The sequence below is a fragment of the Nostoc sp. genome (genome assembly GCF_036916735.1).
GTDB lineage: Bacteria > Cyanobacteriota > Cyanobacteriia > Cyanobacteriales > Nostocaceae > Nostoc.
In genome coordinates this window covers 1-48,202 of the sequence record NZ_JBALFV010000050.1, presented here as the reverse complement: position 1 = coordinate 48,202, position 48,202 = coordinate 1, and the positions used below count along the sequence as shown (strand labels likewise).

The window sequence follows — 48,202 nt, the reverse complement described above, 5'->3', positions numbered from 1 at the left end:
AAGGTTCCCCTCGTTGGTTGGTTGCGGCGGACAATGCAGCTATTTGCCAGGATACTCTCAGTGTTAATCTGATTTTCGGGTAACTCGGTAAGGCTATTTTGGATAAAGCTGACATCAGGTATGGTGATGATTCCACTGACAGCACCAGTGGCATTGATATCAACTCGGTTATTGCGATCAAGATCAAGTCTGCCAGGGTCAGTGTTACGAGGTGCAGGACGGTAGTTTTCGCCGAAGAAGGCTCTAGTGTCAAGGGTGATGTCTCCTCCTTTGCCATCACGAGCAAAAGCTAAAATATCGCTGTCATCGAAAGCGAGGATGGAGTCAGCTTTTAGATTAATGTTGCCGCCGCCTCCTGCGCCTTGGTTGACATTGGTAGTGATGTCACTGTCGCCAAATAGGCGAATCTTATCAGCTGTGATGGTGATACCTCCCCCAGAAGATTGCTCGGAGGAAGTTGCGATCGTGCCATTTCTGGCTGTTAAGTTTCCGGTGTTAATCGTTACGTTACCAGATGGAGCCGCACCATTTGACTCGGCAAGCAAACGTGCCTTATTGCTCAGGTCTAAAGATTCTGTGGCATCTACTGTGATGTTGCCGCCTACTCCGTTAGGATTAGTAGAGGAAGTGGAGGCCGATACCGTAGCGCCATCAGAAATAGTTAGTTGTTGTGTGTCAATTGTTAAGTTTCCGGCAGCACCATCACCTGTGGTTTCCACGGTAAGTAAACCTGCCCCGCTAATGGTTACTGCTTCTGGTGCTGTTACTATCAGGTTTCCTCCTTTACCACTACCAGAAGTGGATGCAGACACTCGTGATTGAGGTGCCAAGGTCAGGTTGAGGGTAGATTGATCCTGATAGGGTTTCAGGGTTAATCTTCCGGCTGGGGTTTGCCCTTCAGTTTCGGCAAAGACGCCTACAACTCCGGCTAAATGCATATTGGAGGCATTTAAAGTTATACTGCCATCCCCTTCTGTATTAGTGGCGCTAGCGGTAGCGGTGGCGGTGATGCGGGCGGTGTCGGAGAGGGTTAAGGTGGGGGTATTAATAATAATGTTTCCAGCTTTGCCTGCATTACGGGTTTCTACAGACAGAACCGGGGAAAAATTTTCCACACCAATGCCGAGATTAACGACGGTTGGGGCATTGATTTTAATGGTGCCACTATCACCACTGCCATCGGTAAAGGCAAAAACTTTCGCTTCCTTAGCAACAGTTAAGGTGGAGGCGTTTAGGGTAATATCTCCGGCGTTTCCAGTTCCTGTGGTTGAGGTGGAAAGTTTTGTTTGTTGTATATCTAAATTTCTGCTAGTCAATTCAATGTTACCAGCTTTTCCTGCGCCTGCGGTTTCTGTGGATAAGATTCCTTGTCCCTGAATCGTAAGGGCGTTGGGAGCCATAATTATTAAATTGCCTCCGGTTCCTACGTTAGAGGTAGAGGCAGAAATGGAAGTATCCTGTTCAACGTTAATGGTTAGGTTTTCTTTGTTAGGGTGGGATTTAAGGGTAATATTTCCGGCAGCACCAAGATTATTCGTAGTAGTGGCGATTTCGGCTCCGTTTTGTAGTGTTAATTCGGGGGTAGTTAGAGTAATCTTTCCGGCAGCGCCAAAGTTAGTGGTTCCGGCAAAAAGCGCACCGGGTTGAGGTGTGCCTTGGTAGGAATATAAACCTTGGAAGGTTATGCCTTGTCCGGCCTTGATATCGATATTTCCTGCATCTCCACTGTTGCTAGTATTACTAATAATTTGACTATTATTTAACGTGACTAAACCAGGACTGGTAATCAGGACATTCCCAGCGTTATCGATACCCTTGGTGTCACTTTCAATAGAACTGTCGTTGAATGTGAGATCGCCTAAACTGGTAACGGTAACATTGCCGGACTGTCCTTGACGACCAACATCCAATATTACGGTTCCCAAACTTGGTACTTTCACTTCCACCTGCTTGCTAGTAAGGATGCGGGTATTCGTCACGGATAGATTTCCAAACCCAGTAATCGCAGCATTTCCAGCTTCACTGAAAGAAGATAAAGTTAATATTTCTAAGTTCGTGATATTGTTTTGAGCTTCTAGGGTCACTTTTCCACCCCTTCCTGCTGTTCCTTCCTCAGAAAGGGAAAAAGAAGCCAGGAGTGAGTTAGGAGAATTTCCTATAATATCTCCACCTCTAGCAATGAGGGAAATCTCTCCCCCATTTGCGGCATTGCCAGATACAGAGGACGAGGAAGATTTCAAATCACCAGTGATATTAATGCCCTTGGTGGCGATAAGGTTAATATTGCCTCCATTTTTCGCATTGCTCTCCCAAGAGTACGAGTCAGAGTCCAAATTCCCAGTGTTAATGCTGCCGTTAGTAGCAACGAGGTTAATATTGCCCCCATCTTCCGCACTGCCAGATCTAGAGAACGAGTCAGAGTCCAAATTCCCAGTGTTAATGCTGCCGTTGCTGGTACTAAAACTAATATTGCCCCCATTTCCACTACTGCTAATACCAGAGAACGAGGAAGAGTCCAAATTGCCAGTGATATTGATGTCCTTAGTGGCGACAAGGCTAATATTACCTCCATATTTTCCCTTTTCATTGCCACCGCCGTAAGCGGAGAACGAGTCAGAGTACAAGCTGCCAGTGTTAATGCTGTCGTTGGTAGCGACAAGGCTAATATCGCCTCCATTCCCTGCATCGCCCAGCCTAGAGTACGTGGAAGAAGATAAATCACCAGTGTTAATGCTGCCGTTGCTGGCGACAAGGCTAATCGCGCCTCCATTTCCTGTAATACCAGATGAGAAGGAGTAAGAGTATAAATTCCCAGTGTTAATGCTGCCGTTGCTGGCAGTGATACTAATCGCGCCCCCACCTATACAGGGAGGATAATAAGAGAACGAGTAAGAGTCCAAATTCCCAGTGTTAATGCTGCCGTTGCTGGCAGTGATACTAATCGCACCCCCCTTTCCTAGACCTTTATAACCAGGTCGCCAGGAAGAGTCCAAATCCTTAATGTTAATGATGCCGTTGCTAGCATTCAGGGTAATCGCACCTCCATCACCAGAATTTGAAGAGGTTTTAACAGTACCGTCAAGTTTAATATCGTTGCTGGCACTGATGCTAATCGCGCCCCCATCTCCTAGACTTTCGTTCGGAAAGTCTAAGTCTGAGGTAGAGCCTGAAGTAGAGTCTGAGGTAGAGTTCAAATCGCCAGTGGTAATGCTACCGTTGCTGGCGACAAGGCTAATCGCGCCTCCATTGCCTATAATACCAGTACCAGATGAGAGCGAGGAAGAGTTCAATTTGCCAGTGTTAATACTACCGTTGCTGGCGACAAGGCTAATCGCGCCTCCATCGTCGCCAGAACTTGAAGAGGTTTTGACAGTACCATCGAGTGTAATACCGCCGCGAGAGTTTATAACAACTGAGGGATTTCCTGCTCCCCCATCCATAAAAATTGCTCCCCACCCTTCCTCTAAAGTCTGTGTAACTTGAATGTCGCCACTCAATGAAGAGTTGGGTTGATATTGATTTGTTAACAATAGTCTTCCCGCCAAAGGTTGTGAAGCGGCATTGGCAAATAAGATCGTGCCGATTTTGATATCTGCATTTGATTGGTTAGAAGTGGCATAGGCAGGCTGAATGAAATTGCCAGTACCAGTCACAGTCAGAATTTGTTCACCGATTACATCAGGATTGACTCCGGCGCGAATATCCAGAGTCGGTTCACTTTTACCATTGATAGAGACAGTAGTTCCATCAGCTAAATTTACTCTCTCTACTAAACCGTTTTCTGGATCTGCCCCTTGAATCCAAACATAGCCAGGAATCTCTACCTTACCCCCAGCCAAAATATGCAGGGAGGTTCCTTTGTAGGTGTTGATAAACACATCTCCTCTAGCTCGAAAAATTGGGTCATGGGGACTAGACAAATCCCCCAAACTCCCATCTAACTGTTCTATGCGAAAATTACCTCCACTCCAGTAGTGAGCATCGCCTTCCACAGTTTTAGAACTTCGCAACACCATATCCCCACCAGAAAACAAACCGCTTTCTGGATGACTTAATGCAAAAATATCTACCCCAAGATTCCCCTGAACCAGCAGATTTCTCCCAGCAGAGGCGATGAAAGGAATCGCACTATCGCGTACTTTCACCGTATCCTGCGCCAAAAGCGTCAAATCTCCCCCAGCTTGTAACTGTCCCTGCAAGTCCAGATTGCCAGCCGACAGAGTAAGATGTTTCCCTGTTGATAAATTCCCTTGATTAATAATTGCAGTCGGTTGATTGGCAACCTGACTAAAAAATAGCGCTCCCGGAGTGACAGACAGTAAACTGCTCGTTTGCGGTTGTGCTGCACTGAAATAGCCACTATCACCCAACTGTACGCGATCGGCTGTCGTCGCAACAAATGACCCCTTAATATCCAAACTGGCATTTGCACCAAATATAATCCCGTTCGGATTGAGCAAAAACAAATTCGCCCCACCCAAAACCCCTAACCTGCCCAAAATATTAGAGGGATTGCCGCCCGTGACGCGAGTTAAGATGTTCTCAATTCCAGTGGGATTGGCAAAATAAGCCCCCCTGCCTTCTCCTATGTTAAATTCTCGAAAACTGTGAAAGAGGTTAGCACCGCGAGTTGCGCCACCATCAATGCGATCGCTAAGAATTCCCTGTATATTGACATTGGGTTTAACCACAGAACTTTCAACACCCAGCGTATTGTCAGGCACGATTTGAGCCAAGACATTCTCGCTCAATCCTATTGAAAGTGCTGCCACTAAAGAAACCCAACCGCCAATTTTCCACTCCCAACCTCGACCAAACCAGCTTTTAACAATCACTGGTAAACTCCTGACTTACTTTGAAGTCCCACTGCATTGAGTAACTTTACTTAATTTATACAATAAATCTTCAACTAAAATTAGGCATTCACTTATTGTGCTAAATTAATGGTAAAATAAAGCAATACTGATTGCACAATTAGGCATATTGCTAAAATATGCAACTTCAGATCAAAATAGAGTTTAAGAAAAATTCACAAGTCAGAATTCAAGAGCAAAGCCGGAGACGTTTCCGTTGCTTTAATCAGAATTAATAAGTGGGGGATTCAGACTCCCCACTCATTAAAGACCACTAAATCTCCGATTTAGTGAGGGACTTAAAACCATTTATTCAAATGCGACGCTCGAATACTCGCTCTAAGCAAAGCTATGTCGTTGGCGAAGCCTCTCCAAGAGAAGGCTTTACGCTACGCTATCGCGGACTCGCTCTAAGCGTACCCCTGCTCTTAAGCAAGCGAGAGCAAAGCGTCTCTAAGAGTTGCTATGCCGTACCCCTGCTCTTAAGCAAGCGGGAGCAAAGCGTCTCGTTGGCACAGCATCTTTGATAGGAGAAGAGAAGGCTTTACGCTACCCTATCCGCCAGCGATGCACTGAGCATAGCCGAAGTTTCGCTTAACCTTCTTCTGAATTCTGGCTTACCTCGGCTTCGCTCGGTAACCACCTGACTCCTGAATTCTGTTTGTTAAAACTTCGGACAAAATCTTCCTTGTCATCTATGGTATCCTCCTATGCCAAGCCGATACCGCAAATTTCGTGTCCGTCGCTTTCTAATAGTTATCTTTCTTAGCAGCCTCACATTTTGTTTGTGGCTCAATCATCTTCCCTTCAATGCTTTGCAGACAAGATGGGGAGAGCTAGCAACGGCACAGCCTCCCAATCCAAGTCAACTCGTACAACAAGGAATTGAACAATATCGGACAGGAGATGTGCAAGAGGCGATCGCATCTTGGCAAATTGCCTTAAGTGCGTATCAAAACATCAATAACCAAGATAACGCAGCAATTGTTCGAGAAAAACTAGCCATAGCTTATCAGCAACTCGGTCAATTCGAGGAAGCAATCAATTATTGGAAAGAAGCGATCGCCAACTATCGCTCCTCAAGAGAATTTGTAAAGGTGGGATGGTTGCTTACCGAACTTGCCCAAACCAATAGCCGTTTGGGGAAAAATAGAGAAGCGATCGCACTTTTATGTGGTGCTTCTGAGACTGATGAGGATTGTCTTGAAACTGAAGGAAGTGCTTTGCAAATTGCCCGAAAATTTAGCGATCGCCAGGGAGAAGTCGCTGCCTTGGGAAGCTTGGGAGAAGCCTATCGCCTCAAGGGAAAGTATGATCAAGCTATTGAAACTGTAGAGTATAGCTTAAAAATTGCCAAGGAGAATAACCTCTCAGTTTATCGCTCCTCGTTGTTTAATAGTCTGGGTAATGCTTATTTTAGTAAAGCCCAACTCAATGAGCAACGTGTTGATTCGGCTAAGTTAAGAGGTGCAAAGGCTAAGGCTAGTAAATTCATAAAACAAGCTAATTTTGATTATCAAAAAGCTTTAGGTTATTTTAATAACAGTCTCGAATTGACTGGCAATCAAAACGATCTATCAAGTCAAATGCGGACAATTATTAATTTAATTAAACTTTATTATCACCCAAAATATTTAAACTTAGCTGATAATAATAATCAGGCAGAACAAGTATTGCAAAAAGCTTTAGCTCTATTTAAAAAGCTGCCCAATTCTTCAAATAAAGTCTATACAGCAATTGATTTAGCTGAACTCGAACAAGTTGTTCCTTCTAAAAATTCTATTTCCTTTCAAGCTCAATGTCTGCCGCGAAAACTAAAGGATTCACAAGTTGAAGAACTCCTGAAAAAAGCTGTTTTGATTGCTCAAAATATTAAAGATTCTCGCTCAGAATCATTTGCTTTAGGTAAACTGGGTCATCTTTACGAGTGCCGCAAGGACTACAATAAAGCCTTAAATTTTACCAAACAGGCACGCTTGGCAGCCGACCAAAAGCTGCGTGCTAAGGATAGTATTTATTTGTGGGAGTGGCAGGCAGGGCGAATTTTCAAGGCACAGGCGAAAGAATCTGAGGCAATTGCTGCTTACGAACGGGCGATCGCAACGTTAGAAGGTGAGGGAGGTATCCGAAATAATTTATTATTTGTTGAGCGAGACTTGCAATTTAGTTTTCGGGATACCATTAGTCCTCTCTACCGAGAGTTTGCTCGATTAAAACTAGAGCGTGCTGAATCATTACCTATCACAAGTCAAGAGTACCAAAAGGAACTGGATTCTGCACTCGACGCCATTGATTCTTTGAAACTAGCAGAATTGCAAAATTATTTTGGCAATGATTGTGTCTTTACGGTTTTTGATCAAGAACGAGTTGATGACTTAGAGAGAGAAGACACCGCCATTTTTAGTTCTATCATCCTAGAAGACCGCACAGCAATTGTGGTGAGTCTACCCAATCTAGAAAATAAAGAGAAGGTCAAACCAAATACTGAAAGAAGATTGAAGAAACTAGCATGGATAAATGATAGTAAAAATTTTCAAGAAGAAATCAAAAATTTCCGTCTAGAAATACAGAAATTTTATGACCATAATGATACTTTTTTAACACCAGCAAAAAATCTATATAAGACGATTATTCACCCTTTCGCTGACGATTTAGAACGAGCAAAAATTAAAACTATCGTTTTCATCCAAGATGGATTATTACGCGGTATACCAATGGCTGCACTCCATGATGGTCAGGAATTTTTAGTTGAAAAATATGCCATTGCTACAACTCCTGGTCTGCACTTGACATTCTCTAAACCTCAAAATTTTCAAGGTTTGTGGATGTTAGCTTTAGGGTTAACCGAAGCAGCTACTGTTGATGGTGAAAAATTTAAGCCTTTGGAAAATGTTGCTGATGAAGTAAATCAAGTCACGAAGCTATTTCCTGGTAGCAAGAAACTGTTCAATAAACAATTCACTGATGAAGGCTTAAAGCAAGAACTTAAACAAGCAAATTACCCGATTATTCACATTGCCACTCACGGACAGTTTGGCACTATTCCAGAAGATAGCTTTTTAGTTACAGGTAATAATATGAAGATTACAATTACTCAGCTAGAGAGTGACATCCGCCGCTTTAGTGGGGGTTCGGAGCCAATGGAGTTGCTTGTGCTGACAGCTTGTCAAACTGGTATAGGAGATGACCGTGCTACGTTGGGTATGGCTGGCATCACCGTACAAGCAGGTGTTAGAACTGCTTTGGCTTCACTTTGGTACGTTGACGATGATTTGACAAAAGAGCTAGTCGTTAACTTTTACGATAACTTGCGATCGCAAATGAGCAAAGCAGAAGCCTTGAAAGAAGCACAAAAGGCACTGATTAATCAGCACAAGAATATTCACCCCGCCCAATGGGCATCTTTTATCCTCATCGGTAACTGGCTTTAGGGCAGGGTAAGCATGGTTAACGTGCGTTGTCTGCAATTTTCTTCAAGTTTTCAATCCGTTTGTCGATCGCTTCCTGTTCTTTTGGTGGCAATTCTGATGTAGTTTTTGGTACTTCCCACTTAGCCAAATCTTTTAACAGAGTTGAACCCACTTCTCCCAGTTTCGATGCTTTAGCCAGTTTGAGTGCTTCATCTAGCGCGTTGTACCATAAACCTGCCTCAGCATAGATATTAGCTTTCTCAACACTATTTACTGCTCTGTTCAATTTATTTTGCAAATTTGCTGGCATTTTTACAACTTCAATACTTGCCTCATCTACTAAATCACCTGATGGATTATCTGGGTCACAATGAATTACAACCTGCAAGAAATATTCTTTTCCCGGTTGCAGCCCTAATTCCTTCTCCGAAAATGGGGATAACTTCATAATCCCCGGTGAACTCTGCAATGATATCTTGCGAACTTCTTTGGGTTTACCGCTTGGAAGCCACTCGTAAATCATGAATTTCATTGGCTTGGAAGCGGAGTCACCAGAGACAAACCAAGCGAACGTAGGATGTGGAGATATCGTGCGTCCAACATAATTGCTAGAGGCAATAATGGTTAGCGGTATATCCCCTCCAGAACATCCTCTGGTCGTTCCTCCATCCGATCTGCGGTCTTTGGGGACAGGTTTTTGATCGCCGGGTGTATAACTTGCAAGAACTGCCGAAGTCATAATCAGCACTAAACTCAGGGTAAAACTGATGACTAGTTTGATGTTAATGCGTTTATTTAGGAACCACTGAATTGAAATCATATAATCTTGGTTGAGCAAACATTAATTTAAGTAGAACGATGTGGAAAAACTAAACTATGTTAATAAAAATTAAATAGACTTAAACCCTCTTCCCTCCTGTCTGGTTGTTGAGCGCGATGCCCTGAGCTTGTCGAAGGGTAGTCGAAACACTGTTTCCTGCCTCATCCCAACGATAAATATTCACACCGACCTACTTAATTAATATATACAAATAAGAGTGCGTAAGAGGTATATACTGATTGACACATTAGGTTTATTAACGGGACTTAAACAAAAATTAAGCCCAAATGTAGCCCAAACTGGCTTTATAAGCCGCAAATACGTTACGGTTCAGGCTCAACCAATCAAAAAATCGAAAAGACATAGCTGTTCTAAAAGCCTCTAAAGCTTCAGTAAAAGTGTTCAAAGGTTTCGAGGCCCACCTTCGTCTCAAATTCTGGGTCTTTATTCCCTTCGGGCAAAGAATTAGCGTGTTGATATAACTCTATATCTAATGGTAAGCTTTTTCGTCCATCATATAAATGAGTTGTTACCACTACTATTCCGTTATCTGTCTTACCAATTTCTCCTATATATTGCCTTCCCACTCCTTGTGTAAAATTACCACTTTTTCTATGACCTGAATCATCGATTATTAAGCTAAATCCTCTACTAATTCTCGTCTGACTACACTTGTTCATTATTTCTAACCGACGTTGATTGATCTTGAAATCAGACCAAGGCGCTTCGGTTAAAAAGTGGTGCAATTGGTGGTAATTTACCCCGATAGCGTTCTCTGCTATCTGAAAGAGGTTCTTTCTCTCACTTTCACCCAATAATCCCCCCAAATAATGCCTAAATTCTCTTTTTTGGGCTTTATGAGTGAACAGCTCATCAAACCGCTTACACCATTTTTCAAAGCAGGGTGGCATGGCTGTGGGGGTTGTCTCTTTCATTTGGAAGTTACTTTGACGTGAAAGCTATGCTAACAAAGCATTATACCCTGTTTTTATTTTCTTTTTTGTTTAAGTCCCGCTAATCATTGTTGTCACCAGTGCCGCAGATATAAGCGAACAAGCAGAGACTAAAAAAGTATTATTATAGAAGCCCTTTTTATAGAGTTTCACATTAAATTGGTATTACGTTCTATGCATGCAAAAATCCAGCTTTTTCTGGTAATAGGCCAAGTTAACTCACACAAAGTTCCTTTCTCTTTAAGAGAGTTTCGCTGAAACTTTCCTCTTAATTTTCTCGCTATATTTAGACACTGCTTCGTTCCTTGCCCTTGATAATCCGAGTTAATACCAGTCCCATTATCTTTAATGCTTAAGGTGTACCAGCCTTCTTTTTGTTTGCCAGTAGCATAAAGACGGGTTACTCCTTTGGCATGTTTCCCGACATTGCATAGTGCTTCTTCCAGAAATTGGCAGAGTTCTCGCTTTTGCTCAATGCTCAAGTATTTCTCCTCAATCGGAGCAAACGAATAGGCTTTAACTTTGAGCGTTTTAAAGCAGGGAAAGTTTCGCTGGAGTGTATGGCTGTAGATTTCATATAAAAGGTAGCGAATTGGCAGTTTTAAGTTTAAGATTAGACCACTGCCGAGATGAAAACTTTCCTTTCGGTTTAGGGTTTCTAGTTTCAGATATTCGCCAACTTCTCGAATTTCGTAGTTCAGATTTTGCAGGTATTCGAGCAATTGATTTTGTTCTAAATCTTGGTCTTGGACATGCCTCAAAATTTTGGCTAGTGTTTGCAAGGGGCCATTATGGATTACAACAAATGTCTCCTCAATAGTGTGTTGGCGGATTTCAATCTGAGACCTCAAAAATCGGTCGTGTTGATACAAAGTACTCAAGATTGCACCATTAATGACCAAAACGAGTAGTGCTGGTGCTACTGGAATCCACCATTTACTGAGGATAAAGGTATAAGCAATTCCAACTAAACCAAGGCTGGCAAGAGCTACATACACAAAGTTTTTCGATGGAGATTTAGTCAGCTGACCGAGATAAATACCTAAAACGCCCCAACAGATAATCCAAAGATATTCCCAACCCTGTGACCAGGTTTCCAAAATGGGTTGTTTGTCAAGAACTGCACTGACAATTTGGCTAACCACATGGGCATGAAATTCTACACCATAAATTTTTCCAGGTGGTTGCAAATTAGCGATCGCATCGGTATTGATAAAGTCTTTAATACTAGGAGCAGTTATCCCAATCAGAACGATGCGTCCAGCGAAGGCATCGCGCAGCAGATTGGGATTACCCTTCCCGTTTTCGCTATCGTTAATATCTTTAAGCGATATTTTGCGAAATCTTTCTCGACCGTTGCGATAATTAAGAAGTAGCTGAACTCCAAAATCATCAGTTTGTACGTAGCCTCCAGAATTAGGGAAAAGACGAGGAAGTTCAATAGAACCAAACCGCATTGCATTGCGATCGCGAATACCATTGCTCAGTTCAATGCCTTGAACCTTGAGATACGTTTGTGCCAGCTGTAAAGGTAGGGAAAATGCATATTTTTTATTTTTTTCAGGTCTCTTTGCTTCGAGTAAAGCACGCCTGACTTTGCCGTCATCATCGGAAAGAACATCTATAAAACCGATTTGTTCTGAGGGTAAGTCAGGGGGTGGCTTAATGGCAACGGGTATGACTTTTTCAACCCCAATCAGATTTTTGATGTCTTTAAAGGCTGCAACTAGTTCGGCATGACCGGGTTCAACGGGTATATCTCTAACAATATCAAGACCAATCACTCTGGGTTGGTACTTCTGCAACTTTCTCAGCAGTTTGGCAATCTCGCGATCGGGTATAGGGTAATTTTTGATATGTTGGATATCCCCTTCATTTATTCCAACAATCACAATTCGTTCATCAATAGGTTCGGAAGGATGCAGACGGAGAAAGGAGTCAAGAGTTACCCATTCTATAAATTGCAGTGACCCATTCAGACGAAGGAAGATAACCAGTCCCAAAACAGCAATTCCTGGTAGTGTTGCTACAGACCAGATGGTAATTCCTTGTTTAATTTTGTTCCAAATACTTGGTAACAACAGTTTTTTCCTTAACAAATTTGGTCAATCAATAAACCCCTCTTCTCTAGCTCGTTTCTCTGTTTGAATGCGGAGACTTTTACCATCTTCCGGGTAAACACCTAAAACGTCTTGAACTTTAGCCCAGTAGTGGCGTACCGTTCTCGGTGCTACTTGCATCCGTTCGGCAATAACTTTATCTTCCAATCCTTCTTCAAAGGCTAGATTAAGTACCTCAAGCCACTCTAGCTTGACTTCTTTTGATGGCATTTTCAGGTCTTTAGTATGTGTGACTCCTTTGAGTGCCAAGTCAATCCGGTTCAACATCTCTTGGCTAGAAAGTCCTTTGTCCGCTACAGTGAACCCTCCTTCATGAGCATCAATTTCCTGTTTAATCCGCACCAATGCTTTGACATAACTGCTTTGCACAACCAGATTGAGGGTAAGATAATTTTTCATTAACGTTTCCAAGCTTTTAATGCCTCGATTGATTTCGGCAGTGTCACCGGAGGTTTCTGGCAGGGAAAGATCCATAATAACTAAGTTGGGCCCAAATGCTTCGACCTGCTGGAGAGCGTTCTCAGTTGTTTTGGCGGTGAGGATTTTGGCTTGTGGGTAGTACCGTTTCAGCAAGTTGATCGTTCCACTTAGGATTAGTTCGTGGTCGTCCACCACAAGTATTTTGAGTATCTCTTGTTCTGGTAAATCTTGACTCATTATTGAAACCTCGAAGTTGACAACTTTATTGCATCTTCATGGCATCGGGTCGTGATAGAGGAAAAGAGAAGAGGGAAGGGAAAAAGGCTTAAATAACTTGAATAACTAAAATCTTGCACTAAGTTTCCTAAGTATAAGGGATTTAACCCCTCTCCTTAGTTTACAGCTTTTTAAACAATCCTATAATCACTGACCTCTTAGCATGAGGTCATGTGCTTTATTGAAAGCGACGGGAAACTCCATCCCCGGACGTTCGTCCCGCTACCCACTCCGTGGGTGAAAAAGGATAGTCGCCCCGTCGCTTAGGGCATAGAGCATTGTTACACTTCTTCCCCATGCCTAAAAACTCAGAGTTACTTCCAGAGTCAGCGATCGCTGTGCCTACTTCCACAAAAAAGCATAAACCAATCACTATGTAGGTCGGCGTAAATAATTATCGTTGGAATAAGGCAGAGGGCAGGCTTGCCGTGACTTGTACTGAGCTTGTCCTCTTGGTAGTCGTAAAGCCTGCGGCACACCTACGCTTAAGGCGCAGCCTCTGGTAGAGTTGGGCGTAGTCGAAGTAGCGTAGCCGAACGGGGGCAGGGGGAAAAAGAGTTTGAGCCTTGTTTACTTTTCTTCACACAATTTGGTTTTATTGTACCGACTTACTTACTCTGTGATAATATTTGCTCTTTTCAAGAAACGCTATAAAGATAACTAATTGGACAACTTTTTTATAATTCTTAGATGGGCTAGGGAAGTTTATTATTAATATTTTGCCACCCGTGCAAAATCGGCATAGTAAACAATCCCCACGCCAAACCCGTTATTAACCCAAAAGGCATAACCAGATAGTTATTAAAACTCCACAAACCAAAAATCTGTGCTGCTAATTCCAAAGGATAAGCCATCATCAGCACACTAGCTAGCGCAACACCACTCCAGTCATACTGACTCAACCAGTAAAAACTTTTACCACCAGTTACTCCATATAACAGACGAGTAATCAGCAAACCTATGACAGTGCCGTAGCAGCGCATACACACAGCCATAATAAAGGGTGATGCCAAATATAACCCCATATTTGGTTGCGGACATACATGATTGCCCATGAAATAAATGATGTCCGCAATCCCAGGAAGCAAAGACACTCCAGACGCAGCCAAAAAGGGAGCGATAGGCGGGCCAAAAACCATCCCTACCAACAAGAAATCAGCTATAAAACTGACCCAATTAATCTGCAACTCTTCACTAAAAGCTACTCTTGTCATCTTTCTTTCTTCGCGCCCTTTGCATCTTTGCGGTACCTTGCAAGAAGCCGTTTCACGTGTACGTTTTCTTAACCTACCTTATTAATATAAGGACTTGTCAACTTATCCAACTGCTGAATCAACAGACTTAAGAATAATCCCACATCTGTCACCACACCCACCGATTCTACAGAACCGCGATCGCTTAACTTAGTTACCACAGCTGGATTAATATCTACACACACCATTTTAACCCCTGCCGGAGTCATATTTCCCACACCAATCGAGTGCAGCATCGATGACAGCATCAAAATCATCTCCGCACCTTCAAGGTGTTTGGCATATTCCTCTTGTGCTTTAATCAAATCCATTTGGGTATCAGGCAAAGGCCCGTCATCCCGAATAGAACCCGCAAGCACAAAAGGCACATTATTGTGGACACATTCATACATCACGCCACTTTTAATTGCTCCCTCCTCCACAGCTTTGGGAATGCTGCCATAACGGCGGATACTATTAATTACCTTGAGGTGATGGCGGTGTCCACCATGCACGGCGACACCCCGCTTCATGTCTACACCCAAGGAAGTGCCCATGATATTTTGCTCGATGTCGTGAACTGCGATCGCATTACCACCTAGCAGTGCTTGCACGTATCCTTCCCGAACCAGTTGCGCTAGATGTTCACCACCACCAGTGTGAATCACTACTGGGCCAGCCGTGACAACTACCTTACCACCAGCATCGCGGATTTTCCGCAATTCCCAAGCCACTTGCTCAACAACCAATTCCACGCGCCGTTCGCTGGAAACCCCCGCCGACATAAAGCTGAATTCTTGGGTGCTGCGTAGTTCCCGCGATTCAGTTTTGCGGATGGTGCGGATACCTAGTACGTCTACAATCACCTGTTCGCCAACTTTTAAATCGCGTAGTATTTTACACCGAGCGACAAAGCCATTGGCTGTTTGGGTAATTGCGATCGCGCCATCCATCCGTTGATTTTCCACCTTCACCCACTGGCCATTAAGTCGGACTTCGGTGGGATAAATTGTACTAACGTAGAAATCATCAGGTGCAACGCCATCTTGAATTACCGGCTCAAGTTTAGCATCTCGCTCATCATGGGGTAAATCTACAGCACCCAACTCAATCAACCGGGAGATGATTTCTTCCATCACCTCATGGGATGGTGCTGATACTCTCACCTCGGCGGCTGAAGTACTTTGCCGTTGTTCTCCTAAGTTGAAATTCAGGACTTTGAAACTTCCGCCAGCATCTATAATCAAATCTAAAGCGCGGTTAATTAAGCCTGCGTCGAGCAAGTGTCCCTCCATGCGAATGACACGGCTTTCTACCGAGACATTGGCATGAAGTTCATCTCTAACTGGTTCTGTTACCCGCAAAGTTAAGCATTTAGCCGCACCGCCAGCTTTGAGAAATTCGGTAAGTGGCGTTTCCAGCACTTGGAAACCTACATCTGCAAGGCGGGTTTTTAAAGCATCACTCGCCTTGTTCATGATGACGATGCTATCTACATTCACCGCATTACAAGCGAAGTTGACTGCATCAGCCTCTTCAAGTGCGATTCGCTTTTCAGGTGCAACTCGCATTTCGATTAAGCGGTTGGAGTAAGAATCAAAAGCGCCTGGATAATATAGCAAATAGCCATTTGCTAAGGGGCAAAAACAGGTATCTAAGTGATAAAAACGTTCGTCTATCAGTCGCAGGGATAGTACCTCAATATCCAGCCATTTTGCTAAATAAGGGTGAGAATCTAATTCCGAGCGGAAACCGTATCCCGCCCATAACCAGCGTCCTTCTCGATCCAGTAGTGCATCCCCTGCTCCCTCAAAGGGCAAATCTTTGGGAAGTTCATTGACTGTATAACCATTTGCCTCAAACCATTGTTTGAAGAAAGGCTCCTCCCCCTGACGTTCTTTGTGTAAAAAGCGACTGAGAACAACAATATTCCCTAGTACCAAGCCAGCATTGGCAGTAAAAACCAAATCTGGCCAACCTTTTTCAGGCGGTACTAAGTCTACAATGGCGTGTTCTTTAAGGATATGGTGTAGTCCCTGCCACTGTTCCACGGCGCGATCACGCGATGACTTGTGAATATTCCCTTCCATCCAAGGATTAATCACATAGTCCACATCGTAGTGGTCAGGAGGGCACATCAAAAAGCGAATACGGGAAGTCATAAAAATCTTACAAGCGTTTTATATGCTAGCTTATTTGGGATACAGATTTTCGATTTACTGGCATTCTGTAAAATCTGCTACTTGAGCTTCTATCTTTTGATAGTTGAAGGCTTTATAAAGGCTTCGTTCTTAATTCTATTACTGGAAGATGGTAATAACTAGAGAAGGTGGCAAAAGTCATTAGTCATTAGTCATTTGTCATTTGTCAAGAGTTAGAAATTCTTCCTTCCCTTGCTTTCGTTCGGCTACGCTACTTCGACTACGCCCAACTTTTGGAGAGGCTGCGCTGTAAGCGTAGCTATGCCGCAAGCTTTACGACTACGCCCCTCGGCTACTTCGACTTCTATACGAGACGCTACGCGTAGCTTGCTTCCCTATAGGGGTACGCTCAGTACAAGTCCGCTCGGGCTGAACTCAGGACAAGCTCAGGATAAGCGGTAGTTAAATCTCGACTTTGCTCGATTGCCGCGTAGTCGAAACTCAGCAACGCCGTCACAGCAAGCCTGCCCCTTGTCATAATCTTCAGGTTGGTTTCAATTTTACACAAAGTTCTCTAAATGAGAATCGTTATCACAAAATTCCCCTGAGCTAAGGAACTTTTAGTTAAAAAACATCCCATTGTAGGGGCGCTATTGCTCCTAAGTTAAAAATTAATATCAATGAGCCTAATAAGTGGCACAATTAGAGCCAAAATATACTTTAAGTCAATACTAATTTAAGTATATACTTATACTGCTGCCGCTTATGTCATCGCCCCTTGAGCGCCCGCTAAAATTTGAAATCAGACTGCCATCTTCCCATCCTCAGTTATTAGAAGGATTAGATATATGGCTGCGCTTAGGTTTGATATCCGATACCCAAGTTAGGCAGCTATGCCGAGAATTCCTGGTGTGTACGGTGGTGTTGCAAGCCCAGCCTGAAGCTGAAACAAAAGTAGCTTTTGTAACTTCCGAACCCGTGCAGCATCTGCCTATAGCAGCTTTACAATCTAGTAGCGGTAGACAACCGCAGCAAAAACCAGCTAAACCCAACTTCATCAGCACAATGTTGCAGTCCTTGGGGGCAGAACTGAGTGTGCGGTGGCTGCTTTTTCTCGGGGTATTCTTGGTAGTGGTGTCCTCTGGGGTACTGGCTGCGAGTCAGTGGGAGAGGTTTCCGGCTTCTGGACAGTATGGAGTTTTATTTGCTTATACTTTGACTTTCTGGGGATTAAGCTTTTGGGCGACTAGGCAAAACAACCTTAGATTGACAGCTCAAACTTTGCTGATTGTCACCCTTTTGTTAGTCCCAGTAAACTTTTGGGCAATGGATAGCTTTCGATTGTGGCAAAATCCTTTAGATTGGATTGTAGTTGCGATCGCCTGTCCTTCTCTCACTGCTATAACTATTTTACTCTTCAAAAATCGCAGTATTTTTCCTAATTTAGTCACCGATAAATTACCTTTAATAAATATTCTGGGGTTGAGTTATCTGCATTGGGGTTGGCAATTAAGAGGATTTCCCTTGATTGCCGTTTATGTTGCAATGATTGGCACAACTATCATTACCGTTTATCACAATTACCAACAGCCTAATTTTATCAGTGAGGAAGATCGGTGCGATCGCCGCCAAGCGAGTATTAGTTTACTTGCCACTGTAATTATTTATGCTTTGATAATACTGTTAGTGCGGGCGATTTTTATTGTCCGGGTAGATGTCACGCAGCTGGGGTTAGCTATTGGCATTTGCGGGTGGTTGGTAACTTGGTTAGCACAGCAGGGGAGGGCAAAGGGGACAGGGGAAGAAAATATTTCCTCATCTCCCTCATCTCTATTACTCTGGGAAAGACTTGGCGGCATTCTACTCTTCTTGGGTTGGCTGGTTTCGGTACTAAATTATCCTTGGCAAGCAATAGCCGTCAGTGGTTTGGGTTTGTGGTTTGTAGGAAGTCGCTTGCGGCAGTACAGTTTAAAGGTAGACTTTGCAGCAGTTTTCGCCATTGGATTACAGACGATTTGGTTAGGTTGGCGACTAGTACCTGATGACTTAGAGAAATTAGCGATCGCAATCGGTACTCAACTTACCAATTCTCAAAATGAACCTTGGGCGTTGCTGAGTGTAGCTTTATTTCCATACATAATTTTAATGGTGGCGCTCACAGATAGGCTGCATCGCACCGAAAAGCGAGAATTGGCTAAATTTGGCGAACTGCTCACCCTGTTATTTGGAGCTTTTTTAACAACGATCGCGATTGTAAATCCCGCATTGCGATCGCTAAATCTGCTATCTTCTACCATTACTCTTGCATTTGTCACTCAACGCCGATCCCCTTCATCTCTTCCCCTGATATATCTAACTCATATCATGGGAGTGCTGACTTTTTGCTTTACCATTAATTGGTTATTACCAACCCTGAGTCAACAAATCTGGGCAAGTATTTTATTAACTCTGATGCTTGCAGAATGGGGATTTAGCCTAACCGAAGGACTCTGGCCACATAGTGCTTGGGATATCGGTTTAGGACTAGCGGCCGCTAGTTTTTTTCTATTGTGGATGAATGCAGAATCATCTTGGTATGGCGTAGCTGATAGACAAGCTCATTGGGGAGTCTTATGGCTAGTTACACCTATAGCTCTCACAGGTGCTGCTAATATCACAATTAGAGAGCGTCGCCTTACTAGCCGTTACTTGAGTGTATTGGCTGTAATAGTTGCCCAACTACTTACTTTACAGCTATCAGAAACCAGATTAATCGGTTTGGCCGTGGGTACGGGATTGATGTTTGCAAATACGCACTATTTGCGAAACCAAATATCTGCGGTAATTACAGAAGGATTTATTCTGAGTTTCATTGTGGCACTTCTATGGGTAGGCATACCTGGCTTACCTCGCCTCACACTAGGAGGTTGGTTTGTTGTCGGAGCGATCGCAATCCTCAGTCTATGGTTAGCGCAGACAATTTTGAGCCGACATGGTAACGAATTAGGAATTATATATGCAGTCGCCAGTGATAAATGGGCGATCGCCTTGTGTGGCTTTGAGTTGTTTGGTTTGACGGTACACTCAATACTGATTTACTCAGGGTTTATTAATTCAGGATTCTTGTATTTAACTGCCACTGGGATCACCTTGACAGCCATTGTTTATCGCAGTTGGCAACAACCAACAAATTGGGCATTTTATGGCATCGGTTGGTCTTTAGAGTTGTTGACTGCCCAAGCGCTGGGATTTGGGGAACGATCAACTGTTAGGATAGCGATCGCAAATATTGCTTTAGGTTTAATTGCTCAACTTGTCGGCGAGTGGTGGCGACGACGACATCAATTAGAAAGGCTTCCTAGCAGTTTTCACATTTTGCCATTAATTTATGGTGTATTCAGTGTATTACTGCGTGTGAACACCTTCACCGAATGGACAGGTTTGTATTCCTTGGGTGTAGCTTTAATTGTCATTGGCGTGGGGCGACGGCGCGAAGACTTTAAACCCCTGCTGTACTTAGGAATAATTGGTGTATCAATTTCTGCTTATGAACTTTTGTTCTATCAAATGTTACAAGCTTCAGGAGGAGCATTAGGTGATGCATTGATTGCCATGTCTGCCCTTGGCGCAAGTATTATGTATGCTTACTGCATCCTGTCACCTTGGCTTGTCAGCTACTTACGCCTGACTCCCCAAGAACTAAGAGGAATTGCCCATATTCATTGGGCTTGGAGTAGCTGTTTATTAATGGCTGCGATTCCTCTTCCCATTGCAGTTAACCGTTTAGTGGGATTGGGAACGGGAGTATTTTTAATTCGTTATGCCATCTTTCAGGGACGAAATTCGCGCACTTCCCTCAGCATTTTCAAAGGAATCACAATAGCCGAAATATGGGTTTACCTTGGTTTATTAGAGGTAGCCGGGATGAGAGTTTATTGGCGCGAGACAGCAGTGGGAAAATTTTGGGCTGGGCCATTATTTCCTTGGAACGGTGCGATCGCCTGTGTGGTAGCCTATTTCCTGTACATTCTGCCTTGGGAAAGTTGGGGTTGGTCTAAAAGACCTTGGCAGCAAGCCGCCTACATTATACCACTGATAATTTTATGGGAAACTAGACTGCAAACTTACCCCATTACCTTGCTACTTGCAGCTGGATTTTACATCTTTCTCGCCAAGGTGGGTGACAACATCCGTTTTACTTATGTGAGTGTGGCGTTGATTGATTGGGCACTTTACCGTTGGTTTGATTCCTTACGCTTGACTGATGCTTTGTGGTATGTAACACCAATTGGGTTATCACTGCTTTATATTGCTCAAGTAGATACCCAACTGAAGCTACCAGAGTATAAAGCCGCTCGCCATATTCTGAGAGTGCTAGGTAGTGGTTTAATTTGTGGGTGGGCAATTTTATTTCATCAAAATCCAGCCTGGATACCTGGAATTTTTAGCCTCATCGCCATTTTTGCTGGACTAGCTTTGCGAGTCAGGGCTTTTCTCTACATTGGTACAGGGACTTTTTTAATGACTACAATCTATCAATCAGTCATTTTTAGCTTACAGTACTCTTTTTTAAAATGGGTTGTTGGCTTGCTAATTGGCATCCTCCTGATTTATATCGCCGCCAACTTTGAAACCCGTCGCACTCAAATAACTTCCTTAATTCGTAGCGCCATTGATGAATTTCAATCATGGGAATAGGGTTAGTCTCAAGGCAAGAGGTACAGGACTCAATCTGACTGCGGCATTATGTCATCCATACACATCCTTCCTTGGTGGAAGACCAAGCCTCAGACCGCACCCATCGCATTGGGCAAAAACGCCCGGTGACAATTTATCGCTTAGTCGCAAAGAATACTATTGAAGAAAAAATTGTAGAATTGCATCACTACAAGCGAGATTTTGCAGACAGCCTATTGTCAGATGTTGATATAAGTAGGCAAGATTTCAACAGAAGTCTAGTTACAGTTGATTAGCGAAGGTTAAGCTGTCACAGGAAATAATGGACACTTTTGGATTCCTGAATTAGAGTTATTTACAGTAACCCCAGCGTGCTGATATATTAGCAGCTAAGTTACGTGAGCTAGGTGTTGACCCGGATGCGTAGGCGTAACCCGCATTTCGACTGCCTGCGCTCAGTGACCGTCGTAGACATCGCATAATCTAAAGAGATGCTGGGAATAATAATTTTGGAACATCAGTACCAAAAATTCCATGAAACAGCAAAAAAATCAATTCAGCCATCTTACTGCGATTGAAAGAAGTTATTTATCATTTCCGGCACAGTTTTTATTAAATCAAAACCTTCTCCAAGGCAAAATACTAGACTTTGGTTGTGGCTTTGGTAATGATGTTAAAATATTGCGCCAAAAAGGTTTTGATATTACAGCCTATGACCCTTATTATTTTCCAGAATATCCTCAAAATAAATTTGATACAATAATTTGTTTTTATGTTTTAAATGTTTTATTTGCCGAAGAACAAGCTAATGTTATTATGGAAGTATCACACTTGTTAAAACCCGACGGTAAAGCTTATTACACTGTAAGAAGAGATATCAAAAAAGAAGGTTTTCGAGAACATTATGTTCACAATAAACCTACCTATCAGTGTATTGTAAAACTTCCTTTCACTTCGGTGTATTTAGATGAAAATCGGGAATTATATAAGTATATTAAATATAATCATCAGCGAAATTCATCTAATCATTGTATATTCTGCAATCCTCATAAAAGTCTTAAACTCTTAACTGAATCAGCAACTGCTTATGCTATTTATGATGGCTATCCTATAAGTAAAGGACATGTTTTAGTTATTCCCAAACGTCATGTTAGCAATTATTTTGAACTACCATTTAAAGAACAATCTGCTTGCTGGTTTATGGTGAACAAAGTACAAACAATTCTCAAAACAGAATTTGAGCCTGATGGTTTTAATATAGGAATGAATATCAATCGAACCGCAGGTCAAAATATTATGCACGCCAGTATTCATATTATCCCTCGCTACAAAGGTGATACTGTTTATACTAAAAGTGGAATCAGGAATGTTATTCCTAAAAAGCAATAGTTTTTCTGTAATAATTCAGGAGTCATAATTATACTATAACTTCATTGATTCTCAAAATATTGTCTGCCGATATAGTGGTGAGGAGTTTGTATTGGCTTTACCTAGACTGATACAAGAGAAAGCATTTGGGTACGCTGATAAAATTCGGTTATTATTTCAATCTACACGGTTAGAATCTAGAGGTAAGGAAATATACACGACAGTTTCTGAAGTGGCTATGTTTCCAGATCATGGATAAATCACTGATGAGTTATTACAATTAGTAGATCAAGCGCTATATGCTGCTAAAAGAGACGGGCAAAATCACATCAAGGTGTGTAATCTAATTAATAAGTTGGCGTTGCATAATAGAGGGATGAATTGAGGTCATCTACTGTGCAATGTCCATACTGCGACTCTACTGAAATTAGAAAAAATGGTAAACGAAGAGGTAAACTTGCATCACATTTGTGTTAATTGTCGTCGTCAATTTATCGATGTTTATAGTCCACCAAAAGGTTACTCAAATTAAATCAAGCAAGAATGTTTAAGGTCATACGTCTTAGGCATGGGATTTCGAGCAATTGAGCGTGATAAAGGAGTTCACCATACAACCGTAATTTATTGGTTAAAACAAATAGGCGAAAAACTCCCCGACGTACCGCCAAGCAACGACATACCATCCGTTGGAGAATTAGATCAATTAGAAACCTTCATCGGTTCAAAAAAAACAAAGTCTGGTTGTGGACGGTAGTAAATCATTTTCATGAGGGTATCTTAGCTTGGGTAATAGGCGATAAGCCTACGACATGGCTTCGCTTACCGCAGCTCAGAAACATTTAAATTTTTGTGGAATATTGTTTCCTCTTGACAATGTTACTTCTACGTCACAGATGGTTGGAAGGTTTATCCTTGCTTCATTCACCCAGGAGACCATATCGTGAGCAAAACCTATATGACTAGGGTCGAGGATGAAAATACCCGCTTGCGCCATTATTTGGCAAGACTACACCGAAAAACACTCTGCTATTCTAAATCCGTAGATATGCTTAAATATTCAATCCAATTTTTACTTCAATATTTAAAGTATAAAGAAATATCCGTGTTTACATCAGTCATCCCGCATTTATCCAACGCCAATAAGTTTATAAAAAATACATAAATCTAACAATACCTAATTTTTAGGTTTCGTTGAAAATATTGCAAAATATTTCAGTTAAGCCAGATTATCTGGATCTATTCCCAGCGCTCTTAATTGTTCTATTAATTGTTGCACTCTTTGTTCTGCAACTTCAGCGCGTTGTGCATCTTGTTGAGCACGTTGTGTCTCTTGTTGAGCGCGTTGTGCTTCTTGTTGAGCGCGTTGTGTCTCTTGTTTTATTTGTTCTGCGGGCGTGAGGTACCGTTGTCCTTGCTCATCATACCAATACATCCATTCCCGCGTTACACCGCAATAATTTCCCTTTTCGCAACCAATTCCTAAGCCAATTTCTGGTAGCCAAACGGGGTTTCCTTCTTGCAATTCATACTTACCATTAACTAACTTATGTATTTCCAAATGCGGTTTGCGGCGACGACGAGACGAATAAATCACGTAATAAAGTACACCTAAAGCCTCATATTCATCCAATTTAGTAGTGTATTCCTTGCGATAATTTTGAGAAACTACTTCTAGCACGAAAATCGGTACAATGTTTTCATCCCACAGCACATAACTAGGACGCAGTTCCTCATCATAAAATCGCTCTACCCCCAAACTCAAAAACCCATCTGGCACAACGGGCGGTTTATCAGGATGATAATAAATACCCATATCTATGCCAAATAACCAGTCCATACGTTCTGACCAAAGTATCAGCAAGATCGCTTTCAGCAGGCCTGGTATCAATTCTTGCAGTTCATTATCCACAGGCGTTTCATCAGAGTCTGGTAGTTCTTCGGCTGAAGGCAAGTACCTTGGCAAGTTGTACTCTAACATGGCTGGTTTCCCCAAAACTCAAAGGATATTTGGCTCTATTTAACTCACCAGAATTATAGCGATTTCTCCCCTAGGGATGTCATTAGTAGTCTGTCTTATTGGTTACGAGGCGTGAACAAGTTTGTAGCCAGGACTTTAGTATTGGTTTTTTAAGCACTTAAATGCTTACTACAAATTTTCAAAATTAGCTTGACAAATTACGATTGTACTACTGTATATTAAACACTCTATTGACACTAATTAGCAGCTTTTAACTACTAGACAATGTTAAATCTGCCGGAATCATCAGCAATAAAATTTATTTTATGCCTAGTTCTAACTGTCACAATCTGATTATCTTGATGATGCAATGTTTTGCTTTGACTAAGGGATACCACCTGTGGTATTAAGAAACAGCCAACCTTAGACACATATAATAGTTACTGGCTCGTTTGGTGGTTGTGCAGAGCATTGCCTCAGCTAAAGTTTTAGCCCAGTCAAGAATACAGGCGTTTTTACCCCAACAAACAAGTTGCTTAATCTGATAAAATTTTGGTAACTCTTAACTATTAATAAATATATAGGTACTAAGTGCTATTCATGCTTTATATTTAGCGACAGGGTGGTGCAAACAGCCACTCATGTTCCAATAGTTAGGAGGCAGTACCCACCGAAAGCAACTTACGCTTTGATACCATCAGCACGCAGCGTAAGTAAAGGTTAGGTTGATATTAAAACGAATAATTTTTGCTGAATTGCGACGGATAAAGACTAAACTAAAAAGTCTTGTGCAGCAAAACCTGTAGCTTTAAATGAAGTAATCATGTCTAAGGTTCTTGTTTCAGATTCTATTGACCAAGCTGGAATTGACATTCTTTCGCAAGTTGCTACTGTTGATGTCAAAATAGGTCTAAAACCAGCAGAACTGAGCGAAATTATTGGTGAGTATGACGCGCTGATGATTCGCTCTAGTACACGCGTCACCCAAGAAATCATTGAAGCTGGCACTCAGCTAAAAATCATCGGTCGTGCTGGTGTGGGTGTGGATAATGTCGATGTTCCGGCTGCCACCCGCCGAGGAATTGTAGTAGTCAATTCTCCAGAGGGAAACACAATTGCCGCCGCTGAACATGCCCTAGCGATGATTTTGGCTTTGTCTCGCCATATCCCTGATGCAAACGCTTCGGTGAAACGCGGTGCGTGGGATCGTAATAGCTTTGTCGGCGCAGAAGTCTACAAAAAAACTCTTGGTGTTGTCGGTTTAGGGAAAATTGGCTCTCATGTTGCGGCTGTAGCTAAGACAATGGGGATGAAACTCCTAGCTTATGACCCTTTTATTTCTACAGACCGAGCTGAACAACTTGGCTGTCAGTTAGTAGAGCTAGATTTACTCTTCCAGCAAGCAGATTATATCACCCTACACATCCCGAAAACCCCAGAAACCACCCACTTAATCAATGCCACAACCCTGGCAAAAATGAAACCCACAGCCCGGATTATCAACTGCGCTCGTGGTGGGATCATTGATGAAGTAGCTTTAGCAGCAGCTCTAAAAGCAGGTAAAATCGGCGGTGCAGCCTTGGATGTGTTCGAGTCAGAACCACTGGGTGAATCTGAATTGCGATCCCTAGGTAAAGAAATCATCCTCACCCCCCACTTGGGAGCGTCTACTGCAGAAGCTCAAGTGAATGTGGCTATTGATGTTGCCGAACAAATTCGGGATGTACTTTTAGGACTACCAGCGCGTTCAGCTGTCAACATTCCCGGACTCGGCCCCGATGTGTTGGAAGAACTTAAACCCTACATGCAACTAGCAGAAACTCTAGGTAATCTGGTGGGACAGCTAGCTGGCGGACGGGTGGAAGTACTCAATATTCGACTACAAGGGGAACTCGCGACCAACAAAAGTCAACCTTTGGTAGTTGCTGCCCTAAAAGGTTTACTTTACCAAGCTTTGCGGGAACGAGTAAATTACGTAAATGCCAGCATAGAAGCCAAAGAACGCGGAATTAGGGTAATTGAAACCCGGGATGCTTCGATTCGAGACTATGCCGGTACACTTCATTTAGAAGCCACGGGTACTTTAGGTACTCATTCTGTTACAGGCGCTTTATTAGGTGAGCGGGAAATCCACTTAACTGATGTTGACGGTTTCCCGATTAACGTCCCACCCAGCAAATATATGCTGTTTACTCTGCACCGCGATATGCCAGGGATTATCGGCAAACTTGGTTCCCTACTTGGCAGTTTTAATGTAAATATTGCCAGTATGCAAGTAGGTCGTAAAATCGTCCGTGGTGATGCCGTAATGGCTCTGAGTATAGATGACCCTTTACCAGAGGGCATTTTGGATGAAATTATAAAAGTCCCTGGTATTCGGGACGCATATACAGTAACACTTTAGGAGTCAGGAGTCAGGAACCAGGAGTTAGAAGAAATAATTCCTCCTGACTCCTGAATTCTGACTCGTGTTAGCGGATAGCTATGGTTTAGCCCATTCTGAATTATGGCAAACACCTGGTGGGAACTACAGATTTTATGTGAGCCAGACCTTGAAGATTCAATCTTTTGGCGACTGGAAGATTTTGGCTGTCGGGGAACAGCTAGTGAAAATAAAGGAAATTCATCTTTAGTCAGGGCCTACTTATCAACAATTCAAACGCAGTTGCTAGATTTGGCAGCACTATCGCTGTGGCTGCGTCAAGATGCTCTCTGTGTAGGTGTTTCATCTCCCACACTGCAATGGCAGTTAATTGATGAGGAAGATTGGGCGACTAGCTGGAAACAATATTGGCATCCGCAGGAAATAGGCGATCGCTTCCTAATCAACCCAGCTTGGCTACCATTACCAGAAACAACAGAACGGTTAGTGATTCGTCTTGACCCTGGTGTAGCATTTGGTACGGGCAACCATGCCACGACTCAACTATGTTTGGAATCCCTGGAAATGCGGCTGAGTGAGGTTCCTAAGTCATTTGTGGGTAATAGTGGCAAACATGAACATCTGGTAATTGCGGATATTGGCTGTGGTTCTGGTATCCTTTCCATTGGGGCGCTGCTACTGGGAGCAGAGAAAGTCTATGCAGTAGATACTGACCCTTTAGCGGTGCAATCAACTATCAGCAATGGTGCGCTGAATAATATCAGTCCAGAACGTTTACTAGCAGCACAGGGAAGTGTAGACGTTTTGACAAAACTAATTGAGAAACCAGTAGATGGTATTGTTTGCAATATTTTGGCTCATGTAATTATTGAATTAATTCCAGAAATGAGTGCGATCGCTAAACCTGAGACTTGGGCAATCTTCAGTGGTATTTTACTAGAACAATCTAAAGGTGTTGCTGATGCCTTAGAACATAATGGTTGGGTGGTTGCTACCCTGTGGAAACGAAAAGAATGGTGTTGCTTGAATGTACGGCGTTCTTAACTCAGTAGGTAGTAATCTGTCAATAAATAATTGATGGATAGATTCCCTGTAGAGACGGCGATTTATCGCGTCTCTATAACCATCAAAATGAATTTGACAGACCACTAGTTCACAAATGGAGTTAACAACAGCAATTATTTCAATATTAGTGATGTCTCCAATAATTTCAAAATTCAAGTAAGCATTACTCCTAGTAAATATTGCAACAAAGAACTTTTAATCATAACCCACCGTCAGCCTTTGATTAACTAACTCAGCCGCTAAATGTATCGCTGCTTTCATACTCGTAGCATCAGCAATTCCCTTACCTGCAATATCAAATGCTGTTCCATGATCCGGTGAAGTCCGAACGAAAGGAAGACCAATAGAAGTATTAACTGCCCGATCAAACGCCATCAGCTTCACAGGAATTAAGCCTTGGTCGTGGTAAAGTGCTAAGTAGGCATCAGCAGGATTTTCTACTAAAGAATTTCCATACCAAGCTTGACCAGGTTTAACCCACATCGTATCTGGTGGTATTGGCCCATCTAGCTGTAATTGTGGTCTATTTTGCCGCTCTTGCTCCAACCAGGGAATTAACCAATCCTGTTCTTCATGTCCAAGTTGTCCCTGTTCACCACTGTGGGGATTCAAACCTGCGATCGCAATTCTCCCATTTTTTATCCCAAAATCTTTTTCCAAACACTCCACCAGCAAATCCAATTTCTGTGTCAACAACTGCGGTGTCAATCTATCAGCCACTTGACATAAAGGAATATGTGTGGTAGCTAGTAAAGCGCGGAGTGTCCAATTTGTATGGGGCGATCGCGCCACAAATAACATCCCAAAACGGTCAACACCTGACTTTTGCGCCAAAAGTTCCGTTTGTCCTGGATAATTATAACCGGCGGCTTTCCAAGCAGATTTAGCGATCGGCCCTGTGACAATACCATCAAATTTACCAGCAAGTGTTTGAGCGATCGCACATTGCATATACGCAAAACTAGCCGCACCACTGACCGCATTACCTGTTTTAGCGATAATTTCACCTTTAATTTCCCCATCCAACTGCACATCAATAACTGACAACTCGTCTGGATTTGCCAAAGGTGCTAAATTCTTGATTAAATTTAGTTTGTGATAAATCTGTGCCAGCAAATCCCGGTTTCCCACCACTGTAATGTCATATTTTTTACTAATTTCCGGTTCTGCTAAAGCTTTCAAAATGACCTCCGGCCCAATTCCCGCCGGATCTCCCAACGTCAACGCCAGACGTGGGCAATTCTTTTTACTAAAATTCACTAAATTATCTAGATTATTTTGATACATAAAATCTCTTCATAATAATTATCATTAAACTTTTTTCTATCCCCCTGTTCTCCCGTTTTACAGCAGGGATTGCCTCCCAAACGAGTAGGGATTACTTGCTAAACTGGTTTAAGATTATTTACACAGGTCTAATCCTACAGCAACAATTCAAAAGCTTCTGTTAGACCTAGTTTACACACACTAATTTGCATAAGGAGAATCACACCAATGGGCGGCGAAATTTTGAATGCAGCTCTATTGTCCTTCGGTTTAATCTTCGTAGGCTGGGGTTTAGGCGCGTTGTTACTAAAAATTCAAGGCACAGAAGAATAATCCCTACGGTAATAGGCTCTCGTGAGGGAAGAGGTTATCCTCTGCCTTGAAAAGTTCTGTTCGCCCCAAGCTGGCGTTGATACTTTTCGCTAATAACTGGGAAAAAGCCTGTCCGGTAAACGGACAGCTATTTTCCCATGAGTCTGTCCATAACAAACGATTTTCTTAGAAAAGATGTAAACTTTTGTTTGCATAGGTTATTCTGATAACATTCTTTTCATAAAACATTAAAATTTATTACAACCCTCATGACATTATTAATCGTCGGTGCCACTGGCACCTTAGGAAGACAAGTGGCTCGTCGTGCAATCGATGAGGGATATAAAGTACGCTGTCTTGTGCGAAGCAGTAAAAAAGCAGCTTTTCTCAAAGAATGGGGTGCAGAACTCGTACCGGGAAATTTACGTTACCCCGATACTTTAGCTGAAGCTTTAGTTGGTGTTACCCAAGTTATTGATGCATCAACATCTCGTCCTACAGATTCATTGAGTATCAAACAAGTGGACTGGGACGGCAAAGTAGCACTGATTCAAGCAGCAAAAGCAGCAGGTGTAGAGCGTTTTATCTTCTTTTCGATATTAGATGCTGATAAATACCCAGAAGTGCCGTTAATGGAAATTAAGCGGTGTACAGAACTCTTCCTAGCTGAGTCTGGCTTGAATTATACCATCTTGCGGCTAGCTGGGTTTATGCAAGGATTAATCGGTCAATATGGAATTCCCATTTTGGAATCACAGCCAGTTTGGGTAACTGGTAATTCTTCTCCCATCGCCTATATGGATACTCAGGACATTGCTAAGTTCGCAATCCGTGCATTGAGTGTACCCGAAACGCAAAACCAAGCTTTTCCTGTAGTTGGGACTCGTGCCTGGAGTGCAGAAGAAATCATCAACCTGTGCGAACGTTTATCTGGAAAAGACGCCAGAGTAACGCGGATGCCAATAACCTTGCTGCGTGCTGTGCGGGGCTTAATGCGGTTCTTTCAGTGGGGATGGAACATAGCAGACAGGCTAGCATTTACAGAAGTATTGGCTAGTGGTAAACAGTTAAATGCTTCAATGGATGAAGTATACACAGTTTTTGGCTTAGATTCGCAACAAACCACAACCCTAGAAAGCTATCTACAAGAGTACTTCAGTCGAATAATGAAGAAACTCAAAGAGTTAGACTATGAGAAAAACAAAAATAAAAAGCAGAAATCTAAAAAAACTCCTTTTAAACAGTCTTCAAAAGCCAATAGTCAATAGTCATTACAAAACAGACATTAGTCATAAAAAACTCCACGCCACAAGTGGCGTAGAATTTTTGGGCATGGTGCATGGAGAAAAAACTACGTGTTTGCCCAATACCCTGCTTGGCCTAAGCGACGAGGGAACAACCTCGTTTACCCACGGAGTGCATAGCAAGACAAAGTCCGGGGATGGAGTTTCCCGTCGCTTTTAATGAAAGTCTAGACTCTGGATATTTGACTCTAGATTAATGACTACATGACCAAAATGTGTAAGGATTACATAATACAGAGCATCGCCTAAACTTGGATATTTGAGTGTGCCGAAAGCAGGCATTATCTACAATGACGTTAAACCGATAGCCGGCCGTGTCGCTATCGAGTTGAAAGACAAGCTAACCGCAGCCGGTTGGGATGTGTGTGTCACATCGAGTATCGGTGGAATATTGGGCTACTCTAACCCGGAGAGTCCTGTATGCCACACCCCCATTGACGGTCTAACGCCCCCTGGTTTTGACTCGGATATGGAGTTTGCAGTGGTGTTAGGGGGAGACGGCACTGTTTTAGCAGCGTCTCGTCAGGTAGCCCCCTGTGGTATTCCACTGCTAACAGTGAACACCGGCCACATGGGATTTTTGACCGAAACCTTCCTGAATCAATTGCCGCAAGCCTTAGAACAGGTAATGGCGGGTGAGTATGAAATTGAAGAACGAGCCATGCTCACCGTCAAAGTGTTTCGAGAAGAAGCAGTGCTGTGGGAAGCCCTCTGCTTGAATGAAATGGTTCTGCACCGCGAACCTTTGACCTCTATGTGCCATTTTGAAATCGCCATAGGGCGTCATGCGCCAGTAGATATTGCCGCAGATGGTGTGATTGTTTCTACACCTACTGGTTCTACAGCTTACTCGTTAAGTGCTGGTGGCCCAGTTGTGACCCCTGGTGTACCTGCTTTACAGCTAGTACCCATTTGTCCCCATTCCCTAGCTTCTAGAGCATTAGTATTTCCAGACACTGAATCGGTCAACATTTACCCAGTCAACATTCCTCGGCTGGTGATGGTGGTGGATGGTAATGGAGGTTGCTATGTACTACCAGAAGATAGAGTATATATGGAGCGATCGCAATATAGTGTGCGATTTATACGCCTGCAACCGCCTGAGTTTTTCCGAATTCTCCGAGAAAAATTAGGTTGGGGTTTACCACATATCGCTAAACCAACTTCGGTAGAATTGCCATAGGGATTGGGGATTGAGGATTAGGCATAGAAAAGAGGAAAGACTTGTTATAAGCTGTCCCCCTGTCTACTTGTCTCCTCATTCCCCATGCCCCATTTACTAATTCCTTCCAAAATTACTGATGTAGAAATGGTATTTGGAGTTAGTTATTAAGATTGCATCCAAGAATTAGATGGCTGACACCTGAACGTGCTAAAAGATTCTTAGCAGCGTGTCAAATTAGGATTGCTCCATCACTAAAAACTCGTAATTGCATTTTATAACTGATGTAAAGATTTTCTCTGGAATATCTTTACAATCCCAAATCCAATATCCCAAATTGTTATGACAGTTGCTCCAAGTAGTCCCTGTGTTTTGGTGATTGAAACCGATGAGAGCCTAGCAAATCAGCTTTCTTGCGATTTGCTAGAAGCCGGCTATGAATCAATTTTGGCTCATGATGCAACCAGTGGTTTGCAACACTGTCATGATCGCCAGCCTGCTTTAATTGTTTTAGACCGGATGCTAGCAGGAGAATCAGGACTCTCATTGTGCAAAAATCTCAGAAGCACTGGTATGCGATCGCCTGTATTGATTTTAATGGCAAGGGATACAGTCGATGATCGTGTAGCTTGTCTAGAAGCAGGAGCGGATGACTACATCCTCAAGCCTTATCGCTCAGAAGACTTTTTGAAGTTGATTCGGCTCTACTTAAAACCTGATGTGGATACCACCGAACAGTTACGCTTTGGGGATCTGATTTTAGATATAGCAACTCGCCGTGCCATACATAGCGGACGAGCAATTGATTTAACAATGAAAGAATTTGAGCTATTAAAATTCTTAATGGAACATCCGCGTGAAGTGCTAACCCGCGAACAAATTTTAGAAAATGTTTGGGGTTACGACTTTCTGGGTGAATCCAATGTAATTGAAGTATACATCCGCTACTTACGGTTAAAAATTGAAGATGAAGGACAAAAGCGCCTCATTCAAACAGTACGCGGTGTAGGGTACGTTTTGAGAGAATCCTAGTATACGGTGATCGAAGTTTACAAGAGAAGGCAAAGACCAAAGGTGAGAACTTGCAACAAGTCTTTCCCCCTGTCCTCTGCCTCCTGTACCCCTGAAGGAATGAATAAAAGCTGTGAGTTTTTTAGCTTAAATTCTGTAAAATTAAAATCTAAATTACAAAATCAAAAAGAATTATGACTCATCGACTAAGTTTGCTTTCAATGTTGCTGAGTATTTTACTGATGGGCTGTTCCGTGCCAACAACAGCTAAACCTCCCAGCCCCACATCTGATTCTCAAACTCCAGCACCAGAGAATTTAGGTCAAAAATTACCAATTTCTGCTAAAGCCATTGTTCCTAATGGCACAATGATTAACTTAGAAGTGGCCCAGACACAACAACAGCAAGCAATGGGGTTGATGTATCGACCAGCTTTGCCAGATGACCGAGGGATGTTGTTTGGGTTCCCTTCACCACAACCAGTTAGTTTCTGGATGAAGAATGTACCTGTGGCCTTGGATATGGTATTTTTACAAAACGGAGTCGTTAAATATATTCAGGCTGCTGCACCTCCTTGTGCAAGTGAGCCTTGTCCTACCTATGGTCCCAATACACCAATCAATCAGGTTATTGAACTTCGCTCTGGAAGGGCTGCCGAGTTGAAGTTGAAAGTGGGCGATATTGTCAAAATTGAGCCTTGAGATTTCTGTGCTTTGTAGGAATAAAGATTTGGATGGTTGCTCTGTTCAGAGTCTATACTATCGGAATATATATTTTTTTTGTAAAAAATGGCACTTCTTGTGGAAAAAAATCATCTGTAACGCTACTATTTAAAAACTGTGGTAAGAATGTAAAATTCTACTGTCTCCAACCTGAAATTGCAATCTTAAGGTTTGGCAAAAATATTCCCTTGGGCGCAAGTGTAAATAGTCGCCAATAAGAGAATATAGGCAATGGAATCTTTGTTACTACATGTGTAATTAAATAATGCACAAAAGTAAACAAAATGGAGCTAATTTAACTAAGTAAAAATACTGCTTGAGAATTGAGCAGATAATTTGTACAAAAATTTCTATTTCTCAGAGTTTTTATAATAAACCTTTGTTAAAGGCAAATCAAAAAAACTCTGCTGGGGTGTATGGCCGATAACGGCAAAGTGACAGATAAAATACTGGCTACTGGCTACCGAGCAATGGTGAACTGATATATGACAATACATTCTGCACAAGGAGGTGAGACACAAATGTCACCATCAAAATATTCTCGACTGATTAATTTTTTGCAAGAAGATTTGGCAATTTCCACAGCATCGCTGGCGGTGGCGCTTCGGCATCGGGAGCAAGACCCAGGACCTTTGGCAATGATTCTTTGGCAGTATGGTTTGATTACTCTAGAGCAGTTAGACCAAATTTATGATTGGCTGGAAACGGCATAGGTCATAATAATTTTGGATTTTGGATTTTGGATTTTGGATTTTAAACCGAAAGTCTCTCCCAAAAGGCTGTTATCAGAATCTGAAATACTACTATTTATACCAATTCGGTATCATGCTAAGTTGCCAGAATTAGTCTTGTTTGGTGTCAAATAAGCTATTCGACTGTCTTCAGAGCAAATGAATACTATTTAGAGCAACTTGGTATAATTTATGAAAATTGCGGCAGATCACATCCACTCTACCTTGTGCAAAGGTTCTATAGGTTTATTAACTTTGGCGGTTTTTACTCATTTATATACAAATTAAAAGAGCGAGTTGATAATTTAACTCGCTCTTTTAATTTAATCCTCAGTACTCAAGACTGACTAAATACTTTAACTGCTGCCGCTATACCAGATCCAGGGGTGAAGTCTTCGTAGCCAAGTTCTCTTAGGGTAACTTCTAAAGATGCTATACAGCTAAGAATATCGCGATCGCTCACAAAGCCCAAGTGACCAATGCGGAAAATTTTGTTACTTAAATGGTCTTGACCACCGGCTAAAGCAATATCAAAGCGTTTTTTCATCAATGACCGAATCTTATCCGGTTCAATTCCCTGTGGTGCTACAGCCGTAATTGCCGGACTAGCGGAACTATCTGCTGCAAGTAAGGGTAAATTTAATCCCTTAATGGCGGCGCGGGTAGCATTTTTCAGCCGTTCATGTCGAGCAAATATTGATTCCAAGCCTTCCTCTTTCATGATTCGCAACGTAGTGTGTAACGCTACGATCAAGTTCACAGGCGGAGTAAATGGAGTTGTATTTTTGGCTGTGGCTTTGCGGTATTTGCCTAAATCCAAATAATATTTCGGTAGCTTCGCAGTTTTGTAAGCTTCCCAAGCCTTGGGACTGACAGAGACAAAACCCAATCCCGGTGGAATCATATAAGCTTTTTGGGAACCGGAGGCGACGATATCCAAACCCCAAGCATCCACGGGTAGATTGAATGCACCCAAGCTCGTGACGGCATCAACGATAATTAAAGCTTCACCGTGTTCTTTAACATGGCGGTTGATGGTTTCTAGATCATTTAACACACCCGTCGAGGTTTCGCTGTGGGTAATGATTACGGCTTTGATTTGCTTTTGGGTATCTGCTTGGAGTTTTTCGGCAAATACTGCGGGGTCTAAGGGTTTTCCCCATTCCACCTTAACTTCTTCTACATTCAAACCGTAGGCTTGACCAACCTCTACCCAGCGTTCGCCAAATTTACCATTAGAGCCAACTAAAATGCGATCGCCTGGAGAGAGAAAATTAATTATTCCAGCTTCTACAGCACCCGTACCACTCACATTCAGCGTTAGCACATCGCTTTGAGTTTGGTGCAGCCACTTGAGGTTTTCCGTCACCTCTGCCAATATATTGCTAAACTCACTGGTGCGGTGTCCAATCGGATGCTTGGCTAATGCCAGTAAGGCAGCTTCTGGCACCGGAGTTGGACCTGGAATCATCAGCATCAGCTTGTCGTTCATGTGTATATCCTAAAAATTAAATAAAAGTCAAAATTGTGGGAGTTGGTTAAGCTCTGATAGCAAATTCTAGATATTCATCTACAAATTCCACTCAGTTCGTCACCAGCCTTGTTGTATATTTTCCAAATCCATAGGAAAAGTATCGTGGGAATTAATGATCAGTCAGCTTGACCTTTGCAATTTATACGAGACTCTAACTTAAATAAAACCCCTATTCCAGGCAATCTTACCACACACCTAGACAACAGGTTAAGGCGTTTGCTCGTAAGGCAGTGGCTATTTTAGCCCGAAGTGGTACGGCATGGCAACGTTATGAGCGACGAAGGAGCGTCACCCGAAGGGCGGTTCATTTAATATTCTCTGCATCTTCATAAAGAATTGGTATTAACCTAAGTTGGCTCTGTTGTTTTTATATAAACACGCTAAATCGTTTTGAATATTACGGGAATTGTCGGTGAGAAAGCTGTGTTTTGCTTCAACGAAGGAAGTAAACCCCTACACTATGCCGAAGGTTTGGATGTCGCAGTTTGCTAAGAGATAAAAGATACCCAACCCAAACTTTTCAATCTGCTTGAGTCGAGCATTTTTTTCTTGAATTGCCATCCTGTAAAGAATACCTCCAGAAATGGAGTATCTGATCATGTATTTCAGTCAAAATCGCTTCGATCCCAATATCTAAGGCTTATGTGGCTTACTCGATTACGATTTTCTACTGATAGTTTACGGTTGATTTAGTGCCAAATTTGAGAGATATATGCTGCTAATTGCTGCACATTTTTAACTATATTCAGAGGTAGGTGATGCCTACAGCAGGCTACACCTACGCCGAGCAACTATAATTTTTTATACTATACTTACAAAATTGCGACAATCGTGCTTAGTCTTGTTAGTTACTATTCATGATGAGTCGTTTTTAACTAGTGTTCAGTTCATAAACTGTCACTCACCAGATTCTCGGTATTATTGCAAAAGAGATATTCTTAGTTAGTGCAAGGAGTGATACCATTTCACCACATGTTTGTTACAAGTTATCCCCGCAATGTTCCCTGATCAGGGGGAGTTGCAGATTTCAAATGTTGCATCAAACGAGTGAGTTGGTATAAGCTTTTACGGGAAGCGCTTGAGTGAGCAAAACTCTCAAGCGCTTTTTCGTGTAAAAATAGATCGCCACGATTTTAAGCAAAGCTATACTTAGCTGACTACAAAATTCACTAACTTTCCAGGCACTACAATTACCTTTTTAATCTCTTTGCCTTCAATGTAACGCTGGGCAATTTCTGATTCACGGGCATATTTTTCCAACGCTGCTTTATCTGCTTGTGCTGGTACTTGAATCGCGCCACGAGTTTTCCCCATAATTTGAATCACTAAAGTGATTTCATCAGCTACCAAAGCAGCAGGGTCAAATGATGGCCAAGTTTGAGTGTGAACTGAATTACTTTCACCCAATAAATGCCACAATTCATCAGCAATGTGTGGTGCAAATGGTGCTAGCAATACCACCAAAGTCCGAATACCTTCTGCATAAATTGGTGAATTTTTACTATCAGTATCAGTTAGGGCGTTACTTAACTTCATCAATTCTGAAATAGCTGTGTTGAATTGATAATCGTCTTCAACGTCTTCTGTCACTGCTTGAATAGCCGTGTGAATCGCCCGTCGTAATTCCTTTTCTGCCTTAGTTAAATCAGCGAGTTGGGCTTGCTTACGGGATACCCCAGCAGCAATATAATCCGTCACCAAAAGCCAAACCCGATTTAAAAAGCGGAATTGTCCTTGCACATCGGCTTCATCCCATTCCAGGTCTTTTTCTGGCGGTGCTTTGAATAAGATGAACATCCGCGCTGTATCTACACCGTATTTAGCAATTACATCTTCGGGTGCTACACCGTTGCCCTTTGATTTAGACATAGTGGCATAGAGACGTTGCAGTGGTTCGCCTGTCTGGGGGTCACGGGGGTCAGCATAATTTACCAGATTAGAAGGAATCCATTTATCTTTACCACCCTTGTTGGGATTTAGGTAAGTTAAACCCTGTACCATACCTTGAGTTAACAAGCGTTGGAAGGGTTCATCAAAGTTTAGTAACCCTCTGTCCCGTAGTACCTTAGTAAAGAAACGCGAATACAACAAATGTAAAATCGCGTGTTCAATCCCACCTACATACTGATCAACTGGCATCCAGTCATTGATTTTACTGGAATCAAAAACCTGTTGTTCATTTTTAGCATCAGGGAAGCGTAAGAAATACCAGGAGGAATCAATAAAAGTATCCATCGTGTCAGTTTCTCGCTTTGCTGGAGTGCCACAAGTTGGACAAGGCACATTTACCCAGCTTGACAACTGAGTTAAAGGTGAACCGCCACGTCCAGTAAATTCCACCTCTTCTGGTAACTGGACTGGTAAATCTTTATCAGGCACTGGCACTATCCCACAGTTAGGACAGTGAATTACAGGTATCGGTGCGCCCCAGTAACGCTGCCGCGAAATTAACCAATCCCGCAAGCGATACTGCACCCGCACTTTACCAAAACCTTGTTGTTGGGCGTATTCAATTATCGCTTGTTTAGCATCTGTGGAAGCCATACCAGTAAAAGCCCCAGAATTAATTAAAATTCCTGGTTCAGTGTATGCCTGGTTATATTCAATTTGGATGAGTTGTGTAACTTTATCAATCTCTGATGTTGGAGTTAAGTCAAAACCTGCAACATCATCTGGGGAAACGATAACAAAATCAACTGGCAAATTATAATTTTTAGCAAACTTAAAATCTCGAACATCATGGGCTGGTACACCCATCACTGCCCCAGTACCATACTCATACAGTACATAGTCAGCAATCCAAATTGGCACTTCTTTGCCTGTAAACGGGTTAATTGCCACCCCACCTGTGAAGATACCCCGCTTCGGTTTATCTTCACAGGTACGTTCTAACTCACTTTGATTGGAAACCTCTTTAATAAAGGCTTCTACTGCCGCTTGTTGTTCTTTTGTAGTGACACGCTTGGTTAAGGGATGTTCTGGTGCTAACACTAAGTAGCTGACACCATAAACGGTATCTGGACGTGTAGTATATACGCCGATTTTTTCATCTATCCCGATGATGGGAAATTCTAAGTAAGCGCCTGTGGATTTGCCAATCCAGTTTGCCTGCATTAATTTGACGCGTTCTGGCCAACCTGTCAACTTATCTAAGTCATTAAGTAATTCTTCAGCGTAATCAGTAATTTTGAAAAACCACTGCCGCAATAATTTACGCTCAACTATTGCCCCACTGCGCCAGGAACGTCCTTCGTTATCAACTTGCTCGTTTGCCAGCACAGTTTGATCAATGGGGTCCCAGTTTACTGCTGCCTCTTTTTGGTAAGCTAACCCTGCTTGCAAAAACTGCAAGAAAATCCATTGTGTCCACTTGTAATAATCTGGTGAACAGGTAGCAAGTTCACATTCCCAATCAATGGATAAACCAAGACGCTGCAATTGTTGCCGCATCTGGGCAATATTTTGATAAGTCCACTTTGCCGGCGGTACACCACGGTCAATGGCGGCATTTTCTGCTGGTAAGCCAAAGGCATCCCAACCCATTGGGTGTATGACTCGATACCCTTGCATTCTCTTAAGGCGGGCAATGACATCGGTAATCGTATAATTACGAACGTGACCCATGTGTAGGCTGCCCGATGGATAAGGAAACATGGAAAGAGCATAGAATTTTGGCTTGTTGTTAGCTGTAGGTGTTTTATCTAAACCAAGTTCTACCCATGTTTTTTGCCATTTTTCCTCAATCGCTGTTGGGTTGTATCGAGAATCAACAGAATCACGTATTTCCAATGGTTTCATGCCTGTTACACTTTACTTCTACAAATTTTCTAGTATTTGAGCCTTACTAGTACATTTGAGCCACTATCTTGAGGGAATTATCTGTCTAGTAATTTTCTAATTTAATTTAACTTGAGTTCGATGGCGATCGCAGAACCAAAAAGCTTGTCATGAAAGGAACAAGAACAATTGGGTAAAACGATGACAAAGAATTATTGACAATGGGTTAAAATAGCACAAAAAAAAGCCGAAACTAAAAATATCTAATAAAAATAAGGGTCTGAGCCATGTCTACCATTGTATCCCGCCTCAACATCACACTAACAAGATTGTAACCATCCTGAGCAAATTACTAAGTCCAAGGATGCAGTTTCCCGTCGCTTTCAATAAACTTCCGTTACAGGTTGTATTACATTTCACACGGGGGTATTAAATTCTCTTTGGTAAGAAGTTAGAAGTAATTGCACTAATAAGGCTATTATTTTAATTTTTAAACTGGTATTTTTCGAGTAACTCTTTGACTTGAGCAGCTACCAAAGGATGTGGATCTTTTTGTAATTGGGGGAGAATTTGCAGGAGAACACGATGTGAAACCATATTTAAATATGCGATCGCAGCTTCTCTAACAAAGCCGGTTGGATGACGCAAACTCACTAAAATCTCAGAACTTGTTAGTGGCGTGCGAGTCACTTGAGCAAAATGAAAACAGCAAGCTAGACACCAGTCAGAAAGGAAGTTACCCAACATCAGCAATCTGTGGAGGCGATCGCTAACTATCATATTTTCATATTTTACCATCTTAGCTTCTACCAGATGTTGCAATTTTTCTGCCTGCGGTCGGTTATCTAAAATATTCAGCAGTAAAGACTTTGAAGACAAAGTTATGGTATGTTCTAAGATTTCTAACCCTCGTGCTAAGTTTACCACTGAGAGCGATCGCAGATTAAATGTTGCTGCCTGCATCTTTTCTGGCGAGTAAAGCAGTTTCAGTAGCAGTAGCAGCCGCTCTTTGACATCCAATTCCAATTCTAAAAGGGCACGTTGCAATAATTCAGAGACAATCACGATCCTCTCGCTAGATTGATGATTTTCTTTTTCGTCTAATGTTTTCAAGTCTATATATGCGGAGTATATCTCGCCTAAAAACTTTAATTCCTGCTCAATTAAATTTTCTACCCGACTTTCATAAAATCGATCCACTAAACCTTTAATTCCTGGTTGTTTTTGTATTTTTATTAAGCTGCGAAGAATATGATCCCTAGTTGTACCCCAAGATGTCTCCAACTTTTCCCATAAAGTTTGCAATGCTTCCTGAGTACCAATTTGAGCAATGGTACGCCAAGCGTACATTCGCACTACTTCTGGTTTGTAAATATTGGTAGCTACCCGCAACAGCATCTCTATGACTTCATTCTCTAGTCGCACTAAAGCTGACATTGCTGTAATGCGAGTTGATTTGTAATAAAGTGCTGCTATCAGTGCACAATAGTACTCTTCTAAATGGGTTGCTGCAATCATTTCCAATACGGCACAGCGCACCCGTAACGACTCATCTTGTAACAAATTCGGGATGTGAATCCGCAACGCCTGCAAATAAACTGCTTCTCTAAGCGCTCTAACTCCATTTACTCGTTCCCGTTCTTTCTTATGAGTCAACATCCGGCGCATGGTTTGGGTAGCTGCTACCTTTTGCATGGGCGTTCCCTGGCGTAAGACTAAAGCGGCGGCGGTGGCGCGGATGAGTGAGTTATGCCGGGGGTTCAGGTATTCTTCTAGGATACTTAAATTGGGATTTGGTTCAGCCAGCCAAATGTAGCGCAGCGCTAGGGCGAAAACTTCGGAGTTAGTTTCTTGGGATTGTTCTAGTAAAGGACGGATGGCGGATAGATAAGCGGGATTTGCACCTGCTATCAGCATGACTTCCAAACTTTGGCACTGCAAATCTGGGGTTAACTTGACTAACAGAGGTGCTAAAACTTCCGCACATCCTTGGGGATCAATTTGGGCTAAAAGTTCAATACAAGAGCGTTTATCTGCCTCGCTGCCTTTTTCTCCTAAAGCTTTGACTACACCTTGCTTAAAGAATCGTAAGCCTACATTGGTTGCACTTAACTGGCCCCGTGCCACACTCAAGACTAACAGATCAACATAGCGCGATCGCAATTCCCAAACTACTTTTAAACAGGTGCCAGTTATCAGCATTGTTTCTGCTACTAACACCCACTTTTCTAATGGTACGGGTATAAACCGCCCACAAAACAATAGAGTTGCAAAAATTAGCCCTCCTGTCAAACCTGTAGCGATCGCTTCGGCAGTTCCGCCAGATAAAGTCTGCATCCGGCTGCGAATTGCCTCTGGAATCGGTTGGTACAGAATGGGGCCGCTACTCATGACAAAGGTGTAGCGTAAGAGTTCATCAAAGAATTTGACAATTACCAAACCCCAAAAAAAGCTTTGCGATTGGATGGCAGGAATTAAATAAAATAATACCAGCACTCCTGGAAGTGAAAAGCCTATAGTGATTGGTAAAAGCGTCGCTGTGAAAAAGACCCCCATCCGTTCGATAAGTCGGCTGGAAATAAACCACTGCAACAACAACTCACACAATCCCAACGTCCCACCAAAAAGACCTAAGAAACTGGCGAGTTCTCGGTCACCCAAATTAGATTGGAGTTCGCGTAGATATTGAAAATCTATTAACAACCCAATGACTTGCAACAGACCAACAAAAGCAAACAGCTGCCAAACATAGCGCTTCAGGGGACTTTTAATAAAACGTTGTCGTGAAGCTTGTTCTTCAGTAACTAGTCTTTGTGGGGTTTCAGGAAAAGCCGCTCGATATTGATAAGTTAAATAGAATAAAATCCCTGATCCTAATAAAATTACTATACAGGCGATGAAGATAATCTTATTGAGCGTGGTGTATTGCACTAGCCAAGGCAAACTAAAGCCACTGAGTACATCTGCGACTAAAAGCCCACTACTCACTAATGGGTAAGTCCGTTTAATTTCCCGAATATTAAATATTTGGTTGGCGACGATGGAAGTGTTGAGGTCATTGACCACATAAAGTGCATCTACCCACAGCCGCAGCATAAATGCCGAAATAACTGCCAGGTATGAAACATGCGCCCCCCAACGTAATACAACTAATAATAGTAATGGCATCAACATGCAAGGTGCGATCACTACAATCACCCGGCGCAAAGGAAAAATCTTTTGCAACCAAGAGTATAAAAAAACCAGTGCTGCACTCATGACGGCACTAGCAATATACATCCACGGCAGCAGATGAGTTCCATATTCATCTAAAAACAGCGCTACAGTACTGTCCTCTGCCCACCGCAATCCTACACATACAGTTGTGTAAAAAAAGAACATAAGTTGAGTTCGTTCGCTCTCCTCTGGTCGGAGATTCACCCACTGTAATAGTCTTAGTCGTGGTAAAGTAACTTTATTTGGAGCCAACCAGTAATTTTTCAGTTCCATGCAGTTTTATTTTCTGGCAGTATCACCGCGTAATGGGGGGCAGGGGAGTAAGGAAGAAGCAGAGGAGCAGAAAGCAGGGAGCATGGGAGAAGAATTTTCCCCTCTGCCCCCTGCCTCCCGCCTCTGTGCCTTTTTATCTTCTCCCTCATCTCTTGGAAATAGCAAAAGTCCTGAGCAACTGAGTATTATGTTTCCCACTTAGGCTTCAGGATTATCAATTTTAGATAAATTTATACAACCTCACAGCTTTGGAGGCATGTTGCATTAAAACAAAACATCAAAAAATCCCCTGACTAAAAGTCAGGGGATTTTCAAACTCGGTTTATTAATACAGTAAGAGGATTATTTTTTAGGCGAGATGAGCATCATCATGTTTCGCCCTTCTTTTTTAGGCGCTTGTTGCAGCTCTCCATAAGGCTCCAAATCGGTTGCCATTCGCTTGAGCAAATCTTCTGCTAGGTCGCTGTGTTGAATTTCTCGACCCCGGAACATCACAGTAGCTTTGACTTTATCGCCATCTTTCAAAAAGCGCTCTGCTTGCTTAACGCGCACGTTGTAGTCGTGTTCTTCTATTTTGTAGCGCATCTTAACTTCTTTGACATCAGCCGTGTGCTGCTTTTTCCGGGCTTCCCGCGCCTTTTTCTCCTGTTCAAACTTGTATTTCCCGTAGTCCATAATCCGACAAACTGGCGGGTCAGCTTTGTCACTGATTAGCACCAAATCTAACTCTTTCTCTTCTGCTAGTTGTAGTGCTTCTTGTGGGAGCATAATCCCTAATTGGGCACCGTCAGTATCAATTACCCGAATTTTCGGGTAGCGAATTCGTTCGTTAATTTGGGGCAGATCGCGAGTTCTTTTCTTCTCAATCACAGGCATTATGATTTGTGGGAGCTCTTAATGAAGGATTTGGTGTGGTCTTGAATTGATATGCCTCAGAGGCAAAATACGGAAATAACTCAGAACTGAAAACATAGTCTACAGTTCTAGAGTAACTAATCTATAAAAGAGTTGCGTCTTTGTATTTGCCATTCTACTAACTCTAAGAGAATTTCTCTGCAATAGTTAATCTAAATTACACAACCTAGACTCATATTAAATATTATTACAATTATTCAGCAATACTTTTTGCTATGGTGTAACCGCCCATCGTAGGTGATTGCATTGAGCAACATTACTGTAATATCTCCATAATACTAAGCTTACAGATGCAAGACATTTAGCAAAACTAATGTAACATATTACCTTACATACAGTGTCAGCCTAGTAGTATGTCTGATTAATTTAAGACTTACGCAAACTCTACGATTTTTGGCGTTCTTCTCTAAAGTAACGCTATGCTCCCCTGCTTCCTGCTCCCCTGCCTCTTTTGACCCCTGGTAACTAATGAGACAGACCACTAGTAGTGTGGGGCAGCAGGAGATTTCTGATGTTGTAACCTAAATGTAATCTCAGACATAACTTTGTGCCCACCCTCTTGCGCTAAAGTTGCATAAGAACGTGCATCTAAAGCCAGGAGGAAAGAGTTGTGAAAGCAGTCTTGATGACAGCAGCTGGCAGTCCCGAAGTTCTGCAAATACAAGAAGTGCCAAACCCTGCTGTTCCAAGGAATACTGAACTTTTAGTGCGTTTGGTGGCGGCTGGCATTAACCCCATTGACACTAAACTTCGTAGCCGAGGCAGTTTCTACCCCGATCGCACACCGACAATTTTAGGATGTGATGGTGCTGGTATAGTTGAAGCGGTGGGTGCTAGTGTTCAGCGTTTTCGCCCAGGCGATAAGGTATATTTTTGCTATGGTGGATTGGGCGCACACCAAGGTAATTATGCTGAATATACCGTTGTAGATGAGCGGTTTGTGGCACGTAAACCCGCGTCTATCTCGTTTGCCGAAGCAGCAGCAGCGCCTTTAGTGTTAATCACTGCCTGGGAAGCTTTATACGAACGGGGACGATTAGAACCTGGAGAAAGAGTTTTGATTCATGCGGGTGCTGGTGGTGTCGGGCATGTAGCAATTCAATTAGCGAAACTCAAAGGTGCTACTGTTTCCACCACAGTAGGTTCTGAAGAAAAAGCTGATTTTGTTAAACAACTAAGTGCCGATCATGTAATTTTTTACAAACAAACAGACTTTGTACAAGCAGCATTAGATTGGACTAACGGCGAAGGCGTAGACTTGGCTTTTGATACCGTAGGCGGCGAAACCTTTCACAAAACCTTCCCCGCAGTGCGAGTATATGGTGATATTGTGACCATTCTTGAACCAGATGCCAATACTGTCTGGAAAACTGCTAGACAACGCAATCTCCGCATAGGTTTAGAATTAATGCTCACACCAGCGTTGCTAGGATTAGAAGAAAGCCTCCAGCACCAGGCAGAAATTCTCGAACAATGTGCCACCTGGATCGATGAAAGCAAATTAAAAATCCATGTTAACCACAAGTTTCCTTTAAAAGAAGCGGCGAAGGCGCACCAACTAATTGAAAGCGGTTCTGTGACAGGTAAAATTGTTCTACTGATTAGCGACGATTGATCGAACAATTTGTATAATTTATTTTTTAAACGCATAAATACACAGAACTTAAACGCAAAGGTACGCAGAGGGGTTTTTCTGTGCCCCTCTGCGCTTTCCTTATCTGCAAGACGCTTTGCGAATGCGTTCCTTTACATTTTTTTAATTCTTCTACTCTTCCCCCTACCTAGTTCAGCAGCACAGACGCAACCAGAACGCACACCTACACTCCGCGAAGGCAATTTAACAGTCGATTTGGAGAAGATGGTAATTGATTTGCGCCCAGAAAATGCTAGCTTTCGTGATGCTTTTTACCAACTCATGCGAAAAGGACTAGGTGCAAAACCTCTGAGTTTAGACCTCAGCTATACCCTGATTTTAGGAGATTTTATCGGCAGCGATTTGAGTTTAAGAACCCCCTTATACGCCCAAGCGATCACCCAGCATCGTCTGATAAAATCGTTTAGCAAAAGCAGTGAGTTACTCACCTTAGCAGACATCCTTTAAGGAAAATACACACAACTGAGTGAGCGCTTAATTGTTGGTGAACCACTTTCTATCATTGGGTGGTTACTGCAAGCTTGGAGTTGCTTGGGATTGAGTGTAGTGTTGTTGTTGAATGGCTATGGTACGAATTTTTAGTTAGTCTTTGGCGTTGGAGGAGTTGCGATCGCTTATTTCGGCTTACTATTTTGGCTAGTGGATCGCTATCGTCGGCTGCATTCTGTAACAATTATTGCCACATCCTACGAAACCATTTCGATATTAGTGAGTTTTAGCGTTTTAGAATTCTTAAGCTTACTAGCCATCTTTCGCAATGCCGAACAACCTTGGCTGACATTGGGGTGTCTTTTAATAATTATTGTCCCCGTCCCGGTAGGTTTATTGATCCGACTTTATCAACAAGGTCGTTATCACGATTTAATGGACGTTTCTTACTTCACAGAAGACGGCACATTTCGCCAGTTACGATTGTTGATTGGACGTTTGCCAGTGATACCAAGGAATCAGACATTTCGGGAACGATATATGCCTCTGTTGTGCGATCGCCGTTGGAACTGGCTTAACTATTATGATTTTAGTCTCAACAACCTAGTTAAATTAGGATTTAACGACATTCGCCTACCAGACGAACACCTACCTGGCATCATCTCTGCACTTGCTTGGTATCAATGGAGTTTGGGTTTAATTTATGTCACTCTCGTTTTATGGACACTTTCCCGCACAATTCCGGGATTGAATTTGCTAATTTATCTGAAGTAATTCCTGCACCTGAAACTTTTTTTGTTACACTTTCTAGCGCTGCTAATATGATACAACATATTGCGGGGTATCAGTAACCGTGCTATTTATTGTTATCAGTCTCGCGCTATAACGTCGGATAAAAGTGATCAAACCCCGAATAAACGCAGATAAATTAAATATCTAAAAAATTGGTAAATTTCTCAAAAAATTATTCATTGCAATATATTTAACAGCAATTTAATTTTATTATACAAACATCTCATACCAATTCGCGAAAATATTGATACATATAGATTTCTCGTATGGGCATGGCAATGCCCATTGTCAACTTAAGAAAAAATTTGCTTGGAGAGGACGTTTTGCCCTCATCCCGTAATCCCTTCTCCCAAGTTGGGATTCGGGGATCTAGAGAATTTGCTCGCCTCTGCAAAATTGCCTTCAGGGTTGGGAGTGAGGGTCAAACCTGGAAAGTTCGCCAGATATAGCTTATACGTTAAGTTGACACCTATGGCTAATGCCATACCCAAACCAGCATATTTTTCTGATTAATTAAAGTGAAATTGTATCAGTAAAATTTTTAAACTATTATCTAAAAATACCTACAATTTTGATAAATATATCAAAATATTTTTCATTGTCCTTCAAAATTTAATCATATACATTGTAAGTGTAAGTAGCATAGATTAAAAATTGATTATCTCAGCTTAACAAAGCTAATCTAATAGCTACTAATTAGTTTTGCTAACAAGAAATACAAAAAAACATAAAGTAGACTTAATTTCTGTCTGTTTTGTGTTGTGATGCTAGCAAAATTTTATCAAAACAATAACGAGGATTAATTCTAATGGCGGACAATTCAAGTAATAGTAATAGCAGTAACTCCTCTACTAGTGAGAACAACCCGCTTAGAGATTCACCCTTCGGTCGCTTGGCTGAAGTTATTCCTGAGAAAGACCTTCCCAAGATATTCAGTGGTGTTGGTAATGGAGAAGGTGGCGCTAGCCCATTTGGTAGCGGTGCCGGTGGCGGTGGCAGTCAGCCTGATTTGCCTTATAGTGGTAATCCTTTCGCTGGCGACAACTTCTGGAATATCTTTGCAGGGGGTGTAAACCCATCCAAAGTTGGTGGTAACCCAACCGCAGGTGGTGGTAGCCCATCCACAGGCGGCAACCCATTTGCAGGCGGTGGTAGCCCATCCGTGGGCGGTGGTAAGTCATCGACAGGCAGTGATAACCAAGGTAATGGCAGCGACCCTTTGACTGGTGCTGGTAGCCAAGCTGGTGGTATTAGCACAACTGAAATACCGGACGGGTTCGGTTTGAGGGTTTCTATTGACAAGCTAGTTAACTCAAGGCTTGACAAGGAACTCGGTGGCGGAAAAATCCCCTCAGTTGGTAGTGGTGAACAAATGCCATCATTTGGTAGTGGTGGACAAATGCCATCATTTGGTAGTGGTGGACAAATGCCATCATTTGGTAGTGGTGGA

27 protein-coding genes and 5 pseudogenes are annotated in these 48,202 nt (G+C 42.4%); 17 read left to right on the top strand and 15 right to left on the bottom strand.

Going from position 1 to position 48,202, the window contains the following annotated elements; genetic code table 11:
- A partial coding sequence (locus V7L20_RS12090) for a two-partner secretion domain-containing protein (protein WP_334744310.1) occupies positions 1–4,835 on the bottom strand: 4,835 nt, incomplete at its 3' end.
- 335 nt (positions 4,836–5,170) lie between these two features.
- Between V7L20_RS12090 and V7L20_RS12085 the strand changes: the two genes are divergently transcribed.
- Positions 5,171–5,380, top strand: a complete 210-nt coding sequence (locus V7L20_RS12085) for a hypothetical protein (protein WP_334744309.1) — start codon at positions 5,171–5,173, stop codon at positions 5,378–5,380.
- 183 nt (positions 5,381–5,563) lie between these two features.
- On the top strand, positions 5,564–8,284 hold the full coding sequence (locus tag V7L20_RS12080) for a CHAT domain-containing protein (protein WP_334744308.1): 2,721 nt from the start codon (positions 5,564–5,566) through the stop codon (positions 8,282–8,284).
- A gap of 16 nt (positions 8,285–8,300) precedes the next feature.
- On the opposite strand, the gene V7L20_RS12075 is transcribed toward V7L20_RS12080, so the two are convergent.
- The 7 genes and pseudogenes from V7L20_RS12075 to argZ form a co-directional block, all read right to left on the bottom strand.
- The gene (locus V7L20_RS12075) at positions 8,301–9,083 is read right to left on the bottom strand and encodes a DUF928 domain-containing protein (protein ID WP_334744307.1); all 783 of its coding nucleotides are present in this window, start codon (positions 9,081–9,083) and stop codon (positions 8,301–8,303) included.
- Positions 9,084–9,505: 422 nt separating this feature from the next.
- Positions 9,506–10,018 (bottom strand): annotated as a pseudogene (locus V7L20_RS12070) (IS701 family transposase); the annotation flags it as partial.
- Between the two features lie 167 nt (positions 10,019–10,185).
- The gene (locus V7L20_RS12065) at positions 10,186–12,117 is read right to left on the bottom strand and encodes a sensor histidine kinase (RefSeq protein WP_334744306.1); all 1,932 of its coding nucleotides are present in this window, start codon (positions 12,115–12,117) and stop codon (positions 10,186–10,188) included.
- A gap of 24 nt (positions 12,118–12,141) precedes the next feature.
- Positions 12,142–12,813, bottom strand: a complete 672-nt coding sequence (locus tag V7L20_RS12060) for a response regulator transcription factor (RefSeq protein ID WP_334744305.1) — start codon at positions 12,811–12,813, stop codon at positions 12,142–12,144.
- Positions 12,814–13,030: 217 nt separating this feature from the next.
- Entirely contained in the window at positions 13,031–13,204 is a 174-nt protein-coding gene (locus V7L20_RS12055) for a hypothetical protein (protein ID WP_334744304.1), read from the bottom strand.
- A gap of 343 nt (positions 13,205–13,547) precedes the next feature.
- The gene (locus tag V7L20_RS12050) at positions 13,548–14,066 is read right to left on the bottom strand and encodes a DUF2085 domain-containing protein (protein ID WP_334744303.1); all 519 of its coding nucleotides are present in this window, start codon (positions 14,064–14,066) and stop codon (positions 13,548–13,550) included.
- A 68-nt stretch (positions 14,067–14,134) separates the two neighbouring features.
- Positions 14,135–16,246, bottom strand: a complete 2,112-nt coding sequence (gene argZ, locus V7L20_RS12045) for a bifunctional arginine dihydrolase/ornithine cyclodeaminase (RefSeq protein WP_334744302.1) — start codon at positions 16,244–16,246, stop codon at positions 14,135–14,137.
- A gap of 744 nt (positions 16,247–16,990) precedes the next feature.
- On the opposite strand from argZ, the gene V7L20_RS12040 reads away from it, so the two are divergent.
- The 4 genes and pseudogenes from V7L20_RS12040 (at position 16,991) to V7L20_RS12025 (ending at position 23,411) form a co-directional block, all read left to right on the top strand.
- The gene (locus V7L20_RS12040; protein WP_334744301.1) at positions 16,991–20,902 is read left to right on the top strand and encodes a DUF2157 domain-containing protein; all 3,912 of its coding nucleotides are present in this window, start codon (positions 16,991–16,993) and stop codon (positions 20,900–20,902) included.
- Between the two features lies 1 nt (position 20,903).
- Positions 20,904–21,163: pseudogene (locus tag V7L20_RS12035) on the top strand (hypothetical protein); the annotation flags it as partial.
- A gap of 252 nt (positions 21,164–21,415) precedes the next feature.
- Positions 21,416–22,270, top strand: a complete 855-nt coding sequence (locus V7L20_RS12030; protein WP_334744300.1) for an HIT family protein — start codon at positions 21,416–21,418, stop codon at positions 22,268–22,270.
- 375 nt (positions 22,271–22,645) lie between these two features.
- A pseudogene (locus V7L20_RS12025) lies at positions 22,646–23,411 on the top strand (IS1 family transposase).
- A gap of 54 nt (positions 23,412–23,465) precedes the next feature.
- Here V7L20_RS12025 and V7L20_RS12020 read toward each other — a convergent pair.
- Positions 23,466–24,227: a Uma2 family endonuclease gene (locus V7L20_RS12020; protein WP_334744299.1), complete on the bottom strand. Its 762-nt coding sequence runs from the start codon at positions 24,225–24,227 to the stop codon at positions 23,466–23,468.
- An 802-nt stretch (positions 24,228–25,029) separates the two neighbouring features.
- On the opposite strand from V7L20_RS12020, the gene serA reads away from it, so the two are divergent.
- Positions 25,030–26,610 carry a phosphoglycerate dehydrogenase gene (gene serA, locus V7L20_RS12015; protein WP_334744298.1) on the top strand — a complete coding sequence of 527 codons (1,581 nt, stop codon included), beginning with the start codon at positions 25,030–25,032 and terminating at the stop codon, positions 26,608–26,610.
- A gap of 102 nt (positions 26,611–26,712) precedes the next feature.
- Positions 26,713–27,633, top strand: coding sequence for a 50S ribosomal protein L11 methyltransferase (gene prmA / locus V7L20_RS12010; RefSeq protein WP_334744297.1), 921 nt, complete (start codon positions 26,713–26,715; stop codon positions 27,631–27,633).
- A gap of 216 nt (positions 27,634–27,849) precedes the next feature.
- Here the strand turns inward: prmA and pdxA are convergent, their stop codons facing one another.
- A complete protein-coding gene (gene pdxA / locus V7L20_RS12005) occupies positions 27,850–28,941 on the bottom strand; it encodes a 4-hydroxythreonine-4-phosphate dehydrogenase PdxA (RefSeq protein WP_334744296.1) in 1,092 nt (363 codons plus the stop codon).
- Positions 28,942–29,148: 207 nt separating this feature from the next.
- Between pdxA and petM the strand changes: the two genes are divergently transcribed.
- The 6 genes from petM (at position 29,149) to V7L20_RS11975 (ending at position 34,144) form a co-directional block, all read left to right on the top strand.
- Positions 29,149–29,253, top strand: a complete 105-nt coding sequence (petM, locus tag V7L20_RS12000; RefSeq protein WP_094344256.1) for a cytochrome b6-f complex subunit PetM — start codon at positions 29,149–29,151, stop codon at positions 29,251–29,253.
- A 248-nt stretch (positions 29,254–29,501) separates the two neighbouring features.
- The gene (locus tag V7L20_RS11995) at positions 29,502–30,500 is read left to right on the top strand and encodes an SDR family oxidoreductase (RefSeq protein WP_334744295.1); all 999 of its coding nucleotides are present in this window, start codon (positions 29,502–29,504) and stop codon (positions 30,498–30,500) included.
- A gap of 301 nt (positions 30,501–30,801) precedes the next feature.
- The gene (locus V7L20_RS11990) at positions 30,802–31,719 is read left to right on the top strand and encodes an NAD(+) kinase (protein ID WP_334744294.1); all 918 of its coding nucleotides are present in this window, start codon (positions 30,802–30,804) and stop codon (positions 31,717–31,719) included.
- Between the two features lie 321 nt (positions 31,720–32,040).
- The gene (gene nblR, locus V7L20_RS11985) at positions 32,041–32,730 is read left to right on the top strand and encodes a response regulator transcription factor NblR (RefSeq protein WP_334744293.1); all 690 of its coding nucleotides are present in this window, start codon (positions 32,041–32,043) and stop codon (positions 32,728–32,730) included.
- Between the two features lie 173 nt (positions 32,731–32,903).
- Entirely contained in the window at positions 32,904–33,410 is a 507-nt protein-coding gene (locus tag V7L20_RS11980) for a DUF192 domain-containing protein (RefSeq protein WP_334744292.1), read from the top strand.
- A 506-nt stretch (positions 33,411–33,916) separates the two neighbouring features.
- Positions 33,917–34,144, top strand: a complete 228-nt coding sequence (locus V7L20_RS11975) for a DUF2949 domain-containing protein (protein ID WP_196527497.1) — start codon at positions 33,917–33,919, stop codon at positions 34,142–34,144.
- A 355-nt stretch (positions 34,145–34,499) separates the two neighbouring features.
- Here the strand turns inward: V7L20_RS11975 and V7L20_RS11970 are convergent, their stop codons facing one another.
- The 4 genes from V7L20_RS11970 to infC form a co-directional block, all read right to left on the bottom strand.
- A complete protein-coding gene (locus V7L20_RS11970; protein WP_334744291.1) occupies positions 34,500–35,654 on the bottom strand; it encodes a pyridoxal-phosphate-dependent aminotransferase family protein in 1,155 nt (384 codons plus the stop codon).
- A 1,191-nt stretch (positions 35,655–36,845) separates the two neighbouring features.
- Complete coding sequence (gene leuS, locus V7L20_RS11965; RefSeq protein ID WP_334744290.1) at positions 36,846–39,494, bottom strand: leucine--tRNA ligase; 2,649 nt, start codon at positions 39,492–39,494, stop codon at positions 36,846–36,848.
- Between the two features lie 462 nt (positions 39,495–39,956).
- Complete coding sequence (locus tag V7L20_RS11960; RefSeq protein ID WP_334744289.1) at positions 39,957–42,962, bottom strand: MFS transporter; 3,006 nt, start codon at positions 42,960–42,962, stop codon at positions 39,957–39,959.
- Between the two features lie 342 nt (positions 42,963–43,304).
- Positions 43,305–43,838: a translation initiation factor IF-3 gene (gene infC / locus V7L20_RS11955; protein ID WP_109010020.1), complete on the bottom strand. Its 534-nt coding sequence runs from the start codon at positions 43,836–43,838 to the stop codon at positions 43,305–43,307.
- Between the two features lie 649 nt (positions 43,839–44,487).
- Here infC and V7L20_RS11950 point away from each other — a divergent pair.
- Both V7L20_RS11950 and V7L20_RS11945 read left to right on the top strand, forming a co-directional pair.
- Positions 44,488–45,492, top strand: a complete 1,005-nt coding sequence (locus V7L20_RS11950) for a zinc-dependent alcohol dehydrogenase family protein (RefSeq protein WP_334744288.1) — start codon at positions 44,488–44,490, stop codon at positions 45,490–45,492.
- Positions 45,493–45,897: 405 nt separating this feature from the next.
- A pseudogene (locus tag V7L20_RS11945) lies at positions 45,898–46,734 on the top strand (pentapeptide repeat-containing protein); the annotation flags it as partial.
- A gap of 347 nt (positions 46,735–47,081) precedes the next feature.
- Here the strand turns inward: V7L20_RS11945 and V7L20_RS11940 are convergent.
- Positions 47,082–47,237 (bottom strand): hypothetical protein, encoded by a 156-nt coding sequence (locus V7L20_RS11940; RefSeq protein ID WP_334744287.1) that lies wholly within the window; start codon positions 47,235–47,237, stop codon positions 47,082–47,084.
- A gap of 323 nt (positions 47,238–47,560) precedes the next feature.
- Between V7L20_RS11940 and V7L20_RS11935 the strand changes: the two are divergent.
- A pseudogene (locus V7L20_RS11935) lies at positions 47,561–48,202 on the top strand (hypothetical protein); the annotation flags it as partial.

Coding starts and splice junctions, on each gene's coding strand:
- argZ (WP_334744302.1), bottom strand. CDS start 16,246: ATGACTTCCCGTATTCGCTTTTTGATGTGCCCTCCTGACCACTACGAT.
- petM (WP_094344256.1), top strand. CDS start 29,149: ATGGGCGGCGAAATTTTGAATGCAGCTCTATTGTCCTTCGGTTTAATC.
- V7L20_RS11995 (WP_334744295.1), top strand. CDS start 29,502: ATGACATTATTAATCGTCGGTGCCACTGGCACCTTAGGAAGACAAGTG.
- V7L20_RS11970 (WP_334744291.1), bottom strand. CDS start 35,654: ATGAACGACAAGCTGATGCTGATGATTCCAGGTCCAACTCCGGTGCCA.
- serA (WP_334744298.1), top strand. CDS start 25,030: ATGTCTAAGGTTCTTGTTTCAGATTCTATTGACCAAGCTGGAATTGAC.
- V7L20_RS12075 (WP_334744307.1), bottom strand. CDS start 9,083: ATGATTTCAATTCAGTGGTTCCTAAATAAACGCATTAACATCAAACTA.
- V7L20_RS12020 (WP_334744299.1), bottom strand. CDS start 24,227: ATGTTAGAGTACAACTTGCCAAGGTACTTGCCTTCAGCCGAAGAACTA.
- prmA (WP_334744297.1), top strand. CDS start 26,713: ATGGCAAACACCTGGTGGGAACTACAGATTTTATGTGAGCCAGACCTT.
- V7L20_RS12040 (WP_334744301.1), top strand. CDS start 16,991: ATGTCATCGCCCCTTGAGCGCCCGCTAAAATTTGAAATCAGACTGCCA.
- V7L20_RS11940 (WP_334744287.1), bottom strand. CDS start 47,237: ATGGCATTAGCCATAGGTGTCAACTTAACGTATAAGCTATATCTGGCG.
- pdxA (WP_334744296.1), bottom strand. CDS start 28,941: ATGTATCAAAATAATCTAGATAATTTAGTGAATTTTAGTAAAAAGAAT.
- nblR (WP_334744293.1), top strand. CDS start 32,041: ATGACAGTTGCTCCAAGTAGTCCCTGTGTTTTGGTGATTGAAACCGAT.
- V7L20_RS11980 (WP_334744292.1), top strand. CDS start 32,904: ATGACTCATCGACTAAGTTTGCTTTCAATGTTGCTGAGTATTTTACTG.
- V7L20_RS11960 (WP_334744289.1), bottom strand. CDS start 42,962: ATGGAACTGAAAAATTACTGGTTGGCTCCAAATAAAGTTACTTTACCA.
- V7L20_RS12085 (WP_334744309.1), top strand. CDS start 5,171: ATGCGACGCTCGAATACTCGCTCTAAGCAAAGCTATGTCGTTGGCGAA.
- infC (WP_109010020.1), bottom strand. CDS start 43,838: ATGCCTGTGATTGAGAAGAAAAGAACTCGCGATCTGCCCCAAATTAAC.
- V7L20_RS11975 (WP_196527497.1), top strand. CDS start 33,917: ATGACAATACATTCTGCACAAGGAGGTGAGACACAAATGTCACCATCA.
- V7L20_RS12080 (WP_334744308.1), top strand. CDS start 5,564: ATGCCAAGCCGATACCGCAAATTTCGTGTCCGTCGCTTTCTAATAGTT.
- V7L20_RS12060 (WP_334744305.1), bottom strand. CDS start 12,813: ATGAGTCAAGATTTACCAGAACAAGAGATACTCAAAATACTTGTGGTG.
- V7L20_RS12030 (WP_334744300.1), top strand. CDS start 21,416: ATGAAACAGCAAAAAAATCAATTCAGCCATCTTACTGCGATTGAAAGA.
- V7L20_RS12050 (WP_334744303.1), bottom strand. CDS start 14,066: ATGACAAGAGTAGCTTTTAGTGAAGAGTTGCAGATTAATTGGGTCAGT.
- leuS (WP_334744290.1), bottom strand. CDS start 39,494: ATGAAACCATTGGAAATACGTGATTCTGTTGATTCTCGATACAACCCA.